This window comes from Flavobacterium sp. ST-158 (assembly GCF_058309975.1).
Genome location: NZ_JBZEEN010000002.1, coordinates 1 through 57,671, shown reverse-complemented (window position 1 = coordinate 57,671; position 57,671 = coordinate 1). Strand labels below are relative to the sequence as shown.

The 57,671-nt window shown below is 33.5% G+C and carries 38 protein-coding genes and 1 pseudogene (1 of these 39 running past the window's edge); 9 read left to right on the top strand and 30 right to left on the bottom strand.

Annotation, left to right across the window (positions count from 1 at the left end; translation table 11 throughout):
* From AC4FRF_RS04755 to AC4FRF_RS04725, 7 genes are all read right to left on the bottom strand, one after another.
* Positions 1-1,923 carry the 5' portion of a glycoside hydrolase family 31 protein gene (locus tag AC4FRF_RS04755; protein ID WP_491158335.1) on the bottom strand. The gene continues 669 nt to the left of window position 1, outside the view, so 1,923 of the gene's 2,592 nt are visible here — the first part of the coding sequence; it begins with the start codon at positions 1,921-1,923; the stop codon falls past the left edge of the window.
* 18 nt (positions 1,924-1,941) lie between these two features.
* A complete protein-coding gene (locus tag AC4FRF_RS04750; protein ID WP_491158334.1) occupies positions 1,942-3,879 on the bottom strand; it encodes a glycoside hydrolase family 97 protein in 1,938 nt (645 codons plus the stop codon).
* 4 nt (positions 3,880-3,883) lie between these two features.
* Positions 3,884-4,720, bottom strand: a complete 837-nt coding sequence (locus AC4FRF_RS04745; protein ID WP_491158333.1) for a sialate O-acetylesterase — start codon at positions 4,718-4,720, stop codon at positions 3,884-3,886.
* 33 nt (positions 4,721-4,753) lie between these two features.
* Complete coding sequence (locus AC4FRF_RS04740; protein ID WP_491158332.1) at positions 4,754-7,213, bottom strand: glycoside hydrolase family 95 protein; 2,460 nt, start codon at positions 7,211-7,213, stop codon at positions 4,754-4,756.
* A gap of 268 nt (positions 7,214-7,481) precedes the next feature.
* The gene (locus tag AC4FRF_RS04735) at positions 7,482-9,419 is read right to left on the bottom strand and encodes a RagB/SusD family nutrient uptake outer membrane protein (protein ID WP_491158331.1); all 1,938 of its coding nucleotides are present in this window, start codon (positions 9,417-9,419) and stop codon (positions 7,482-7,484) included.
* 12 nt (positions 9,420-9,431) lie between these two features.
* On the bottom strand, positions 9,432-12,455 hold the full coding sequence (locus AC4FRF_RS04730) for a SusC/RagA family TonB-linked outer membrane protein (protein WP_491158330.1): 3,024 nt from the start codon (positions 12,453-12,455) through the stop codon (positions 9,432-9,434).
* A gap of 327 nt (positions 12,456-12,782) precedes the next feature.
* Complete coding sequence (locus AC4FRF_RS04725; protein ID WP_491158329.1) at positions 12,783-13,253, bottom strand: OsmC family protein; 471 nt, start codon at positions 13,251-13,253, stop codon at positions 12,783-12,785.
* Positions 13,254-13,403: 150 nt separating this feature from the next.
* On the opposite strand from AC4FRF_RS04725, the gene AC4FRF_RS04720 reads away from it, so the two are divergent.
* Together AC4FRF_RS04720 and msrB are read left to right on the top strand one after the other, a co-directional pair.
* Positions 13,404-13,853 carry an META domain-containing protein gene (locus AC4FRF_RS04720; protein ID WP_491158328.1) on the top strand — a complete coding sequence of 150 codons (450 nt, stop codon included), beginning with the start codon at positions 13,404-13,406 and terminating at the stop codon, positions 13,851-13,853.
* 20 nt (positions 13,854-13,873) lie between these two features.
* Positions 13,874-14,320 (top strand): peptide-methionine (R)-S-oxide reductase MsrB, encoded by a 447-nt coding sequence (gene msrB, locus AC4FRF_RS04715; protein ID WP_491158327.1) that lies wholly within the window; start codon positions 13,874-13,876, stop codon positions 14,318-14,320.
* A 243-nt stretch (positions 14,321-14,563) separates the two neighbouring features.
* Here the strand turns inward: msrB and AC4FRF_RS04710 are convergent, their stop codons facing one another.
* From AC4FRF_RS04710 to rhaT, 8 genes are all read right to left on the bottom strand, one after another.
* Positions 14,564-15,151 (bottom strand): LutC/YkgG family protein, encoded by a 588-nt coding sequence (locus tag AC4FRF_RS04710; protein ID WP_491158326.1) that lies wholly within the window; start codon positions 15,149-15,151, stop codon positions 14,564-14,566.
* Positions 15,151-16,542 carry a lactate utilization protein B gene (locus AC4FRF_RS04705; RefSeq protein ID WP_491158325.1) on the bottom strand — a complete coding sequence of 464 codons (1,392 nt, stop codon included), beginning with the start codon at positions 16,540-16,542 and terminating at the stop codon, positions 15,151-15,153. Before AC4FRF_RS04705 ends, AC4FRF_RS04710 begins: the two co-directional genes overlap by 1 nt.
* Entirely contained in the window at positions 16,539-17,273 is a 735-nt protein-coding gene (locus tag AC4FRF_RS04700) for a (Fe-S)-binding protein (protein ID WP_491158324.1), read from the bottom strand. Before AC4FRF_RS04700 ends, AC4FRF_RS04705 begins: the two co-directional genes overlap by 4 nt.
* 170 nt (positions 17,274-17,443) lie before the next feature.
* Positions 17,444-18,796 (bottom strand): FGGY-family carbohydrate kinase, encoded by a 1,353-nt coding sequence (locus tag AC4FRF_RS04695; RefSeq protein WP_491158323.1) that lies wholly within the window; start codon positions 18,794-18,796, stop codon positions 17,444-17,446.
* 198 nt (positions 18,797-18,994) lie between these two features.
* Positions 18,995-20,269 carry a sugar isomerase gene (locus AC4FRF_RS04690; protein ID WP_491158322.1) on the bottom strand — a complete coding sequence of 425 codons (1,275 nt, stop codon included), beginning with the start codon at positions 20,267-20,269 and terminating at the stop codon, positions 18,995-18,997.
* 15 nt (positions 20,270-20,284) lie between these two features.
* On the bottom strand, positions 20,285-20,599 hold the full coding sequence (gene rhaM / locus AC4FRF_RS04685) for an L-rhamnose mutarotase (RefSeq protein WP_491158321.1): 315 nt from the start codon (positions 20,597-20,599) through the stop codon (positions 20,285-20,287).
* 181 nt (positions 20,600-20,780) lie between these two features.
* A complete protein-coding gene (locus AC4FRF_RS04680) occupies positions 20,781-22,916 on the bottom strand; it encodes a bifunctional aldolase/short-chain dehydrogenase (protein ID WP_491158320.1) in 2,136 nt (711 codons plus the stop codon).
* Between the two features lie 33 nt (positions 22,917-22,949).
* Positions 22,950-24,020, bottom strand: coding sequence for an L-rhamnose/proton symporter RhaT (gene rhaT / locus AC4FRF_RS04675; RefSeq protein WP_491158319.1), 1,071 nt, complete (start codon positions 24,018-24,020; stop codon positions 22,950-22,952).
* 633 nt (positions 24,021-24,653) lie between these two features.
* On the opposite strand from rhaT, the gene AC4FRF_RS04670 reads away from it, so the two are divergent.
* From AC4FRF_RS04670 to AC4FRF_RS04640, 7 genes are all read left to right on the top strand, one after another.
* The gene (locus AC4FRF_RS04670) at positions 24,654-26,009 is read left to right on the top strand and encodes a Na(+)-translocating NADH-quinone reductase subunit A (RefSeq protein ID WP_491158318.1); all 1,356 of its coding nucleotides are present in this window, start codon (positions 24,654-24,656) and stop codon (positions 26,007-26,009) included.
* Between the two features lie 108 nt (positions 26,010-26,117).
* On the top strand, positions 26,118-27,299 hold the full coding sequence (locus AC4FRF_RS04665; protein WP_491158317.1) for an NADH:ubiquinone reductase (Na(+)-transporting) subunit B: 1,182 nt from the start codon (positions 26,118-26,120) through the stop codon (positions 27,297-27,299).
* Positions 27,292-28,023: an NADH:ubiquinone reductase (Na(+)-transporting) subunit C gene (gene nqrC, locus AC4FRF_RS04660; RefSeq protein WP_491158316.1), complete on the top strand. Its 732-nt coding sequence runs from the start codon at positions 27,292-27,294 to the stop codon at positions 28,021-28,023. The genes AC4FRF_RS04665 and nqrC overlap by 8 nt, the downstream gene beginning before the upstream one ends.
* A gap of 11 nt (positions 28,024-28,034) precedes the next feature.
* Entirely contained in the window at positions 28,035-28,715 is a 681-nt protein-coding gene (locus tag AC4FRF_RS04655) for an NADH:ubiquinone reductase (Na(+)-transporting) subunit D (RefSeq protein ID WP_491158315.1), read from the top strand.
* Positions 28,716-28,749: 34 nt separating this feature from the next.
* Positions 28,750-29,364, top strand: coding sequence for an NADH:ubiquinone reductase (Na(+)-transporting) subunit E (nqrE, locus tag AC4FRF_RS04650; protein WP_491158314.1), 615 nt, complete (start codon positions 28,750-28,752; stop codon positions 29,362-29,364).
* A 19-nt stretch (positions 29,365-29,383) separates the two neighbouring features.
* The gene (gene nqrF / locus AC4FRF_RS04645) at positions 29,384-30,649 is read left to right on the top strand and encodes an NADH:ubiquinone reductase (Na(+)-transporting) subunit F (RefSeq protein ID WP_491158313.1); all 1,266 of its coding nucleotides are present in this window, start codon (positions 29,384-29,386) and stop codon (positions 30,647-30,649) included.
* Between the two features lie 10 nt (positions 30,650-30,659).
* Positions 30,660-31,667 carry an FAD:protein FMN transferase gene (locus AC4FRF_RS04640; RefSeq protein WP_491158312.1) on the top strand — a complete coding sequence of 336 codons (1,008 nt, stop codon included), beginning with the start codon at positions 30,660-30,662 and terminating at the stop codon, positions 31,665-31,667.
* Here the strand turns inward: AC4FRF_RS04640 and AC4FRF_RS04635 are convergent.
* The 15 genes and pseudogenes from AC4FRF_RS04635 to AC4FRF_RS04565 all read right to left on the bottom strand — a co-directional run bounded on the left by AC4FRF_RS04635 (position 31,664) and on the right by AC4FRF_RS04565 (position 57,341).
* The gene (locus AC4FRF_RS04635; RefSeq protein ID WP_491158311.1) at positions 31,664-31,849 is read right to left on the bottom strand and encodes a membrane or secreted protein; all 186 of its coding nucleotides are present in this window, start codon (positions 31,847-31,849) and stop codon (positions 31,664-31,666) included. The two genes, AC4FRF_RS04640 and AC4FRF_RS04635, sit on opposite strands and share 4 nt — an antisense overlap.
* Positions 31,850-31,881: 32 nt before the next feature.
* Positions 31,882-32,097 (bottom strand): CBS domain-containing protein, encoded by a 216-nt coding sequence (locus AC4FRF_RS04630; RefSeq protein WP_491158587.1) that lies wholly within the window; start codon positions 32,095-32,097, stop codon positions 31,882-31,884.
* 57 nt (positions 32,098-32,154) lie between these two features.
* Positions 32,155-32,352, bottom strand: a pseudogene (locus AC4FRF_RS04625) (CBS domain-containing protein); the annotation flags it as partial.
* A 197-nt stretch (positions 32,353-32,549) separates the two neighbouring features.
* Entirely contained in the window at positions 32,550-33,581 is a 1,032-nt protein-coding gene (locus tag AC4FRF_RS04620; protein WP_491158310.1) for a winged helix-turn-helix domain-containing protein, read from the bottom strand.
* Between the two features lie 133 nt (positions 33,582-33,714).
* Complete coding sequence (locus AC4FRF_RS04615) at positions 33,715-35,091, bottom strand: TolB-like translocation protein (protein WP_491158309.1); 1,377 nt, start codon at positions 35,089-35,091, stop codon at positions 33,715-33,717.
* A gap of 42 nt (positions 35,092-35,133) precedes the next feature.
* Positions 35,134-36,702, bottom strand: a complete 1,569-nt coding sequence (locus AC4FRF_RS04610; RefSeq protein WP_491158308.1) for a rhamnogalacturonidase — start codon at positions 36,700-36,702, stop codon at positions 35,134-35,136.
* 161 nt (positions 36,703-36,863) lie between these two features.
* On the bottom strand, positions 36,864-38,885 hold the full coding sequence (locus AC4FRF_RS04605) for a DUF2264 domain-containing protein (RefSeq protein WP_491158307.1): 2,022 nt from the start codon (positions 38,883-38,885) through the stop codon (positions 36,864-36,866).
* Between the two features lie 158 nt (positions 38,886-39,043).
* Positions 39,044-40,981, bottom strand: coding sequence for a glycoside hydrolase family 43 protein (locus AC4FRF_RS04600; RefSeq protein WP_491158306.1), 1,938 nt, complete (start codon positions 40,979-40,981; stop codon positions 39,044-39,046).
* Entirely contained in the window at positions 40,981-42,348 is a 1,368-nt protein-coding gene (locus AC4FRF_RS04595; protein WP_491158305.1) for a glycoside hydrolase family 27 protein, read from the bottom strand. The genes AC4FRF_RS04600 and AC4FRF_RS04595 overlap by 1 nt, the downstream gene beginning before the upstream one ends.
* Positions 42,349-42,485: 137 nt before the next feature.
* Complete coding sequence (locus AC4FRF_RS04590; protein ID WP_491158304.1) at positions 42,486-44,921, bottom strand: glycoside hydrolase family 2 TIM barrel-domain containing protein; 2,436 nt, start codon at positions 44,919-44,921, stop codon at positions 42,486-42,488.
* 138 nt (positions 44,922-45,059) lie between these two features.
* The gene (locus AC4FRF_RS04585) at positions 45,060-46,700 is read right to left on the bottom strand and encodes a glycoside hydrolase (protein WP_491158303.1); all 1,641 of its coding nucleotides are present in this window, start codon (positions 46,698-46,700) and stop codon (positions 45,060-45,062) included.
* Between the two features lies 1 nt (position 46,701).
* Positions 46,702-48,306, bottom strand: a complete 1,605-nt coding sequence (locus AC4FRF_RS04580; RefSeq protein ID WP_491158302.1) for a RagB/SusD family nutrient uptake outer membrane protein — start codon at positions 48,304-48,306, stop codon at positions 46,702-46,704.
* Between the two features lie 12 nt (positions 48,307-48,318).
* Positions 48,319-51,330, bottom strand: a complete 3,012-nt coding sequence (locus AC4FRF_RS04575) for a SusC/RagA family TonB-linked outer membrane protein (RefSeq protein WP_491158301.1) — start codon at positions 51,328-51,330, stop codon at positions 48,319-48,321.
* Between the two features lie 43 nt (positions 51,331-51,373).
* Positions 51,374-52,771 (bottom strand): cadherin repeat domain-containing protein, encoded by a 1,398-nt coding sequence (locus AC4FRF_RS04570; protein ID WP_491158300.1) that lies wholly within the window; start codon positions 52,769-52,771, stop codon positions 51,374-51,376.
* A gap of 490 nt (positions 52,772-53,261) precedes the next feature.
* Positions 53,262-57,341: a hybrid sensor histidine kinase/response regulator transcription factor gene (locus AC4FRF_RS04565; RefSeq protein WP_491158299.1), complete on the bottom strand. Its 4,080-nt coding sequence runs from the start codon at positions 57,339-57,341 to the stop codon at positions 53,262-53,264.
* Positions 57,342-57,671: the final 330 nt, after the last annotated feature.

Here is a 57,671-nt window from a genome sequence, read left to right as displayed (position 1 = left end):
TTCTCCATATTTCCAAGGTTCCGTTTCCGTTTGATAGCCATGCATACGGAATATTGGATTGAAAACAGCCCATTGAAACCAACGCATCAATATTTCGTGATACTTTTCGTCTTTATATTGTCCTGGACCTGGACGGAAAAAGCCTCCAATATCAGTGGTCCAATAGGGCATTCCGGTAAGATTATAATTCAATCCCGCCACTATTTGACGTTTATAAGTATCCCAATCCCAGCCAATATCTCCTGACCAATTGATTGTACCAAAACGTTGTTGCCCTAAAAATGCCGAACGGGTCAGGGTAACGACTCTTTTGTCTGGATTCGTGTTTCTTTGTCCTTCATACACCGCTTTGCTTACAAATAATGGATACGTCAAACGGTAAAAATCACCTAAACCAAAAAAGGTTTGTTTGCCTTTTAATGCATCATTTTCAGGTTCCGTTGCATCCATCCACCAAGAATCCACACCAAGAACAAACAGATTTTTGTCGAGTGCATTCCAATGTGTTTTTTGGGCTTCCGGATTATAAATATCAATCCAAGGACTATTCGGGATGAATAAGTTTTTTGCCAAATAAGGTTTTGCAATTTCAGATTCTTTATTCAAATTTTCCCAAACAGAAATAGAAAAATGAGTGTTCAAATCGTGCAATTCTTTGATGAATCTTTCCGGTTTAGGATAATGAGTTTCATCAAATTTTGGAACTCCCCAACCGTATTTGCCCCAATATTGCCAATCCTGAACAATGACATCTACTGGTAAATTACGCTTTCTAAATTCTTTGATAGTAGAAACCAAATGCTCTCCAGAAGTATATCGTTCGCGGCATTGCCAAAAACCGAAAGCCCATTTCGGCAACATAGGTACATTTCCTGAAAGATTTCGGTAATTCGCTATAATTTCATCCGTATTTTTCCCTGCAAAAACCACATAATCCAGTGATTTGGCATTGGGAGAATTAAAAACAGTTTCATTATTTGATAATTTTAAACCAAGTGTCGGTGTATTACTCGATTTACAAACAACTTTTACGGAATGTTCTCCTGCTTTCAAATTCACTAATTTACTCACCGCCGGCGGAAGCCATAAATTAGATTGATTAATAACATCTATATCATCAATCAAAACCAAATGGCGGCTGTCCATATCTCCCAGATCAAGCATTACAGAGTATTTTCCGTCTTTTGCTACTGAAAAACTACCCGTATAAATGGATTGCTGTTGGGAAACTCTTTGTGTTCCAGAAGTAGTTGTTACTTCAACTTCACGTTTTTCGCCATCTTTTATATCATTTTTAACCAAAGGAATATTTTGGTTACTCGGATTAAAATTAGTCAAACCATATTGATGCCATAATAAACCATAGCCTTTATTAGAAACTAAAAATGGAATGGCAATTTGTGTATTGACTTGAATTAACTTTCTAGTAGTATTTTTTAAATTGTAAAAACCATCCTGAAATTGTCCTAATCCAAACAAATATTCATCTTGAGGCGATTCAAATCCTTGTTCAGCTACAAAACAAGATTCTCCCATAATGGTATTTGGTTTCAATGACCTTGTATTAGCTTTTTCGCTAAGGAATACTTTTCCAGATTTATCCAAATACTGAATTACTGTAGTTTTTTTATCGAATGTAACCGTAATTTCTTTTGTTGAAAGTTTTAAATCATTGGCACTTTCTTTTAATTTGAAAATTGGTGTTTTTGGTTTATTTATTAAAACAAACTCCTGCGCTTCTTTTGCATTTCCAATTTGATATTGCACTCGTATGGAATTATCAGTAAGAGGAATTATATTTAAAATTCCTTCCGATAAATCTATAGACAATCCTTCTTTCGTTAAAGTGTGCTTTTTATACTGCTGGGCACTAATTGAAGTAGCCAGCACGCTTAAAAACAATATATATAGCAATATTTTCATTCAGATTTATCGTTAATATTAATTTCGAATTGGATTTAAAGAAACTACAAAACCACCTCTACGGAGTAATTTTACTTCAATAGTATTTGTTTTATCAACTACCATTACTTGTGAATTAAAATCCTTATCGTGCTTACCATCAGCAATGATAACGGCGCGATAACTCATCCCTTCTTTCAAAAAGTCCAACTTGATTTTCTTTGTTTTTTCTTGACGTTCTGAGGCACTAATACCTCCAATATACCAAGTATCCCCTTTTTGGCGCGCTATGGTAACTTCTTGTCCCGGATAACCATCAATAAGTTTTGTGTTATCCCAAGCTGTAGGTACCTCTTTCAAAAAAGTCTTGGCTTCATCCGGAAGTTCATAATAGCCTTCTGGTCTGTCTGCCAAATGTTGCAATGGAGACTCAAAAATTACGGAAAGCGCCAATTCATGTCCATAAGAAGTATGATGCGGAAATTGGGAATTTGTAAATGTAACAGGCGTATAATCCATCGCTCCGACAACATTTCTTGTAAAAGGCAAAATAGTGTTATGCTCTGGTGCGGTAACACTAAATTCCGGTCCGTTATTATACCATTCGGCTCCACGTACTGCTTCGTAAGTCATTAAATTAGGATAGGTTCGAGACCAACCACGAGGTACGATACATCCGTGAAAATAAACCATCATTTCAAATTGAGCGGCATCTTCCAAAATATCAAGATAGTATTGTATCATGTTTTGTTTTTCGCTTTCAAAAAAATCAATTTTGACTCCAGCAACACCTAACTTTTTCAATTTTGTAAATTCTTCCACTCGATTTTCATGGGTAAGCATACGGTTTTTTGGAGTAGAAGAGACCCAAGTGTGATCTCCTCCGGAATTATACCACATCAAGGGTTTTATACCTTTAGAATGGATGTATTTCAAGGCATCTTCAAGATTCCCGCCATTTGTCATTCCATCCCATTCCCAATCTAAAAGCGTATAAGGCCAATCCATTTTTACTGCCAAATCAGTAAAATCGCAAACAATTTTATAATCTTTGGTGCCGTGGTTACTCGACCAATAATTCCAGGATACTTTTCCTGGTTTCACCCAATCCGTATTTTTAAAATTTGTGGGAGTTGATACATCTTCAACCAAAGTGCTTTCTACAATATCGGCTAAACTTCCAATAGTAATGACCCTCCAAGGCGATTGCCATGGTAGTAAAATACTCGGATTTGATTCACCGGTTCCTCTACCATCTCTGGGATCAGGAAAAGTAAGTTTATATGTATTTACATCCTGCGTATTACTTAATTTTGTTCCACAATAATTGCGGTCTAAATCAGCTTCGTGGAGCAAATACCAACACGATTTGTCAACGGAATTGAATAAGGCAGGATAGCACCACTCTTGTTGCAATATTTTATCTTCACTAGAAGCAGCATACAAACCTTCATTGGCCGGATTCCATTTTTCTAACCATCGCGTACTTTTATTTGGAATTTCATATGCGGTAAATTCATCTTTTAAACTATAAGTTCCTTTTTTTTCGGGAAATTCATATCGAAAAGTAATTCCGTCATTATAAGCTCTAATGATAAGATTTAATTTAGCTTTACTTGGATTTTCAAATGAGACCACCACTTCATTGGCTTCATTATCACGCACTGCTTTTTTGCCGAAAGGAAGTTCATAGTGCTCCTTTATCATTTTTGATTTACTTGCCTTTAAAAAAAGAAGTTCTTTCGAAAAATCCTGATCATTTCGAGACAATCCAAGATGTACTTTTGGAAGAATTTCAGATGTATTTTTATCTGCATTGTGGGATACTTTCAGATACCATTCGCCTCTATTACCAGCATTCATAGAGAACAATTCCACCGTATTTTTTTTATTTGGGGATTGTAATTTTAATTGCTGGGAAAAAGCCGGAAGTATTCCAAACAAAAATCCAATAAATACATATATTTTGAATTTCATACTCTTACTTAATTTTAGTTATTTCAAGCATTTTTGCTGCATATCGTTTCCCTAATATTCTATACCCTTCAGCCGTAAAATGCAGATTATCTTTAGCATCAGGAATTCCACTTGAAGAAATCACATAAGAATTTGGAATGACTTCTGGCAAAGTAGCAATGATTGTATTCATACTGGCACAAATACCTCCTTGATCGGCATGAACAACTTCTCCGGCTAGTAAAGGCGTAGATTCCGCTTGAAGATTTAAATCTTTCAATAAATTGTCATACACTAATTTTACTTTTTTTGGCCAAAGCACATCTCCGGTATTTGATTCACCCTGATGCAATAATATTCCTTTTATTACACCTGTTTTTTGAGCAATTTTAGCCATTTCTACTAATCTGGCATAAGGATTTCCATCATACTGTGACACCGTATTTTTTAACCAATCTGGCGATGTACTTACATAGGATTCATAATTATCTTTGTCAAAAAGTTCAATTTTACAACCACCAACAGCTACATTGATAACACCTACTGTTACATCATCAGGCAAATTAGCTATCATTTCTCTTCCAAAATAATCGGATGGAGTCAATCCTGTAGTACAACGACTTAAAGGTGGAACTGCAGTGTACCACTCTCCCTTTTTTCTTTTCAAATTATCACAATTGACTGCTTCTAAAACCTGAAATCTTTTATCAACTACAGTATCTTGTGGTTCAAACTTAGCATTACCTTCCATATTAGATTGTCCAAAACACAGATAAACATAAAATTTAGGATTTTGTCCAAATGTATTTGATACACAAAATAATACTGATACTAGAAACAGTGCTTTAAATTTATTTTTCATATTGTTCTATTTTTAGATTTTGGATATAATAATTTATTTAGTCACAAATGTGTACGTTTTCCCTTTTACAGTAGCTATATCGACCAAAATTGTTGGTTTTAATTCCAATGGTTTAATGTTATATTCTTTAGATATAATGGGCTCTGCCGTTTCATTTACAAAATAAAAAGGATTCGGATTTTCTCCTTTTGCAATTACCAAATCAACTCCGGACTTTTCTTTCATATCATTTGGCAAACGCAATCTTAGATTTCCTCCTAAAGTTGATTTCACTGCTAAATTAATAAGTTTTCCATCTTTCCATTCCATATTGACAATCTCAAAACCACCTCTGGCGCGTATTCCACTAATGCTTCCATTTTTCCATACATCAGGTAATGCAGGAAGCAAGTGAATGGCTCCATCCGAGCTTTGAACCAGCATTTCCGTAATTCCGGAAGTGCATCCAAAATTCCCATCAATTTGGAAAGGTGGATGTGCGTCAAATAAATTATTATAAGTACCACCACCTCCTTTGTTTACCCCTAGAGGAGTGAGTTGATTTTTAATCAATGAATAAGCGTGATTTCCATCTTGCAATTTTGCCCACCAATTTATTTTCCATCCCATACTCCAACCTGTAGATACATCGCCGCGTTGCAATAATGTGTTTTTTGAAGCCGCAAATAATTCAGGCGTTTTGTATGCCGATATTTGATTGGATGGAAATAATCCATATAAATGAGACACATGGCGGTGATTGTCTTTTGGATCATCAATATCATCCAGCCATTCTTGAAGTTGGTTGTATTTTCCAATGTGCATTGGTGCCAATTGGCTAAGCATTTGCTTTAAAGTAGCAATCAAAGTAGCATCTTCATTTAAGATTTGTGCAGTACGAATGGTTGTATTAAAAACATCATTCACAATTTGAGTGTCCATTGTGGTTCCGGCATCTAGTGAAGAACCATTATGCGCTTGTGGTGCATTCTCCGGAGAATTCCCAGGATTGACTACCAACCAATTGTATTTAGGTTGTTTTACGAGAAAATCGACATAAAACAAAGCAGCCCCTTTCAAAACTGGATATATGGATGCCAAAAATTCTTTGTCACCTGTATAAAGATAATGTTCCCATAAATGCTGACTGACCCATCCGCCACCTGCGGTCCACAAACCCCAAAAAGCACCATCTACAGCTCCTGTTGCACGCCAAATATCGGTATTGTGGTGTGCCATCCAACCTCTCGCACCATACATTGTTTTGGCAGTCTCTTTTCCAGTTTCAGATAAATCTTTAACCATTTGTAAAAAAGGCTCGTGCAATTCGGAAAGATTGGTTTTCTCGGCCGGCCAATAATTCATTTCGGCATTGATATTAATCGTGTATTTACTATCCCATGCCGGATTAAGACTATTATTCCAAATTCCTTGCAAATTAGCAGGTTGACCTCCTGGTTGAGAAGACGAAATCAATAAATAGCGACCATACTGATAATATAGTGCTACAAATTGAGGATCATTGGTATTTCTAAAATTTTTCAAACGTTCATCTGTTGGCAAATTGGCTTCTGGAGTCGTTCCTAAATCCAATTTTACCCGATTGAAATATTTTTGATACGCAGCAATATGTGCTTTTTTAAGTGATGCATACGATTTCCCAGAAGCTTTATTCAAATAATCCAAAGCGCGTTGGTTTTCATTTCCACTGACATCCTGATAATTCTTAAAATTAGTAGCAATTGATATCAATAATGTAGCTGAGTTTGCTCCTTTAACGCTAAGTGAATTTTCGGTTTGCTCCAGTTTTCCTTTATCTAATTGAATACGAGTGATACCTTTAAATTTAATTATACTTGCCACCCCCTCATGGTCACTGGTAGTTCCTGAAATTTCTAAATCTTTAGAATTATTTACTGCAAAATTTTTGATTTTATGAGGCGAAGTATAATCGGCAGTAAATGAAATACTCCCTTTTTTACTTGCCGTAAGATGTATAACAATAACTCTATCTGCAAAAGATACAAAAGCCTCTCTGGTATAGGTTACACCATCAACAACATAAGTAGTTTTTGATATGGCATTGCCAATATCCAATTCCCTTCTATAATCAGAAAAGTTTTCCAGTCCTTCAAAAGTCAAATTCAAATTCCCCACGGTTTGAAACGTTTGACCATGGGACTTTTTAGAAATAAAAGCTTCGTTAGCTAATTTTTCCGCTTCTTTGTGTTTGCCTTTAAAAATTAATTTTTGAATTTCTGGTAATGCAGCCAAAGCAGCTGGATTATCATTTCTGTTAGGTCCTCCACTCCAAACGGTATTTTCATTCAACTGAATAATTTCATGAGCAACATTCCCATAAACCATAGCTCCCAAAAATCCATTACCAATTGGCAAAGCATTTTCCCAAATTTGACCAGATGGTTGGTTGTACCAAAGCTTAAAATTATTGTTCTCTTGTGCATAATCTAAACATTGTACTAAAAGCAAAGCTATAATGAATATTTTTCTCATAAAATATTTAATTTATTCTTTAAAACTAATGACTAAATAATATGTGTTCATTTTACATTTAAAAAAAAGTCTAAAAAAATTCATAGAAAAAATATCTATGAATTTTTAAATTATAATCTAACTAAATTAAAAGCCGAGAGTAACCAGCTCTCGACTTTTTAAAAACCAAAAAATACTAATTAAAACACACATTTTTTAAATAATATTAATACCAATAGGAAAATAGATGGAAATGTTTTTCCATATTAATATTAATAAATTAACTTAATTAATTGTAGCCTGGATTTTGGTAAGCAGCTTTCTCTGCATCCGTCATAATCATAGCATCAATTTGATTTTGCGGAATTGGTCTCAGGTATAAATAATTAGAAATTGTTCTATTAACCGCTATAGGTGTATGATCTCCTTTATCGGCACCACATATTTCATATGAAGAGGCTAATTCTCCCCATTTTTGAGTACGAACTAAATCAAACCAACGGTATCCTTCAGCATAATACTCACGAGAACGCTCTGCTAAAACATAATTTATTGTAATTGTTGCTGGAGTGGCAGCAGTCATTGCAGCACTATTATCAACAACTTTAGCTACATTTCCATTGTTATCAAATCTCCATTTTCCAGCACGCGCTCTGATTACATTAATTAACTCTCTAGCTGTTTTACCTACTTGTGTAGTAGCACCTTTTACAGCAGCTTCAGCGGCAATGAAATAGAATTCAGAAAATTTAGCAATATTAAATGGACGTGTTGATCCTGCATTAGGTTGTCCTAAACCTCCATTATTATCAGTACGATATGGTCCTAATTTCCATAATCCTGGGTATGCTTTTCTACTTACACCACGTGGTGAAATAACATAATCTGATCTTCCGGGTAAAGTACCAGCACCTATATTACTATCTCCTCCATTTCCTGGTGCAGGATAAGTTATAGCTGTAGATGGTTCATCATTTAAGAAAGTTAAAACTGCATCTCCAGGAATAATTGGTAAATTATTTGCGTTATTAATACTGGTATTTGTTAAACCAGCTTTAGGCCAGTTTGCACGATAAACAGTTGTAAAAGTTCCATCATAACGAGAATCATTTATTTTATCTGCAAAAGTATTCTCAATAACGCCTATTGTAGGACACATACGAGTCCATGGTCTTCCAAGGTGTTGTTCTGCTTCACGTTGAACAGTACTTATTCCTGAACTTCTTAATTCAGTATAATTCCATGTCATCATCCAACCTGCAAAATTATCAGGTGCACCACCACTTCCATAGGTCAAACTTGAACCATTAAAAAGTTCACTTGTTTCTGTATGATCTGCATACAAGATAATTTCACTATTACGATCATTCGATCCTAAATTTACATCATAATAAGTTGGCTGTAAAGCAAACGGACCTGGATTATTAATACCTTCTACAGCTACATCATAAGCCTGTTGAAAATACCAAGCTGCATCGTGTCCATCAGGGTCAACTCTATTTGTTTCTGGATAGGTTGGGATATTATTAGGATTTTGTAACCACCAAGCGTATGTTAAATAGGCTTTTGACAAATATAATCTAGCAGCCGATTTAGTTAAAGCCCCAGTTACACGTGGTGTTGCTGGTAAATCATTAATTGCCTTAATTAAATCAGGAAAAACAGCTTTAGTATACACATCAGGTACAGTATTACGAACAGAAGAACGAGATGGACTTATATTAAATTTAAGGTCACCTGATCCTAAATCCAAAGGAACCCCTCCGTAAGTTTGTACTAATAAAAAATAATCAAAAGCTCTAAAGAATCTTGCTTCTGCAATTAATGATTCTGATACACCTACTTCTCCACCATTTTCAATAATACCACTAGCTGTATTAATATTGGAAAAAACAGTACCCCAAAGTATTCCTGTTGGATAACTTGTAGGAGTCAAAGACCCAGCACCGGACAAATCCATATCTTTAAAATTACCATCAGCACTTTGTGCATATGTAGCTTCGTCTGTTCCTGTTATAAGTGAATTATAATAGTATGCCTGACCATATAAATTTCTTAAGTTAAAATACAAGGATGTCAATCCTCCATTTACCCCTTTTTCTGTTTTAAAATATTCAGGAGTAAAAGTAGCGCGTGGTTTTTCATCCAAAACATCAGAACAACTGATTGCAAACAAAGCCATAAAGACTGTAGACGCGAAATAAGTTTTAAATTGTATCTTTTTCATTACCTTGATTTTTTAGAATGTTAAATTAAGACCAAATACGTAATTTTTTGTAGATGGCGTATTAGCCCCAATAGTCAAAATACGACTTAAATTGTTACTAAGAGGTACTGCAGCATTTTCATTACCCATTGAATTAGCTTCTGGATCCATACCTGATTCTTTATGATAATCAGAAAAGAATACAAATGGATTTTGGACTGTACAATACAAACGTAATTTTTGTATTCCCAAATTCTCAATTAATTCTCTTTTAAAATTATAACCAAGAGTAATTGTTCTAATTTTTAAATATGATCCATTAAAATACCCCAATGTTGAACCATATTTTGGGTTATCTCCACTCTGAATCCCTCCTGGTGCTGGGTATTTTGCATCTGTATTATCAGGCGTCCAATAATCAACCTTAACATTAGCTCTTCGCCCAGTCAATAAATTTAAATACCCCCCTGAACCGTATAAAGAACTATTTATCAATCCTCCACTTCTAAATACACCTATAGCACTTAAATCAAAACCTTTGAAACTTAAACGAGTATTAAATCCTCCAACAAATTTTGGATCAGTATTAATAATCTGACGATCTGCTGCCCCAATTTGTCTGGTTGGAGTTCCATCTTCATTAAAATCCCCTGTATATAATACCTTAATCATTCCCACATTCCCCCCTGGTTCAAACTTAGTAAGATTAGCATCATCAGTTTGCCACAAACCAATTTTTTTATAATCATAAATTGAATTAATAGAGTGACCTACAAACCACCAGTTTCCTTCATCCCTGTCTTGTCCAGATGCTAAAGAAGTAATTCTATTTTTGTTGGCAGATAAATTCACTCCTAACTCCCAATTAAGACCATCTTTATTATTTAATATAACACCATTAAGTGCTACCTCAAACCCTTTATTTTGAGTCGATCCTATATTGGCAGTATAAGATCCAACACCAGCTGTTGGTGGTAAACTTACCCCTAATAAAAGATCATTAGTTTTGGTATCATAATATTCTATAGTTCCGGATAAACGATTGTTTAAAAAACCAAAATCTAAACCGTAATTCCAAGTTTGCGAAAATTCCCAGCCTAAATCTGGACTAGGTAATCTGTTTACGTAATACCCTGTTGAATAGTTAGTATCACCAAAGTTATATTTTACCGGTGCCAAACTTCCTAAAGTTTGATAAGGATCTACCGATTGATTGGAAGTTTCTCCATACCCAACTCTAATTTTTAATGCATCAATCACATCTAATTTATTCATAAAAGATTCATTTTTAATATTCCATCCAGCGGAAACAGCAGGGTAAGTATGCCATTTATGACCTGGAGCTAATCTTGAAGAACCATCTGAACGTACAGTAGCAGTAAGCATATAACGATTATCAAAAGTATACATTGCTCTGGCCATATAGGATCTCAAACCACTTTGACTATATGCACCATCATTAGCTACTAAATCACCATTTGCATTTCTTAAATTATAAAATTGAAAATCATCTGAAGCAATATCTTTAGCTGAAAAACTCGAACTATTGAAATTGTATTTTTCATTGGAATATAATGCCACGAAATTAAAATTATGTTTCTCCTCAAAAGTTCTGTCATATGTCAATAAGTTCTCAAGTATCCAACTTGTGTTTATTGAACTATTTACATTAGCAGTAGAAACTGTAGTTTCATTTACTGCAAAAACGCCTTCACCTGTATAATTACCTCCAAAATTCGCACGGAAATTCAATCCAAGATTAGCACGATATTTTAAACCTGTAATCCCCGGTATCTTTACTTCACCAAAAACATTATTATAAGAACCGAAAGCTCTTGTTTGATCAATGTATTTATCTCCTAATCCTTCTATAACTTCTTTTGTAGTAACAAATGCATCATCTGCTCCCATGTGAATAACCCTTTTTAAGGTACCGTCATCATTATAAGGATTTGAAATTGGAGAATTACTTAAAACTCCACCAACACCTAATCCATTCCCATTATTTACCGAATAATTATTATTTGATGAAAAACCAAATTTAAACCTTCCAATTTCTTGATTCAAAGAACCATTTAATGTTATACGCTCATAATTCTGCCCAGGAATAACAGCTTCATCCTTATAATATCCAACACCAAAATTATAGGCCCCTAATTCCGTACCACCAGAAACTGCCAAATCATGACTCATCACAACACCAGTGGTATATAATAATTTCTGCCAATTGGTATCCACGTCATCAAACTCATCTGTTCCATTGGAATACTTATTAGCTATTGCACGTAATTTCACAAAATCTTCTCCATTCATCATTGGATATTCTCCAAAAACTCGTTTAAGACCATAATATTGATTGTATGTAAACTGTGCTCTTTGCCCTTTTTTTCCTGTTATTGAAGTTACCAAAATAACCCCATTAGCTCCTCTTGAACCATAGATTGCAGTAGCAGAAGCATCTTTCAAAATATCAATACTTTTTATATTATTAGGATTAATATCAGTCAAATTTCCTGCAAAAGGAACTCCATCCAATACAACTAGCGGATCATTACTAGCTGTCAAGGAACGTGTTCCACGAATTCTAATTTGCATATTTGCGCCTGGTTTTGTATTTGTTTGAGAAATATCAACACCTGTCAACCTTCCTTGCAAAGCTTGAGAGATATTTGTCGACGGAATTTCTCGCAGTTCATCTGAACTCATTGAGACAACAGATCCCGTAACAGCTTCTTTACGTTGAGTCCCATAACCTATTACTACTACTTCCTGCAAAGCATTCGAATTTTCCTCTAAAACAACATTAATCTTAGTTTGACCATTTACTTTGACTTCTTTAGTTTCTAAACCCACAAAACTAAAAACCAGTATACCTCCAGAAGGTACATCTTTAATGGAGTATGCTCCATCAAAATTTGTCATCACTCCTGTATTGGTCCCTTTGATTAAAACATTTGCCCCCGGAATAGGACCATTTGCATCAGAGACAACTCCAGAAACTGTTGATTGAGCATTAGCCCCAACAGAAAACAAAAACATCAAAACAAGAAAACTCAAATGTTTTATATGTTTTGATTTACTTTTAAAAATAAAAAAGTTAATCATAAAAATAATTTAGTTGGTTAATTAATAAAGTATTAAACACTATTTACTTCTTTCCAACATCTTCAAAAAAAACAAAAGAATATCGTACAAAATAAAACCTAAAAGAGTTTAACATTACAAACATACAAAATTTACACAATCGGTTGCATATAATTTGTATTTTTTTTTAAATAAAAAAAAGTACTAATTTTTATTAGTAATAGAATAAAAATGAATTTAGATGAGAAAAATGAATTTTGATAAAAATGAATTCTAAAATCAATTACTATTAAATACAAACTAATTTACTTCACAACAAGGAAAATGAAAAATTGGAAAATTACAGGAATTTGCAATAAAACAAAGTTCATTAGCTTTTTCATGTAAATGCAAAGCTGTTGCTATTTGATCTTTTTGTTTTATGATCACTTTAGGAAACAAACGAACTTCAATAAAACGCCCTGAACCATTTTCGAAAACTTCAAGAGTCGCTTCGGCATTATCTTGATACGAAACAACCTCTATCCCATTTTGAGCACAAACATATAAATAAGACATCATATGGCAGGAAACCAAACTACTTAACAGTAAATCTTCAGGATTATACAAACTTGCATCTCCCTTAAAAACTTTAGCGGCAGAAACATTTAAAATAGCCTTACCTTCAATACTAATTTGATGATTTTTTAAAGTTTTTTTAGAAGTTGAAATAGTTTCTTTTGGAACTGAAGTCCAGTTTAATGTAGCTTTAAATAAATGTTTAAGTCCCATAGTGTATATATTGTTAAAGTAATCAAATATATAAATCTATTATTACACTGAAATACATCCAATAGTGTTTCAATAAAAAATTAAGAAAGTATAAACATCGAAAATGTAATTGCTTTTTTATATTTGTATAACATATATAAAATTCCCCAAATGAAACATTCTTTTAAAACAATTAGCCTTTTAGCGCTTTCAATACTATTCTTTTCTTGTAATTCAACTAAAAAAATAAAAGGCGACAAAACTTCCGAAATTACAGAAAAATATTGGAAATTAATTGAAATTAGAGGTCAACAAGTGACATCTGAAAATTTTGTTTCAAAAGAACCACATTTTATATTGAAATCAACAGATAATAAAGTTACAGGAAATGGCGGTTGTAATTCTTTTTTTGGAACTTATGAACTTCAAGCCGATATGAACCGAATAACTTTTTCAAAACTAGGAGCTACTAAAATGGCTTGTTTGAAACCTACAGTAGAGGATGCTTTTTTTAATGTACTAGAAACAGTAGATAATTATACGGTAAAAAATGATACTTTACAGTTAAACAAAGCTAGAATGGCTCCATTGGCAAAATTTGTAGCGGTATATTTAAAATAACTTCCCAAAAAAAAAACAGTATGTTAAACTGGAACGATTTAATAAAATTTGCCACTCAGGGCAATCCAACTCCTCCTAGAAGAGTTCAAAAAACGGATGAGGAATGGAAATTAGAATTAACCGATGAAGAGTACTATGTAACACGTAAAAAAGGAACCGAAAGACCGCATAGTTCAGAATTATGTAGTCTTTTTGAACCGGGAAAATACGCTTGCAAATGTTGCAAAACGCCTCTCTTTGATTCTACAACAAAATTTGAAAGTGGAACAGGTTGGCCTTCCTTTACTCAACCTATTGCAATTGAAAATATAGCTTACAACAAAGATGTGAGCCACGGAATGATTCGTATCGAATGTGTTTGTAACATTTGCGATGCACATTTGGGGCATACTTTTCCTGATGGCCCTGAACCAAGCGGATTGCGTTATTGTATTAACGCTGTTTCTATCGAAAAAATAAAAGAATAACTATTACGCAAAGATTCACGAAGAAAACGCAAAGGTTCGCATAAGTTTTTTTAAGTTCTTCTAAGAATCTTTGTATCCTTTGTGCTTAGAAAAAGTCACAAATTAAAAAGATTTTGACGGATTATTTTTAGAGCTTCTCTGCGATTTACTTTGCGAAGCTTTGCTTTAAAAATATTTTCACATATATATAAAACAAAAATCGCCTCGATAAACGAGGCGATTTTTTTATGAATCTATAATATATTATTCCATCAAAAAGACAGTCAATCCTCTTGCTCCATGAGCTCCTAGTACTAATGATTGTTCAATATCGGCTGTTTTAGAAGGACCAGCAATAAAAGTACCAAAACCATAGTCCAAATCACCAATGCGCTCATAAGCCTGTTGCATAGTAGCTACAATATCACTTTTATTCACTATAATAGCCAAATATTGCGGAATAAAAGGTGAAACTCTTTGTCCTAAAATAGCATCCGTTACCCAAAGGCCTGAATTTTCAGCAACACCTAAATGTGCTTTTATAACAGCTAATTCTACATTTTGTAAACTATGTGGATCATCATTTGTCCAGTCAGTTTCTGCAATATCCGCAAATTCCAAAAGTGTTGTAATTTTTCTTTTATCAGCAGGATAATGTGTTGTAATATAGTTTTTTACTTCGTCTAAACTACTCACTTCTTCACAAAAACCACCAATACCTTTTAGTACTGTTTTATAGGTTTCAATGACGTCAAATTTTTCTAACCCTAAAACGCTTAGATCTGGCAATTCATTTACTGATAAAGGTTGATTGCTTTTTATCTTATTTAAAATACTATCTCTACTGCTCATTATTTTTTGTCTTTAGATTCTTTTTGCTTTTTAGCATACCATTCTCTAAATGATTCTTCAGGAGGTGTTGGCATTTCTCTTTGATTGTACCAGGCATTCATGCTATTATTTACCATAAATGGCATATTCTTGATTACAAACCTTCCTGCTTTTCCAGCAATTTTAAATACGGTAGGATTAGCTAAAACAGCTGACATTCCTTTCATCGCCATCGTTTTAGAAGGAGGTGTATATCCTTCTTTAACCAATACCTGACGCCATTTATACAATTGGTCATGAATATCAATTTTTACCGGACAAACATTTGAACAAGAACCGCATAAGGTACTTGCAAAAGGCAAATCGGCATTCTTTTTCATGTCTAAATTTGGCGCTAAAATAGAACCAATAGGTCCTGCAACTGCATTATGATAACTGTGTCCTCCACTTCTTCTGTAAACAGGACAAGTGTTCATACAAGCACCACAACGAATGCATTTTAAAGAATTTCTAAACTCTTCACGTCCTAATTGGGTACTTCTGCCATTATCAACAATTACAATGTGCATTTCCTGTCCTTTTCTAGGTTTTTTAAAGTGACTTGAAAAAGTAGTAATAGGTTGACCCGTGGCACTTCTAGCTAAAAGTCTCAAGAAAACACCTAAATGTTTGCGCTGAGGAACTAATTTTTCAAACCCCATACTTGCAATATGAACATCGGCAAGATGTGCCCCCATATCGGCATTTCCTTCATTAGTACACACTACAAATTCACCTGTTTCAGCAACTGCAAAATTCACTCCCGTAAGTGCCACTTTTCTAGTTAAGAAAGTATCTCTTAATTCTTTTCTAGCTGCTTCAGTTAAATATTGTGGGTTATAATTTCCTTTTTCTGTTCCAAGATGCTCATTGAACGTATCACTTACATCTTCCTTTTTAAGGTGAATAGCAGGCAATACAATATGACTTGGTGGTTCTTTTCTTAATTGAACAATAAACTCCCCTAGGTCGGAATCAATTACTTCAACTCCATTATCTGCTAAATATTCATTTAGATGACATTCTTCTGTAAGCATTGATTTTGATTTTACCATTTGGGTAACACCATGCTTAGCAATAATAGAATGCACTATTTTATTGTGTTCGTCTCCATCAGCAGCCCAGTGGACAATGATTCCGTTTTTCAATGCATTACTTTCAAACTCTTGCAAATAGAGATGCATATTTGAGAGTACGTTATTTTTAATATTTGATGCAGTCTCGCGAAGCGTTTCCCATTCAGGAATAGCATGAGCTGATTTATCTCTTTTAGAACGAACAAACCAAAGCGTTTCATCATGCCAGTTTACACGTTCTACATCTTTGTTAAAAGTAGCTGCCGCTGTACTGTGATCTATTGTATTTTCTTTCATATTGAGTTTAAAATTTCTGCAATGTGAATTACTTTTATATTGCTTTTTTGTCTTTTTAAAATTCCTTCTAAGTGCATTAAACAGGACATATCTCCTCCTGTAATATAATCTACCTGGTGTGCTTGGTGGTCTTTTATACGGTCTTGTCCCATTTTTACAGAAACAGCCTCTTCGGTTACACAAAAAGTACCTCCAAAACCACAACACTCATCTTTTCTACTTAAAGAAACTAATTCTAAACCTTTTATATTCGTCAATAATTGTTCTGGCTTAGAAAAAGGAGCCGCATTTAACTCACTCATTTGCGAAAGCTTTAGTCCTCGTTGACCATGACAACTTTGGTGCATTCCTACCTTATAAGGAAAATTCCCTTCGATAGATTCTACTTTTAATACATCTGTTAGAAATTCTGTTAGTTCGTAAACATGTTTTCTAATATGTGTAGCAGCAGCTTCATTCTCTTTCGAATGAAGGTGTTCCTTCACATGCATGGTACAACTTCCAGAAGGGCAAACGATATAATCAAATTCAGAAAAATTAGCCACAAAATTAGCATCACATCCTCCCGTTAAATGTGCATAACCACTATTAGCCATAGGTTGCCCACAACAGGTTTGATTCATTGGAAAACTCACTTCACATCCCAATTTTTGTAATAGCTCTAAGCTTGCAATACCTACTTGTGGATAAAATTGATCCACATAGCATGGTATAAAAAGTCCAACTTTCATACGCTGATTTTTATTTTTTTTTTAGGGTTCTATGTAATTTGCATAATTACTTTTGGCAATTACTTAAATTGATGCTCCTTACATAAGTTTTTGTTAATTGCTTAATACTTTAAGTAAAATTGCCTATCATTCTTCTTTTTATATTGAATTATGATAGGCAAATTTAAGTATTAATGTTTATAAAATTTCAAATCTATTAAATCATTTTGAATTGGTTTCGTATTCCAATTTTTATGAATGGCTAATGCGGCTCCTAAAGAACTCGCTTGTGCCATGGATGCGGCGTAAACTTCCATATTCGGGAAAGCTTCCGCTAATAGATTCATATAAATAGAATTTTTACTAAAACCTCCATCAACAAAAATTTTCTTTACAGGACTATTATGAATCACCAGGTTTGTCGAAACAATTTGTTGAGCAATTAAATCCAACATCAATTGGTGATAGGCTTCATCGTAGTTTTCAAAATCAGATAAGTCTCTTTTATTAAAAGGGCAATCTTTTAAAATTTTACTATCTCCTTTTGTATATTGTTTGAAATTAGCTCTTAACTTAGTAATAATATCTTTATCGTAAAGAACATGTTTATAAGTATCTACTGCAACATCAAAATGCTTTGCCAATTTCAATGATTGAATTTCATGTTCATTTCCTGCAAACAATCGAGAAGCTTTAACTGGTTTTCCTTTATAATGTAGAAAACACAAACAGTCGTTTTGCAACTCCTCAAAAGTAAGCTTCTTATCATTAAATGGGTTCATTGTAATTACCCAAGTTCCTGTTGAAAGCAACACAAAAGGATCTTCAAAATTGATTATATAAGGAATCAAAGCTGAAGAACTGTCGTGTAAACCAATACCAACAGCAGTTCCGTCTGCTAAAGTAACAGCATCTTCAGAACTATGAATTGGAGCCAGTTTTTCTGTTATATTTTGTTTTTTAATCCATTTGTGGTATTTCATTTTATTGAAATTCCAAAGATTAGTATGGCAACCAATACTTGTTATATCGGTAAAACCTTCTTTAGTCAAAAGATAACTCATGTATTGTGGCAAATGCAAACAATATTTTACTTTATTAAAAACCTCAGGATTTTCTTTTTTCAAACGATAAATTTGCATTCCAGAATTCAAACTTCCTAAAACAGGAGAAGCTGTTTTTACAGCAAAAACTTCTTCTCCTTTATTTTTAGAATAAAATTTATCTTTTAGCTTTTCAGGATATGGTTTTAGATAATTGTACAAAGGTGTCAAAGGATTTCCTTCTTCGTCAATATATACAAAACTGGCACCATAAGTACTAAAATTAACTGCCTTCAAGTTGTATTGGGTTTGCATTTTCATCTGTTCCCAACATACCAAAAACCAATCTTTTAGCGCTACAATATCTTCGCAAGGAAATCCATCTTCATCAACTGTTTCTGGAAGATTTACTGAATTTTCCCAAACAATTTGATAACTTTCATTAAAGAGAAAGGCTTTTTTATTTGTTTTTCCAATATCGAAAATGGCTACTGCATTCATTTAATGTTGTTTTTACGACTGTCCGTTACTTGTACCTATTTCTTTATGCCACCAATTCACGAATACTTCCTTATGTTATTACACAAATAATCAATCATTTGGATTATAATTAATCAAATTAAGGCATCGAATTCAAAAAAAATTAGTGAATTCGTGGCGAAAAAAATGATAGTCTTAAAACAGATAGTTATTTATTTTTTACAATCCTGTTGCTACAGTTTTTAATCCTCTTTCTCCAATTAAAGCATCACGTACCGCTAACTGACGGTACAATCCAACTGGATTAAGAGCTGCTCCAGCACGTAAACGAGCTTCAGCTACTAATGCACGAACATCAGTACGGAAAGCATTTTGTAAAATCTCTTGAGCTTTAACTACATCATTTTCGTTTTGAGCAATTTCTAAAGCTTTTCTATCCACAGAAAGTGCCTGAGCATAAGCAATCATAATAGCCTCAACAGATTGTAATAAATCTTCCATTGGATCTTTTACGTTATGAGAAGCATCAATCATCCAACCTAAGTCGGTTGCATGGTTCATTCCTCTTGCATCCATTCCTTCTACTAATTCGTTGAAAATTAAGAATAATTGGTATGGTTTTAATGAACCTGCAGTTAAATCATCATCTCCGTATTTAGAATCATTGAAATGGAAACCTCCTAATTTATCTTCCATTAATAATAATGAAACAATTTGTTCAATATTAGCATTTGGAAGGTGGTGACCTAAATCCACTAAAGTTTTAGCTTTATCACCTAATTTTTTAACGTAAGAATAAGATTGTCCCCAATCAGCTACAGTTGTAGAGTAGAAATTAGGCTCAGCGCATTTATACTCTAAAAATAATTTCCAGTTAGCAGGCAATGCTTCGTAGATTTCTTCTAAACTTTCTAATGTATTTTGGTATGCTTTACGGAAATTTAATTGTCCAGGAAAACATGAACCATCAGCTAACCACACCGTTAATGACTCAGAACCTAACTCAACACCTTGCTGGATTACATCGATATTGTGTTGAACAGCTTGCTTACGAATTGATTTATTTACATTTTGTAAAGAACCAAATTTATAGGAGTACTCAGCATTAGCTTGGTCTTGAAATGTATTAGAGTTAACAGCATCAAATTTCAAATCGTGTTGTGCTGCTAAAGACTTAATAGACTTATAATCAGACACCGTATCCCAAGGAATATGTAAAGAAATTGCTCCAGAAGCTTTATTTAAAGCGTGTAGCAAACCTACATCTTCGATTTTTTCTTCTATTGAACGAGGTTCTCCACCACCTGGAAAACGTCCAAAACGAGTTCCACCTGTACCTAAAGCCCAAGAAGGGATAGCAATTTGGAAATCGATTAATTTTTGAATAATATTTTCAGTTTCAGCAATTTCTGAAGCTGTAAAAACTAATTTGTTTTTATGAGCTGTAAAAAGCCCATCATTATGAGCAGCAATTTTATTAGAATCTAATATCATGATAATTACATTTTTTTAAGGTAAATAAAAAACTTCTTTGAGTGAAACACTCACTGGCGAATTGTCGGGATTTGCATCCATAATATCACCCATATATTTCCACCATTTTTGCATCACTGGATGCTGAGGAAGTTCGTCTAAACGACTAGGATCTTCAATTTTTAAAACACCAAAAAGAGCATATGTGTCTTCGTCTAAAAAAATAGAGTAATCTTCTACTCCAACACTTTTTAACAAATCAGCCAATTCAGGCCACAACTCATCATGTCTTTTTTGGTACTCCTGCATTTGCCCTTGATGCAATTGCATTTTAAAAGCTACTTTTTTCATAATTTATGGTGATTATAAGCGGTAGACTTAAAAATTACTAACCACCTAAGTTGTTATAAAGAAGAACTGTTTTTTAAAAAGAAAATAAAAAACAAACATGCTGTTATTAGATTAAGAAAAATCTAACGCTCGAAATAAATCGAACGTTAGATAAATCAATCTAAAAACTAACATCTAAAAACTATCTGTAAAAGCCCATAGATACTCCACCATCAACATTTAATGCATTTCCTGTAGATTTTCCTAATAAACCTCCAACAAAAGCATAACATGCATTGGCAATATCATCTGGCAATATAATTTCATTTAATAAAGTACGCTTAGCGTAGTAAGCAGGCAATTCAGCTACAGTAATACCATACGCTTTAGCACGTCCTTCAGCCCATCCACCTGACCAAATATTGGAATCAGAGATTACAGCATCTGGGTTAACAGTGTTCACACGGATTTTATCAGCTCCTACTTCAGCAGCCATTAAACGTGTTAAGTGAGCTTGAGCAGCTTTAGCAGATCCATAACCAGGATTATTTGGTCCTGCAACTACTGCATTTTTAGATACGATATTAACGATATCTCCTCCAAAACCTTGTTTACGCATTACTTCGATTCCAGCTTTAGAAACAATAAATTGTCCTTTTACTAAGATATCATACAATCTATCCCATTCTTCTAATGAATGCTCTGCGATAGATTTAGAAATACTAATTCCGGCATTGTTAACGATAATATCAGCTCCTCCAAATGCTAAACAAGCAGCATCTAGAGCTAAAGTTGTACTATTTTCGTCAGTAACATTTAATAAAGTACTAGAAACAGCATCTTTACCAAAAGTTTTGATAAAATCAGCAGTAGCTCCTTCTAAACGCTCTTCGTTAATGTCATTAATAACAACACAAGCACCTTCTTCAGCGAATTTTTTAGCGATAGCCTTACCAATTCCACCAGCAGAACCAGTGATAACAGCAATTCTTCCAGATAATGCTTTTGGTTTTGGCATACGTTGTAATTTAGCTTCCTCTAACAACCAATATTCGATATCAAAAGCTTCTTGACGTGGCAATGAAGTATATTCTGAAACTGCTTCAGCACCTTTCATTACGTTTACAGCATTTGTATAATATTCAGATGCCAAACGAGCCATAGTTTTGTCTTTTGCAAAAGTAAACATACCAACTCCTGGGTATAAAATAACCACTGGGTTTGGGTCACGCATTGCTGGTGAGTTTGATTTTTTGCATGTATTATAGTACTCAGAGTACATTTGACGGTATGCTTCAAAAGCTGGAGTTAACTTTGCTTTGACAGCATCAACGTCAGATAAATCTTCGTTTGGAGCCAATTCAATTACTAAAGGACTAATTTTAGTTCTCAAGAAGTGATCTGGACAAGAAGTTCCAAGAGGAGCTAATTTTTCTAAATCATTAGAATTGATGAATTCTAAAACTCTAGCATCATCAGTGTAGTGACCAATCATTTTACGTTCTGAAGAACAGAAACCTCTTAAGATTGGAGCTAATTTAGCCGCTTGCAATTTACGTGCATCAACTGGAAGGCTTTCAATTTTTTGACCTCCAAAAACTGGACGAGTTTTACCGTAGTTAGACTCTAAATATTCAGCACATTTTTCAATTACTTCAAGAGTATTGATATAACTTTCGTATGAAGTATCTCCCCAAGTAAACAAACCGTGAGATCCTAACATTACTCCTTTTAATTTTTTCCCTTTAGCAGCAGCTTCTTCTAGGCAAGCACGCATTTGCAAACCTAAATCGAAACCAGGACGTTGCCATCCAACCCATCCAATCTCTCCGTTGAATAACTCTTCAGTAATTTTAGCACCATCTTTTGCAGCAGCAATAGCAATTGCAGCATCTGGGTGTAAGTGATCAATATGAGCAAATGGTAAGAAACCGTGTAAAGGCGTATCAATTGAAGGTGCCTTTGAAGCTAAATCAAAAATACAGTGGTTGAATAATTCCACCATTTCGTCTTCATGCTCAATTCCTCTGTAAACGTTTTCTAAATTGCGTAATCTTTCCAAATAAAGAGCAGCACAACCTGATTTTGTTAATGTTCCAATATCTCCACCAGAACCTTTAATCCACATTACCTCAGTTGCAGCTCCAGTTAGCGGATCTTTATCAGTAATTTTTACAGATGTATTTCCTCCTCCATAGTTCGTTAATCTCAAATCGGCTCCTAATAAATTAGAGCGATAGATAAATAGTGCTACTTCATCTCCTGCTAATTCAGCAGCCTTAGCATCATCCCATAGGTAACTTACGTGTTTAAAAGTCATTGTATTTGTATTTGACATTATTATAAAATTTTAAATTGTTATTCTATATCATTATAAAGAGTTTCCAAAACCAACTAAAACAATTGATAAAAACATTAAAGCAATTCCAAAAAAGAAAACCTTATATGTCTTATCCGAAACTCCTTTCCATTCCTTTAAATAAAATCCCCAGAAATTAGCTGTCAAAATAATTGTTGACATATGTAAAATCCAAGAACTTGCTCCATTTCCTAACTTACTTTCTCCCATTCCGTAGAAAAAGAATTGTAAAAACCACATGGTTCCGGCAATACCAGAAAACAAAACATTTCGACTAATTGGAGTATTTTTGTTGGTATAATCTCCAAAAGTTTTATTTTTAAAATTAAGGTACATACACCAAATAAAGTTAGTAGTAAGACCTCCCCAAAGCAATACTACATAGGTAACATTGTTTTGAAACAAAAATTCACCTTGCCCCTGATTTAAAACTTTCCAAGCCTCATTTGCCGTATCAGCCATTGGTTTACCAGCTTCAATTCCGAAATTAAAGAAAGAACTTAAAATTCCAGAAATTATCGCAATAATAAGTCCTTTAACAAGGTTAAAATCCTTATCCTTATCCTCATGTCCTACTGCGAAATCTTTTTCTTTAAGTGTTCCTGCTTTCCCTAACAATACGATTCCCAAAATACACACCAATACTCCTAACAAAACCAATTGTCCTCCTGGAGTAGAAGCCATCTCTGTAAAAGATACTTTTCCTTCAATAGGATTAAAATTGTAATAAATAGGCGGTACTAATGCACCAAATGCAGAACAAAAACCTAATGTAATAGAATTCCCCAGAGACATCCCTAAATAACGAACTCCAAGACCATAAGTTAATCCACCAATACCCCAAATTAATCCCATTGAATAAGTAACAGTTTTAACTGAAGGAGCTGCAGCACTAATAATCTCAGTAAAATTAGGTATGGTCAAATAAGCTGCTAATGGTGGAACTATTAACCAAGAGAAAAAACCTCCTACAATCCAGTAGCTTTCCCAAGCCCAACCTTTTACCTTTTTAAAAGGCATATAAAAACTTCCAGAGGAAAAACCTCCAATTGAGTGAAAAAGAATACCAAGAATTGATTCCATAAAATAAATTTGAGTTAAAGGTTAATTAATAGAAATGTAAAATAAAAAAAAAGGATTTTTAAAACTGTCCTGTACAGTCCTTGTATTAACACTTTTTATACAATTTTTAAACATTTCTGACAGATTCTCTACTAAATGTTAAAATTTAATATCAACATTTGCCTATAAATTTTAAGAAACTATCAATATCTTTTTACAACTTACCAATTAAATAATTATATGTTTTTTTAAAATTATTTAACTCTAACTAACATACTAGCTTTTCTTAAAAAATATATCTATTAAATTTGATTTCGATTTTTTTGCCAGTTTGAGTAAGTCTCAACATAAACAAGTCTTTTGAAACAATATAAAATAATTAAAAATAGCACTCTTTTTTTAATGTATTCCATACGAAAACAACAAGGCTACATAAAAAACTTTTAAACTTTCTTTTTTTTTAAATCATACAAAACAATCTGAGAATAGTTTTTTTTATTGCTTTTTAAATACAAAATCACTAAATTAGTTCACTATTCTTACTAATATTAATATCCTTAATCAACATATCCAATGCATCTCTTTACTTAGTAAACAAAAAAATTGTTCAAAGACTAACATATATAATTAGTACCCAAAAAAATTTGATAATGTATGAGTGAATATATTAAAATTAAACGGGGATTGAATCTCAAATTAATCGGTGAAGCGACAAAGTCCGTATTGGATTTACCTATTGCTGATGTATTTGCCATTAAACCAAAAGATTTTGTGGGGCTTACGCCAAAATTACTAGTTAAAGAAAGAGATACTGTCCTAGCAGGCAGTCCGCTATTGTATGATAAAAATAATGAGACTATTCGGTTTTGCTCACCTGTTAGTGGTGAAATAGTTGAAATTGTTCGAGGTGAAAAAAGAGTGATTTTAGCAATCAAAATTCTAGCCGACAGAGAAATAAAACACCTCCCTTTTGACAAATCCAAACCCAGTCAAAACAGTAGAGAAGATATCATTACTAAGTTATTAGAAAGTGGTGTATGGCCTTTTATCCGTCAGCGGCCTTATGGAATTATAGCCAATCCTAGTGACACTCCTAAATCAATTTTCATATCCGCCTTTGATACCAACCCATTAGCTCCCGATTATGATTTTATCATAAAAGGTCAAGAAATTCATTTTCAAACAGGAATAGATGCTTTAAAAAAGTTAACTACTGGAAAATTACATTTGAACGTTGCCGCTGATACCGCTCCTTCTTCACCCTTTTTACAAGTAAAAAATGTCCAAATTAATAAAATAGCAGGCCCTCATCCCGCTGGAAATGTAGGAACACAAATTCACCACATAGATCCTATTAATAAAGGAGACATTGTTTGGTACATTAATCCACAAGATGTAATCATAATTGGTAAATTATTCAACGAAGGAAAGTTTGATGCTACCAGAATCTTTGCTTTAACAGGTTCTCAAATAGAAACTCCAAAATATTACAAAACCATTGTGGGTACTTCCATAAAAAACAGCATTAACGAAGCTTGTTTAAAAAAAGGAGAAAACCGCATCATCAGCGGTTCTATACTATCTGGAAGAGAAATACCATCTGACGGTTTTTTAGGGTTTTATGATTCTCAAATTACTATTATCCCTGAAGGAAACGAATACGAGTTTATGGGCTGGTTAGCACCAGGACTCCATAAATTTAGTATTTCTAGAACCTTTTTCTCTTGGTTAACTCCTAATAAAAAACACAACCTCAACACAAATACTCATGGTGAAGAACGTCCTTTTGTAATGACAGGACAATACGAAAAGGTTTTCCCAATGGATATCTATCCCGTTCAATTGCTAAAATCAATATTAATTGAGGATATCGATATGATGGAAAAACTGGGTATTTATGAAGTTGTTGAAGAGGACTTTGCTCTATGTGAATTAGTGTGCACCTCAAAAATAAAATCACAAGAAATTATCCGTCACGGACTTGATATCATACGCAAAGAATTCAATTAAAAAAAACTGTAATTGCTTTTTTTAATTGAAATAACAATTGATTACCGGCTATATATTCTACATAATCTATTTAGATATATCTTTTCATCATTTAAAAAATAATTGAATTTGAAAGCACTTAGAAAATTACTGGACAATCTAAAACCTAACTTTGAAAAAGGCGGAAAACTGGAGAAATTTCATCCTGCTTTCGATGCATTCGAAACTTTTCTTTTTGTTCCTAATCATACAACCAAAAGCAAAGGAACCCATGTTAGGGATGCCATTGATTTAAAACGCACCATGATATTGGTTGTTCTTTCACTAATACCTTGCCTGCTATTTGGAATGTGGAATATAGGATACCAGCACTATCAAGCGTTAGGAATTTTGAACAACAGCCTTTCTGATAATTTTATTTTTGGAGCCATCAAAGTGCTTCCCTTAATTATAGTTTCGTATGGTGCAGGTTTAACAACCGAATTTATTTTTGCCATCATCAGAAAACATACTATTAACGAAGGTTTTTTGGTTTCTGGAATGCTGATTCCGTTGATTATGCCAATTGAAGTTCCGTTGTGGATGTTAGCCGTGGCAACCATTTTTGCAGTGATTATCGGGAAAGAAGTTTTTGGTGGCACAGGTATGAATGTTTTAAATCCTGCACTTACTGCAAGAGCATTTTTATTTTTTGCTTATCCCACAAAAATGTCGGGAAATGAAGTATGGATCAATACACAAACAGAACAAGGCCAGAATATAGTTGACGCATACAGTGGTGCTACTCCATTAGGCGACGCGGCGGCTGGTTTAGCAAACAAAATTCCAAGTATAATGGAATCGTTTACAGGAACCATTCCGGGCTCTATAGGAGAAACCTCTACACTTGCCTGCTTAATTGGCGCAGTGATTTTATTATATACTGGAATTGGAAGTTGGCGCATTATGAGCTCTGTTTTTATTGGTGGATTTGCAATGGCATCAATTTTTAATTTATTTGGTTTGAACACCTTAATGCAAATTAGCCCACTACATCATTTGGTATTAGGAGGTTTTGCATTTGGAGCTATTTTTATGGCAACTGATCCTGTTAGTGCAGCACAAACTAATAAAGGGAAATACATCTATGGTTTTTTAATAGGGATGTTAGCTATTCTATTTCGCATATTCAATCCCGCCTATCCCGAAGGGATGATGCTTGCAATATTATTTATGAATGTTATGGCACCTTTAATTGACCATTATGTAGTTGCCGCAAATATCAAACGAAGATTAAAAAGGGCTACCTCAATAAAAAATCAAAATGGATAAAGACAGTAACAAAGCTACGTTTCTATTTTCTTCGGGCATGGTAATAGTAATCGCCATACTATTATCAGTAGCAGCTATCAGTTTGGCACCATATCAAGACAAAAACATTCGGATAGAGAAAATGAAAAACATTTTAACCAGCGTTTCAATTGCAACAGAAACCGCTGAAACGGAACATCAATTTGACCAGTACATCACCAAACAAATTGTTTTGAATAATAAAGGCGAGGTAGTAACGGGTAAAATTAAAGCCTTTGATATCGACCTTAAAAAAGAACTTGACAAAATGAAAACAGGAAAATCAGCTGAACAATTATTTCCTCTTTTCATCTGTAATAAAGACGGAAAATCCTTTTACATTATTCCTGTTAGGGGAAAAGGATTATGGGGACCTATTTGGGGTTATATTTCACTCGAAAGTGATATGAATACCGTTTATGGTGTAAGTTTTGGTCACAAAGGCGAAACACCTGGTCTTGGTGCTGAAATAGAAACTGAAAAATTTCAACAACAATTCGTTGGCAAAAAAATATTTGATAACAAAGGTGTTTTTGTATCGGTAAAAGCCATTAAGGGAGGCGCTTCACCCACAGATTTACATGGTGTGGATGCTATTTCGGGTGCAACAATAACTAGTAAAGGAGTAACAGAAATGTTTCATCGAACCCTCAGTAATTATATTCCTTATTTCAAAAAACAAAATGCCATAACATTTACCAAATAAATCAAAGTATTATGAGCAAAGAAACACTCACAGCTTTTAAAAAAGCTAAGAAACCTAAAGAACCTTTGTTTTCACCTAAAAACAAAAAGCTTTTATACGACCCTTTGAACGACAATAATCCTATAACAGTTCAAGTTTTGGGTATTTGTTCGGCATTGGCAGTTACGGTCAAGATGAAGCCTTCAATTGTTATGGCGCTAGCTGTAATGATTGTTTGTGCATTTTCCAATGTTATTATTTCATTTATCCGAAATATTATTCCAAATCGCATTCGAATTATCGTCCAATTAACCGTTGTAGCTGCGATGGTAATCTTAGTTGATCAATTTTTAAAGGCTTTTGTCTTTGATGTCAGCAAGCAATTATCTGTTTTTGTAGGTCTAATTATTACCAATTGCATTATTATGGGAAGATTAGAAGCTTTTGCCATGTCTAATAAACCTTGGCCTTCGTTTTTAGACGGGATCGGAAACGGATTGGGATATGGTTTGATATTAGTGATTGTTTCTGCTATTAGAGAATTATTTGGTTCTGGTGAATTATTAGGTTTCCGAATCATTCCCGAATCCATTTATAAAATGGGTTATTTCAATAACAGCCTTGTCATTATGCCTCCAATGGCTTTAATCATTGTAGGAATACTTATTTGGATTCAAAGAAGCCGAAACCAAAAACTCATTGAGTCCAAATAATCAAAACTAGATTATACAATTAAAACATTGCGTTATGGAACATGTAAATATTTTTATAAAAGCGATTTTTATTGAAAATATGATATTTGCCTATTTCTTAGGCATGTGTTCATATCTGGCTATTTCCAAAACAGTAAAAAGTGCTGTAGGACTAGGGCTTGCTGTGACATTTGTTTTATTTATTTCAGTTCCTACTTGTTATCTCTTAGAAAAATATGTTTTAAAGGCAGGTGCTTTACGATGGCTCTCATCCGATTTTGAAACCGTTGATCTTAGTTTTTTAAGTTTTATTATGTTTATCGCTACCATTGCTTCTATTGTACAATTAGTAGAAATGATTGTCGAAAAATATGCTCCAGCACTGTACACCTCTTTAGGTATATTTTTACCCCTTATTGCCGTTAACTGTTCCATTTTAGGAGGAGCTTTATTCATGCAAGAAAGAGAATACGCTAGCTTAAGTGAGGCCACGGTTTTTGGCTTAGGTTCTGGTGTAGGATGGTTTTTAGCCATTGTAGCCTTATCTGCAATTAGAGAAAAATTAAGGTATTCCAATGTTCCTGCTCCATTGAGAGGTCTGGGAATTACTTTTATCCTAACTGGATTAATGGCCATTGCCTTTATGAGTTTTATGGGAATTTCGTTATAAATTTATAATCAAATAAAAGATGATAATTCTAAGTATTAATAGCACCACAGTCATTTGCAGTGTAGTTGTTTTTTTACTATTCAATTCACTGCTTGTGTATATAATTCTATTTGCTAAATCCAAGCTTACCCCTTCTGGTTTAGTAAAAATTACCATTAACGAAAAAGACGAACTTAAAACCGAAGCGGGTTCCTCATTATTGACAACCTTGTCTAATGAAAAAATATTTTTACCATCAGCCTGTGGCGGTGGTGGCACTTGTGGCATGTGCAAATGCCAAGTCCTATCTGGAGGGGGCGAAATATTGCCAACTGAAACTCCTTATTTTACCAGAAAAGAACAACAATCAAATTGGAGATTAGGTTGCCAAGTGAAAGTTAAGCAGAATATGGAAATAGTAATTCCTGCCAATGTTATGGGGATTAAAAAATGGGAATGTGAAGTTGTTTCTAATGACAATGTGGCTACTTACATTAAAGAATTAGTGGTCAAATTACCTGAAGGTGAATTTTTAGAATTTGAATCGGGTTGCTATATCCAAATTGACATTCCTGGATGTGAAATTGATTTCAAAAATAATCTTTACAAAATTGACGATCGTTTCAAAGAGGATTATGATAAATTCCAAATTTGGGATTTAAAGATGAAAAACCCTGAACCTATTTTCAGAGCTTACTCAATGGCTAATCATCCTGCGGAAGGAAACATAATCATGCTCAATATACGTCTTGCTACTCCTCCCTTTGACCGAAAAGCTGGTCGTTTTATGAATGTTAATCCCGGAATTGCCTCTTCTTATGTTTTTGCTCTAAAACCCGGAGATAAAGTTACTATTGCTGGACCGTTTGGTGACTTTCATATTAAACCAACCCAAAGAGAAATGATTTATATTGGTGGTGGTGCAGGAATGGCCCCACTACGTTCTCATTTATTTCATCTTTTTCATACCAAAAAAGAAAAAGATAGAAAAGTGAGTTTTTGGTATGGAGGACGATCTTTAAAAGAAGTTTTTTACACAGAACATTTCAGAAATATAGAAAAAGAGTTTTCTAATTTTGAATACAATATCGCACTCTCTGAACCATTAGCTGAAGATAATTGGACAGGTTACACGGGATTCATTCATCAAGTTTTGTTTGAAAATTATCTCAAAAATCATGAAGCCCCAGAAGATGTAGAATATTATATTTGTGGACCACCAATGATGAATGCAGCTATTTTTAAAATGCTTGACGAACTAGGAGTACCACCTGAAAATATTGCATTTGATGATTTTGGAGGATAAAAACCATTGTATGAAAAAATTCCTAATCCCCTTACTCACATCTCTTATTGTTATTACAGCTTGCAATAACAATAAAAAAAAGTTAATTCAAATTGTAGGTAATGCACAAGGAACTACTTATCATATCACCTATATTGCTGAGAACAATGTAAATTATAAAAAAAGTATTGATTCTCTATTAAATGTAATTGATTTATCAATGTCAACATGGATTCCTAATTCCATTATTTCCAAAATAAACAATAACGAACCCAACGTAATTGTAGATCAATATTTCAGAGATGTTTTTATAAAATCCGTTGAAGTTTCAGAAAAAACAGAGGGATTATTTGACATAACTGTTGGCCCTTTAGTCAATGCCATGGGATTTGGTTTTTCGAAAAAAAACAACCTAAACAATCATCAAATTGATAGTTTATTGCAATTAGTGGATTATAAAATGTTGCGACTGGAAAACAACAAAATCATAAAAGAAAAACCACAAATCAAACTAGACTTTAATGCTATAGCACAGGGATATTCCGTTGATGTTTTATCTAATTTTCTAGAGAAAAAAGGCATCTATAATTATTTAGTTGAAATAGGTGGCGAATTGAAAGCCAAAGGGAAAAAAGGTAAAGAAGCATGGAAAGTAGGCATTGATCAACCCAACGAAAAATCAACTTCTGAAAGAGAATTAGAAGCCATTATTCACTTAAACAATAAAGCACTTGCTACTTCTGGAAATTATAGAAAATTTTATGTAGAAGGCAATCAGAAGTTCTCTCATATCATCAATCCTAAAACAGGCTATCCAGCTAAACATAATTTATTAAGTACTACTGTAATTGCTAAAGATGCTATTACTGCAGATGCTTATGCTACGGCATTTATGGTTATGGGATTAAGAAAATCAAAGGAATTTTTAGACCAAAATAAAAAATTAAAACTAGATGTTTTTTTTATATATGATGAAAACGGAACTTGGAAAACTTATACTTCTGAAGGCTTAAAAAAATCAATAACCGAACTGAACTAAGATTTGCATTTTTCCTGAGGTTTAGCCCCACAAATACTGCATGCTCCACCTTCACTTTGAATTAAAGGATTATTGCTACTACAAGTACCGGAAAACTGTCCGTTTTTTTTAACTAATAGTTTAATAGCAATTCCTGCAATTCCAAATGCTAAGAGTACAATTGAAAGAAGGATAGTTAACATAATTGTTTTCTAAATTGATATAATGAAAAGACTTATTCGGCTTTAGTTCCTGAAATATACGAATCCAAATAGTTAATCGTGATTTTTTGATTTTCCATTATGGCTTTTACCACATCCCCAATCGAAATAATCCCAACTACTTTTTCATCAGACAATACAGGTAAATGTCGAATTCTTCTATTGGTAATCAAATCCATACAATAATAGATATCATCTGTTGGTTTTACAGTAATCATATCTTCATCCATAATTTCATGGACGAAAGTGTCTTTTGAAGTTTTATTTTGCAAGACAATCTTACGAGCATAATCTCTTTCAGATAAAATCCCTTTTAAAATAGTATCTTCAATTATTAAAACGGCTCCAACATTTCTTTCTCCCATTATTTTCAATGCTTCATAAACCGTAATAGTCGAACATATCGAATGAACTTCTGTTCCTTTTTCCTTTAATATTTGTTCTACAGTCATAATAAATAGATTTATGTTATCTATAAATTTAAGAAAAAAAAAGAAAAAATTAAGCTATATTTTGATTTCTCTAACATATTACTTTAAAAAAAAGCTTTAAATATCAGATACTTATATAAAAAACAATAACTATCTACTATTATAGTAATTACTTAACAGGCTTAATAATCATTACATTTTTTACTTTAATCACAGAGTCTTTTATCAAAAAAAACTTTAAGAAAAAAGTATTACAAAGACCCTCTCAAAATCAATTTAAAAGGATTTTCTATATGTTCTTTGGAACCATTGAGGACTAAATTAGCCGCTGAAATACCCATCGTTTTAAAATCAGTAGAAATGGTAGTAAGTCCATTCATGATATAATTCTTCAACGGTGTCTCATTATAAGAAATCAAACCTACCTGTTTTCCAACAGTTAAATCTAAACTTATAATCTTATCTAAGATTTTAACCAAATCTTCTTCCATCAAATTGATATACACCTCTCCTTCGCTAACTTTTTCTTCATCAAGGTTGTTTACAATTTTGAAATTGAAGGCATAATTGTAACAAAAGTTTTCAAATCCTTTGACAATCTCTTTAGAAAAATAACTATTTGTTGGAAAAATTAATTTTAAGGTGTGATACTTGCTTAACGGTTCTAAGGCTTCGGTTAAAGCATTGTAAATATCCTGTTCAAAATTTTCATAAACAGCAGCATATTCTCCACTAATATCTTTTATTTTTTTTCCAACTAGTATCAGTTTATCTTTAGGAATATCATCAATCAATCTCCTATAAGCATCTGATTTTTCAATAAAATGGGGGATAATTACATAATGCGTATATTCTGTTTTTTGCTGTTGTAGTAACTTTTTAAACAAAGCGTAATCATTATTGTAGATATAAAAATCAATGGCAGCTTTGTCTCCTAAAGTTTCCACAAAAGCATCATAAATTATTTTTTTGTGTGCGCTCAACTTATTGAACATCAAAAATATTTTTATATCCTGCGAAACATCAGTATTTGCAATAAAGTATCCTTTACCATGAAAAGCCTCAAGAATTCCCATTTTACGAAGGATATTATAACCTTTTTCAATAGTAACTCTAGATATTTCATATTGAAAACTGAGTTCATTAATAGAAGGCATGGCGTCTCCCTTTTTCAAAACTCCTTGTTTTATGGCATTCAAAATAGCATTTACTAATTGTTGGTATTTTGGCGTAGCCGAAAATTCATCAATAGTAAGACTGGCTATTTTAGACGTTTTTTTCATTTTGTTTTTTACAGAAATTACAATGTAACAAAGTTATTAATTTGAGAATAGAATAATCTATAATCCTTTACTAAATAGAAACTGTTCCATTACAAAAGAAATAATCATTTATCTCTTTTTATTCATTAATGCATTAGTATTTTCTTTTCAACCATTCATCTGGTACAGGAATAATACAAATATTCATACTGCGATTGTCTTTACTCAACATAGCAGATTGTATTTCAATTTTGGTTCCATCGGGGCTCATGGTAGGATGTGGATGATCGGAAGCTGTTTGTTTGTGTCCAGTAGAAAGCAACATCATTTCGTTAGTATGGCGATCAATCAGGTAAATACTTCTGGAAAAATCGTCCCCAACTGCCCATCGACCATCTGGCGAACCACTCACATGCCATAAACCACTTCCAGAATCTGTTTGACCTGCAATTTTCATTTCTCTAGTTCTTAAGTTCACTATAGCCAATCCAGTAGGTTTTTCTCTAGTTCCCGAAGGTCCCCAAGCAGCTTCTTGACCAGGATTAGCACCATTTACAGCAGTGCCTGTTGTATCTTGACTCTGAATTTTTCTATGTCCCATAATAGCCATTGCTACTTCGTCTTTGCTAATCACGGCTTCATGAGTTACCCATTCGTATTCTGATTCTGGATATAAAGGTCTAAGACCTGTTCCGTCACTCAGCACTGTCCAAGTACGTTGTGGTGACTTCCCACCAGTTTCCCAGCAAAAAATAATTTCACCCGCTACCCAAGGATTGGTTTGTATATGACCTATTTGAAAAGGAACTGAAACTATATATTTAATTTCTCCTGTATGGACATTCATAGCCGCAATTCCAGACGGTCCTGCTCCCATTTTCCTAGGACCAAAATTCTCTTCCAGCTTTGTCCCTTCCGGCAAATATTTTGCAGCATATTCTTTTCCAACTCGAAAATAAGCCCAGTTTTCATCACCATCTAAAGCCAAATCGCCACCAGCGTCCATTTCTGGATTAGTTGTGCCACAAACACGCTGATAATAGACTGCTTTTTTTAGTTTTCCATTCTTACTGTCTTCGAATAGTTTTGCCAAATCAACTTCTACAATCTGCATAGATGATGGCTCAAATTTTCGAGTTCTTTCTTTTTTATCTTGCTTTGCATTTTTATCAGCTACTTTTCTCATAAAGAAAAGCTTCATACTGTTGCGTGCTACATTTAACATCCCAACATAGCCACCCTCGGTTACTTGAACCATTTCACCTGTTTTCTCATTCACAGCCATAGCTTCTCCGTCTACTCTATTTGAACGAAAAATAAGCCATTGCCCATCAGAAGTCCACTGATTGTGCGTTTGATAAATTTTACTATCCCCCATCGGTGTACTGGTCAAAAAAGTCAACATAACACCCGTTACAGGATCTTTTATTATCTTTCTTTCAGAAGGAAATCGCTTACCAATCTGTGCATTTAAACTTTGTATAAAAAGTAGAAAACTAACCAAAACTACACTCTTAGAAAACTGTTTCATATTTTTAGATTTTTACTGAGATTGAGAATAAAATTTGATTAACTAATAACTCTTTGACTCCATTTTTTTACCCTCCCTATCTTTTAAAGGCTTGCTATCTTTAATAGATAATTCGCTTACATCTTTCGTTATAAGCATTTTAGAACAATTACCCTTTGCAGTTGAAAGGTTTCGTATTTTTATTCCTTTTACATCTGTTACTATCATTGCTGGACGTGTTTCTTTTCCTAGCAAATAAAGATTAACATTGTTTAATTCTATATTTTTTACATGGCGAATAAAAAAACCATAAGCTGGTAAAACACCAAATTTTTGAGGTTCTGGATAGCCTTTTTCAAATTCAGGAACTTGGTCTTGAATACTGTTTTCTGATACAGAATCAAGCGGACGATACCAAATACTAATATTACTCAAACGTATCTCTTCTATTTCATGTCCCGGAATTCCACTGATGAGCGTTGCAAAACGGGAATCGGCATTATAGACATTTATATTACTGATATTAATGCGCCGCAAAGTCCCAACTGGAGTTCCTTCTGGCGCGCGCATTCTGCCTCCGAGTCGTAAAAAAATAGGCGAATTTATAATATCCCGCATCGTAATATTAGTTATTGTCACATCTTCTAACAAACCGCCATCAACGGTTTCGAGTGCTAATCCACGGCAATATTCAAAAACACAATTACTAATGCTGATATTTTTAAAACCGCCATTGGATTCTGTTCCAAATTTGATACGTCCCGTTGGTCCTTCTTTATCCGGCACTAAATCAGCTTCATTTCTCAAGTATGTACCATTGTAAAAAGTACCGCGATCAAAGCCACTTACACTACAATTGGTAATAGTTACATTTTCGGTTGGTCGGGCATAACCCAATGCAAAAGAACTTTTAAGACAAATTCCATCATCCCAAGGCGAATTAACAGTGCAATTTGAAATACGAACATTTTTGCAACCATCGATATCCATACCATCCCTATTGGTATCAATCTTCAGATTATCAATAGTTAAATTATCTACTCCAGTTGCTAATATTCCAAAATGGCCACCATAAAGAATGGTAAAATCCTTGAGAATTACATTTCGACAAAGTTTTAAAGCAATGGCTTTGTTCCCAATTGGCTCTCGATAAGGACCACCTCTAGATAATCCTTTTCCATGAATTATTCCTGGTCCCAGTATAGAAATGTCTTCTAAATTCTCACCCCATATTAAGCTGTTGTGCCAATGACTATGTCCAAAATCCTGAAAAATATCATTATCTGCTTTTTCGGGAGCATCATACCCTATTTTATCAGAAGGCGTTGCCGCCAATATAGTAGCTCCTTGATCCAAATACAATGCAATATGGCTTTTAAGCCGAATGGAATAACTGAGATAAGTCCCAGCAGGAAAATAAACAGTGCCTCCACCTGCTTTTGCGGCAGCTTCAATAGTGTTGTTAATGGCTTGAGTATCCAGCGTATTACTATCTCCTTTAGCACCATAAGTTTTTACATTAAAAACAGTTTCTGGAGCTGCCTGAATACTATTTAATCCAGTAAAGAAAAAACACCAACAAAAAACATATTGAAAAATAGACATTGGAAACAAATGGATCGTTTTTTTCATATAATTAACACAAAACATTAAAATTAAGGGATAGCAATTTACAAATAGAAAATGAATACCTCATCCTGTTGCATCCTGCATAATGAAGTGTTACAATTAAAAACAAAAAAACCAGCAAATAATACTATTTACTGGTTCTAAGTTATGTTAAAAACTAATTTTTAATACTTTACCATTTTTTTTTCTCCATTAGAAAAAGAAACACTTACCGTATTTTCCTTAGAAGAATAGTTTATTTTTTTCACCGCTATTAATTCTTTGTTTGTCCATTTTTCTCCTGATTTTTTCCACAACATCAATGTAGCATAAATTCCATCGTTTTGATTATTAGCATCATTTGATACATCAATAACACTACTTTCGTTCGCTTCAGGATGCAAACCTTTAGCCTGAACCACTTCAGTTTTTTCCCAACCTAAAAGCGGCACCATTGCCAATTGGTATTTTCCGTTATCTATAATTGTTACTTCTCGATTTTTAATTTTTCGAACAGTAGTCTTAATATCACCATCTAGTTTTGGTAAGGCATAATGCCCCAATCGCATTGCAAATGGTGTTGCACTATTATTCTTGTCTACTCTTAAAATTCCGTTTGCCAAAGGAATATCAGCTAGATTGAATTGAACATTTGAATCCGTTTCTAAAACTACATCTCTGTAATAAATACCTTCTTCAAACTTTTTAAAAGTATATAATCGAAATGCTTCCCATTGATTCAATTTATTTTTGACTACATAATTCATCGCTACTTCGCCCTTTTCGCCATCGGCTTGCCAAGGAAAAGCACTATTATATGATAATCGATTGTAATTTTCAGTGGAACGGAATTTTTGCCAATCGTCTTTTACTTTTTCATGACACCAAGCTCTTACTTCAGAAGCACCAATATTAGGATAATCAGTAATTAAAATTTCCGAAACGCCTTGGTACTTATTATAGACTTTATCTTTTTTGAATTCCGTTTCCCATGCTCCTTCGTCTTCTTTGGCTGTCCAAAACGGATTATCATCTGGCACTAATAATCCTAAAAAGGCTTTCCCCATCCAATACACACTTCCACGACAGCTGTAAATTTGCACAGCTGGTTCAAAAGCGCCATAAAAACCAAGTGTTGGCACATTGTCTTTCATAAAATCCGGATGCGTAAAAAACTGCTTGATAACTCCAGAAGCTATTCTTCGCATCCAACCATAATTGGTATCAGCAGCCGCTTCAAACCCCATCAAAGGAAATGGAATAATAGATCCTGTTCTATAACTGATACTTCTACCCCACATAATCATTTCGCCATTTTGGCTAAACAAATAAGGATAATTATTTTTTAAATCGGCAAAATTATTCTTGAATCGAGCTGCGTATTCTGGATAGTGTTTTTTTCCAAAATATTCAGACCAAATGGTTCCGTACATCTGGAAAGCCCACATGCTGTAATAGTCATATGCTGGGCTATCATTGTACCAGCCGTTTCCGCGATAATCGTTTAATGATTTATCTAAATATTCCACCAATAATTTTTCGTTTACCGCATAACCGTGTTCTTTAAAGAAACTCAACACAAATATGTTGAAAAACTTCCAATTCGAATCCACCGTTGGCCCATCGCCATAACTCAACATTGTTTTAGCTAAAGCATCTTTTTGTTCCTGTGACAAAGGATTCCAAAGCACTTCTGGATTAATCAATAATGAAACAGCCAAAGCTCCAAATTCCACTAAATTTTGACTTGGTCCGCCATTTTTAGAACGAGGAACAATATAGGAAGCACTGTTAGAATTCGATAATTGGGTAATTTGGTGTCGATAATAATCAGCCACTTTGATATTATTAATTACCAATGATGGATTCTCTTTCAAAAGTGGAGCGGCCACGAACAAAGTTCTGCACAAGCCTTCTAGTTTTTCGGTTGGCACTTTGCCTTCGTCTAGAGGATAACTTTTCCCTGGTAGTTTGGGAAATTTCATTGGATCATCTAAGGAATGGATGTATCCAAAAGCGCCTTCCAAAAGATACATAGCAGCGTCTTTCCAATGTTGTTTTGTCATTCCTGTGTAAGGACTTGTTTTAAAATCGGGATTTTTAATTTCGAAAACAGAATTAGGATTTGTTTTTTGATTTTCCAATTGTTGAGCACAAATGGGCAAACCCAACAACAATAGTAAAACTAGAAATTGGTGTTTTTTCATAATGGTTTTAAAATTTAAAAGAAATTTTGGTTTTAGCAGTTTTCCAAAGATAAAAAGTCAAGTCAATAAATCGAACTACTACCCACCAGTTTGTTTGTTGTATAAAAAAAGGAAAGTCTCTTTTAATAGCACTTTCCTTTTTTGAGTTTTTCTTCTCTTTAATTTTTCATAAGAGGATTAATCCCTGCATGAGTAGGAATCACTTGCTTAATACTTCCATCGGCATTGAATTCTAGTTTGTTAATACAAACTTCACGATGAAAACCTCCGGCATCACCCATTTTTATTCCGGTAGGATATGAAAAACGATGATAGACAATGTACCATTCATCTTTTTTAGAAACTTTAACTACTGAATTGTGTCCTGTAGCATAGATACCTTCCTCTTTAATTCCCTGAATAACAATATTATCTTTTGGAATTTCAATTGGTCCTAAAGGCGATTTAGAAATACCATATCGTACTTTATAATTTGGACTTCTGGTGTCATCTTCACTCCATAAGAAATAATAAGTTCCCTCTCTATAAATCACATAAGTTCCTTCTCTAAACGTATTATCAACCTCTATTAACTTCGTACTTCCTTCTTTTAAAGAAACCATATCAGGATTCAATTCGGCAACAGCCATATATCCATTTCCCCAATACAAATAACTTTTCCCCGATTTAGGATCAGTAAAAACATCCGGATCAATTTCCTGTCCGCCTCTTGCTCCTTCCGGACGGGAACTTACCAATGCTTTTCCGCTATCTTTGAAAGGTCCTGTAGGATTATCCGAAACAGCCACACCTATTTTTTGAGCTGCCGTGAAATAATAGAAATATTTATATTTTCCTTTTATTTTTTTCTCCACAATACAAGGAGCCCAAGCATTTCTATTAGCCCAGGAAACATCTTTTTTAAGGTCTAAAATTACACCTTCGTCTTTCCAATCTACTAAATTATCTGATGAAAATGTTTTGAAATAATAACCTCCCCACCCATCAAATCCATCACTGGTAGGATAGATATAATATTTTTTGGTTTTATTCGAATATAAAACTTCCGGGTCAGCATAATAGCCTTCTAACACTGGATTATTATTGATTTGAGGATAATTAGCTGGTTTTCCCCATTTAGCAATTAATCTTTTTAATTCAGCACGAGTGATAGGCAAAATGGTTCCATGACGTGGATGAAAATCCATTGAAATATCATTATCAATCACTGTAAAATTTTCTAAATCTTTAGTTTTTGTAAACTGATATTTTCCTTTCATGTACATATCATACATTAAGATATACTCGTCAGAATGATTCAATTTGAAAACACTTGCTCCCTCAACAGCTTCTTTTGTTTGCTGTAAATAGTTGTCATTTTCGGTCCAGTTTCCAGAAGTTAAATCAGTAGTTGTAGCTACTTTTATACCAGGGCTTTTGGTTTCCGTTTTATAAAAAAGGTGATAGATTCCGTCTTTTTCAATAATATCACCATCTATACAGGCATTTCCAGATTTTGGAACAAATAATACTTTTGGTTCACTTTCTAAAGCAGTAAAATCTTTATTGGCATAAGCATAATAAATAATATCCGGACCACCTGCATGTTGCATGCTGAAATAAATCATGTATTTACCTGCTTTAGCATCATAAATGGTTTGCGGAGCCCAAACTCTTTTTAGGTTTTCGTTTCCTGAAAAAGTAGTTTGAATATTCACTACACTGCTTTTCCAATTCACTAAATCGGTACTTTTTAACAATACCATGGCGCGATTAGAATCCCAACCTTTTGAAGAGGTCATATCAGTCAACACCATGTAAAATGTTTTACCATCATCTCCTCTTAAAATATGAGGATCACGAACCCCACCCGTTGAACTAATGAGTTTACTATCTATAACGGGTTTGTTATCGTTTAAATGGTAATAATGGTAACCATCCGGACTTATAGCATAGCGCACCGCTTCTTCTTCAACCGCATTTCCTGTGAAGTAAACAAATAGATAAGCTGTTAAATCTTTCTCAGCAATAACAGGCGGAACACCACTTTTATTTTGAGCTTGTAATCCATTAATAAACATTAAAAAGAATACAAAACTATAATGTATTTTTCTCATTATTTTTTAGTTTTCAATTTATAAAGAACAGAAGCATGCGCCTTTAATGAAACCGAAATTTCATTAGTAACTGTACCTACTTTTTTTCCAGACCATAAGTTTACAGCATCTGCTTTAGTAATTTCTAAATCTGCTAATGACACCGAAACCTTTACATCATTTTTATCTGAAATATTAAATAGAGCTAAGTAAACACTTCCATCTTTTGGATTTCTTGAAGTCACTGCTACTTTTCCATCTTTTTGAAAAAGTTGTTTTACATCAGTGCTTTCGTTGTGCATTTTTACTACTTCTTTGTTGGTCAACAATGACAAAGTAAAGGCATCATTACTTGGTAAATCACCTCCAAAAAACAAGGGCGATTTAAAGATGTTAAAGAAAGTAATCAAGGTATATTGTTCGTCTTTTGTTAAGCGTGACATTCTGTCCTCACCACGTTCTCCTCTTAACGAAATTCTTCCTAACGGAATCATATCGCAATCAGGCCAGGTTCCCGGCGCGATATACGGATACCATTTTTGAGCCACGTCCATTAAATGTGTAATGTGTGGCCAGGTATCCCAAACATCATCCACCATACGCCACATATTAGCATGAGAACTTACGTGAGCAGCTGCCGAAATTGGCGTTTCTCCAGGCGAAGTACTTAAAACAATTTTACGACCACATTTATCTATTGCTTTTCTAATCAGGTTGATTTCTCCTTCGTGATAAGGTCTTGACAAATCGTCAATTTTGATAAAATCTATTCCCCATTGTGCATACAATTCGAATAAAGAATCATAATATTCCTGAGCTCCCGGTTTGTCAGCAAGAATTGTATAATTATCTTTCAACCATGTACATTGCAAATCTGTAGTGTAAATTTGGTCGGCAGTAATTCCGTTTGCACCTTTGATAGGTAATTTTTCTTCCACTGCTTTTTTAGGAATTCCACGCATGATGTGGATTCCAAATTTTAATCCTTTTTTATGAATATAATCAGCCAATGGTTTAAATCCGTTTCCATCTTTTGCCGAAGGAAATCTATTCAAAGCCGGTAAATACCTTCCGTATTGATCCATCACATAACGAGGATCCTTCTGGTTGTAACCTCCCGCTTTATCATTTTCTACAAACCATCGAATATCAACAACAATATATTCCCAACCATATTTTTTCAAGTTTTTGACCATGTAATCGGCATTGGCTTTCACTTCATGTTCCTCCACAGTAGAACCATAACAATCCCAGCTATTCCAACCCATTGGTGGTGTTTGCGCCCATTGTTTAAAATCGACATTTTTTGAATCGGTGCTTTGAGCATTGGTCACAACCGTTACTAAAACAATCCCTAAAGCCACAGCAATTTTGTTCTTAATTTTCATTTGGTTTTTTTATATGTGTTAATAGTACACTTCAAATATAATGAATTTAAAATTTTATAAATAAAGCTATTCATCTAAAAAGACAAATAGCTCTATTTACATTTGAAGCAATATTTTTGAAATGCTAAAAAAGCATTTTATTTTACATTGATAGTAACTTCAACCGGTTTTAACCAAGGACTGGAAAACTGAACTTTAATAGGTTCTTTACTTCCATTAGCTTGTATGTAAGCTAAAATATGTCCGTGAAAAACGCGTTGTACATTATCAGTATAATCAGTCATATCCGAATTATTTCCAGCTTCCAGACCTAATAAACTTGCTGAACCACTGATTATTTTACACGCAATTTCATTATCAGCAAGCATTACCGGAATACCATTTTCATCTACAATTTGCAACATGATTTCGGCTACACCTTTGTCTTTGTTTATAGCTTTATCAGCATTTTTAACTGTAATAGCGTAAGGTTGTTTTGAAGAAGCAATTGCATAACGACTCACTTCTTTATTATTCTTATCTAATCCTACAGCTTCCAGTTTTCCGGATTGAAACGGAATGTCCCAGGAAATAATTCCAACTTCAGAATCATAGTTTTTCACTTCGCCAACTACTTTTCCGTCAAGTTCCAAACGGGCTTTTGCAGCATTAGTATAACAAACCACTTTTACTTTTTGACCTTCATTGTAATTCCACAATGGCCAGGCATCCATAGAAAGGTCTTTTTTGTTAGGATTATTAGAAATATAAGTTCCAATGTAAATCATTGGTTTCTCTGACCAAAGTGATTGACGGAAATAACCTCTTGGTTTAATTTGACCAGCAAAATCAACTAATCCTGAATAAAATCCTCTTGAAGGCCATCTTCCTGATTCACCTAAATAATCTATACCAGTCCATAAGAACTGACCAAAAATATGCTCGTTATTTTTAACCGCTAACCAAGCATCGTAATCATGACGATTTTCACTACCAAAAATCACACGTTTTGGATATTTTTTATGGTCAGATTGGTATTTACTTTCCGTATAATTGTATCCTGTAATATCCAAAGCTCCTGGATATTCCGTTTCATTAGACATGGCTACTCCTGCTAAACCAGCAGTTGTAGGACGTGATTTGTCGTATTTCTTAACGGCTGCCACCAAACGTTTTGCAATAGCTCCTAAACGCATCGCATCCGGAGCATCTTTCTTATAACCTCCATACGCCGCTTGTGAAAATCCGGTATCTCCTCCTCCAGCTAATACTGGATGAGAATAAGGGTCATTTGGATAATCGACTTCATTACCAATACTCCATGCAAAAACAGAAAGATGGTTTCTATCACGACGTACAAAATCTTCTAAATCTTTTTCACCCCAATCAGCAAAAATATCAAAAGAACCTTCAAATCCGGGTGTACCAACATTCCAACCTTCTAACCACTTGCGTTTAGGGAATTCCCATTCGTCATAAGCTTCGTTTAAAACTAACAAACCTAGTTGGTCACATAACTCATAAAATTCAGGTGATTCTGGATTATGACTTGTACGAATAGCATTTACTCCAATTTCTTTCAAAGTTTTTAATCTTGCCTTCCAGACTTCAGGAGGTACTGCTGAACCTAATACTCCAGCGTCATGGTGTAAACAAACTCCCTTTACTTTCATCCATGTACCGTTTAAAGCAAATCCTTTGTTGGCATCAAAAGTAAAACTACGAAATCCCGTTTGCGTCAATGAATGATCAATTAGTTTTCCATCTTTTAAAACTGTAGTTTTCAATTCGTACAAATTAGGATTTTCTAAATCCCATAATTTTGGATTGTTTACCTTAACTTTTGTTATAATTTTACCCGATTGATTTGCAGCAATAGCAACTGAATTAGAACTCTTAGCTACTGTTTTCCCATCATTTGCAATCAATTCGTTAACAACGGTTAGATTTGATTTTTCGGCAGAAGAATTTTCAACTTCTACTTCAATATTTAAAGTTCCTATTTTTTTATTCAATTCAGGATATGCATAAACTCCCCATTGTGCAATATGCACTGGATTAGCATAAACTACCCAAACATTTCTATAAATCCCTGAACCGGTGTACCATCTAGAATCAGCACTTTGACTATGGTCAACACGAACAGCAATGGTATTCTCAGCTCCGTATTTAACGAACGGAGTAGCGTCAAAAGCAAAAGAAATGTACCCATTAGGACGTTTTCCTAAAGAATGCCCATTGATAAAAACTTCACTTCTATTGTAAACACCTTCAAAATACAAGAACACTTTTTCACCTTTTTTTGCAGCAGGAATATCCATAGTTTTTCTGTACCAAGCAATTCCTCCTGGTAAAAAACCAGTAGCACTAGCTAATGTTGGACTCAATTGTCCCTTTATACTCCAATCGTGAGGCAACGCTATATTTTGCCATTTGCTGTCATCATAACTGGCATTCTGAAAGTCTTTATTGTCTTGTAGAATAAATTTCCACTGATTATTGATTTTTTTAGCATCTCCAAATCCTATTTGACTAAAAACAGACAGACAAGAAAAAGTAAGAACCGCTAAAAAGATTTTTTTTGTTGTTAACATAATTGATTTTTTTAATAAATAAGGGTGTTAGACAATTCCATATACACCTATGCAACAGAAGCAAATAAAGAATTAAATAACTAAAACGAAGAGGGGTATATTCGTAAATTTAAGGATTAGCAATATACCATATCTTTTTTAATTATAAACTCCTACATAAGTAACTACAGACTTAGCAGGAATCTCAAAACTGCTAGCTGTAACATCAGTACCTTTTTTCAAACTTAATGAAGCTGAAGTAGTGTATGGTGTAAGCTTATCATTTACTAAAGTTCCTCCTGTAAGGTTCAATTTATAAGTAGCTGCCGATTTAGATACATTAACTGCAACAATTACTATTTTTTTATTTGGTTCGTCTTTATAAGCTGTTAGCATTACATCTGTTGTAGCAGCTGCATTATCAAAATTAGGTATTTGAACCCTTTGCATACCAGGTTTTACAAAGAAAGAAAAATTTCCAAATGCCCAAAGTGTTTTAGAATCCCTTACATAACCATCGTATTTACAATAGTTTGCATCACCAGCACCATTTGTTATTCCGTCATCAAGATAAACTAAACCATCTTTATAATCGCCACGGCTAACAGCTGTCCACCATTGCCAAGAAGAAACACCTCCTATTGAAATATCGGTACTAATAATACGAGCAACCCAAAGCGCTGTTTGCATCCCTAAATCTCTACCTGGACCTGCTCCTCCTGGAAGTTCAGCTGTACCTGGATTTTCCAAAATAGAATATTCAGAAGCCCAAACACTTAATCCAGGAATTGTATTAGCTCTATTAGCAACTGACTGTCTAGACGAAATCAATTCACTCAATGGCCAAGCTTGCCAATAACTATGACCAGAAATTGTTTTCTTAACATTAGTTAATCCAGCTATATTCTTAGTCGAATTAATTCCAAAAAAATAATCTATCTGATTGGATCTATTTTCTTTACCACTTACTGTTTTGTATAATGGTTCAAAAGCACCTGCTTCTCCAACTATAATTTCAGAATTCAACCCTTTTGCCTGTAATTTTGGAGCCAGAGTATTTACAAAACTGTAAATATTTGCATTAGAAGCTGGTGAACCTTCTTGACCAGATCCATCCCACTCGTATTGTGGCTCGTTAAAAGGACTGATATAATCAATTGTTAAATCGTGTTCTGATTTTAATTTATCAATAGCATTTACCCAAAAATCAGCCAATTCCGGCATTTTTCCATCCTTTAGATTATAGAACGTTTTAATTGATGCGTGAGCTAAACCATTTTGAGTTAAATAAACAGGTGCACTATTAGTGAAAGCTAATAATTTATCTACTCCACGTTCTCTAGCCGCTTTCATAAACCAAACTTGTCCGGCTTGTTTGCTCATGTCATACGTAACTCCATCGGTAGTAAAACACTCTGTACGTCTCCATTCATCAGTAATATCACTAGCACTACCTTGTTCTGTACTTCCTGCACCTAAGTTAAATCGCCAAAGTGACAAACCAATTCCTTTAGGATTTCCTTCGCTATCAACATCTTCACTAAACAATAAATCTGCAATTGCATTTTTTTTGTCAGTTGGCCAGTTTTTCCCAACAAAATTACATTGCCAAGCGTCAGAAGCTCCAAAATTTTCCATGGTTTGAAGATTCATATTCAAATTAACATTTAATTCTCTAGTAGAATTAACTTCGGTTTCAGTTTCTTTAGAATCATCCGAAGAGCAACTAACTAAGGCTGCATTAATGGAAAATAAGCCTACAAACAGTAGACTTATTTTATATTTTTTTAATAAATTCATATTAATAATTTGGATTAGTAATTATTCCTCCGCTTAAATCAACTTCTAATTGCGGTATTGGCCATACTAAGTGTTTGGCTGGATTAAAATTGATTCCTTTATCTTGAGCTTCTCTGGTATTCGTTGTTTCATAAGGATCAGTCGAATTCAAATTGTATTGTACAAAAGTTCCGTTTGGTCCCATCAAAGATTCTATTACTGGTTTTCCTGTCCCTGGATCTTTTTCTCTTCTGATATCAAATAAACGCATTCCTTCGAAAGCTAATTCCAAACGGCGCTCTTTGTAAATTTTTCTCAAAAGATTAGGTCCTGCCAATCCTTCTACCGGATCTAAATTTACGCGGGCTCTTACTACATTAATATCTGCCATTGCGCCTTCGGCATTATTTAAATGATAATTAGCTTCGGCTCTTGTAAGATACATTTCTGCTAAACGAATCAATGGTGTATTCAATGGCAAATGTCCGTCTTTCTTATCTAAAGCACGACGTGTAGCTATTGGAATATAATACTTGCGGCAAATACGTCCTGATTTATTATCGTTCAAACTAAATTTATGTGTAGGGTTCAATTCTTCGTCTCCATAAGCAGGATCTCCCCATTTGGTAATAGTACTTTTTAAACGAATTTCATCACCTTCAGATAAATAAGCATTTTCTAAATCACTTGTTGGCATACACCATCCCCATCCGTCAAGTACATCTGCAGCATCATTACTTGGAAAATTCTTTTTGTCCTCACCTCTAGCTCCAGAAAAAGTAGGTATCATACTACCTAAGTTTTTATCCTGCACATCTGAAGATTGTGCTTCAAGAATAGACTCTACTCCATTATGATTATTTACATCCCAAATATTTAAAAAATTTGGTTCTAATTGGAATGGTCCTTCGGTAATTACTTTGTTAGCATATTGTTTTGCTTCAGCCCATTTTTCCTGGAACAAAGAAACACGAGCCAGTAATGCATAAGCTGCCCATTTATTAATTCTTCCATTTCTATTTACTTCAATCGTTTCTAATTTTTCAGCTGATGCTTTTAAATCTGCCTCAACCTGAGCATACACTTCTGCTACAGAACTACGTGGTAATTTTAAATCATTAGTACCCAGAACCGTAGTATACAATGGAACACCTCCATAATTATTTACCAACTCATAGTAACAATAAGCACGTACAAACAATGATTCACCCACGTACTGATTTTTTTGAGACTCACTAATAGGAGCTAATTCCATTTTAGCCAAACCAATATTACAAGATTGAATTGTATAATAATGAGCCGTATACATACCGTTCAAATTCCCCATATTATCTGGAGTAATCAGGTACTGAGAAGCTGGTCTATGAGAGCTGTTGTCTTGCCCTGTATTTCCCATCCAGGCATCATCAGTAGCCATTTCGTTCGTCATTCTTGGTGCAACTAATACCCACCATTCATTAGGTAATAACAATCGGTGTGTTAATTCATTTACATAATTTTCACATTCCTGAGCGGTTTGAAAATAATTTTCTAAGGTTTGTGTACCTCTTGCATCTTTCTCGATAAAATCGGAACAAGAGACTGCAAAAGCTGCAAAAGTTAGTATTGATACTATTATTTTTTTCATATTCTTTTTTTATTAAAATGCTACATTAATACCCATCAAAATTGTTGGTTGAACCGGGTAATTCCATCCTCCAAATCCTGAACCTAAAACACTACCTCCAACTTCAGGATCTACCCCTGAATATTTGGTCCATGTCCATAAATTTTGACCTGATAGAGATAATCTTAATTTATCCAATCCAAATTTATTGTAGAAAGAATAACCTAATTGAAGGTTTTTCATGCGTACAAAAGAACCGTCTTCTACATATAAAGACGAAAATTTTGTAAAGTTCTCATTGTTATCATCTTTAGAAAGTCGGGGAATGTAATTAGACGTTCCTTCTCCATGCCAAGCTTTTTTATCTAAACCATTTACTTTGTTTGTTAAACTTGCTCCATTATATAAATCAGAAATATTTTGGTTCACCAAATCATTTCCGATACTAGAATAGAAATTAGCTACTAAATCGAAATTTTTGTAAGCAAAATTCAAATTCAAACCAACATTAAAATCTGCCCACGGAGAACCAATTTTTGTACGGTCTTTATCGTCTAATTTACCATCACCATTTACATCTTTAAAACGAATATCTCCCACTTGAGCATAAGGTTGTAATTTAGTTCCATGCTCATCTGTATGCGCATTTAATTCAGTCTGATTTTGGAACAAACCATCCGCTACATACCCATAAAAATACCCTGGTTCATCACCATCTACAGTTAATGTTCTATTACTTGCTCCGTATAACTTTTCATCCTTAGCAGATAGAGCAACCATTTTTACATTCACAGTGGTAAAAGTTACATCAGCACCATAAGAGAAATCACCTTTTTTATCTTTATAAGACAAAAGCAAATCAATTCCGTTTGAACGCATAGAACCCACATTTGTCCAAATAGTTGCATTAGCAGGAAAACCACTATAAGTAGGAAATTGTTTTAGGAACAACATATCTTTTGTTGTTTTTTGGTAGTATTCTAAGGTTCCTGAAATTTTGTTTTTCCAAAGTCCAAAATCAAGACCAAAATTTACATCTTCTACCATTTCCCAACGAATATCCTGATTAGCCATAGTTGAAGGATAAGAAGTATCAACCACATTACCATCGATAACATAATACCCTTGTCCAATATTAGACTGATAAACTGCCGCTGGTAAATTTTGATTCCCTACTCTACCCCAACCAGCTCTGAAAGTTAAATTATTAACTACTGAACTAGCATCAGCCATAAAATCTTCATTTGAAATTCTCCAGGAAGCAGAAGCCGCCGGGAAATTAGCCCATTTATTATTAGCCATAAACTTAGAAGAACCATCTCGTCTAAATGAAGCTGTTAAATAGTATTTACTATCAAAATTATAAGAAAGACGTGAGATGTAAGACATTAAAGAACTAGACCAAGATGTTCCACTACTATTACGGTTTTTAGTAGCTGCACTTACTTCTCTCATTGATTGAGAATTATTAGGCACACCTTCACCATAACCCCAAACATCTGATGAATCATAATTTTCCATTGTAAGACCTCCCATCAAACTTACATTATGTTTTTCGGCAAATGTTCTGGAATAAGTTGCAGTAGATTGCCATGTCCAATCTACATTGGTAGTTGCTTTTCTTTCTACACTATTAATTTCAGCTTTTTCATGTGCTGCATCAATCACAAAATCTGGTCTGAATATATTTTGAATTTTATTTCCAAACTCAATAGATCCCTGCGTACGGATAATTAATCCTTTTACTGGTTCATATTGCAAATATGCATTCGAATTTAAATTATATAAATCACTATAATCATCGTATCTTTTTACAGCTGCAACCGGATTCCAAACATACGATGGAGAACGAGCGTAAATACTGTATTCATTTTCAGTTCCGTTTAACTGATCGGCTGGTTTATAGATTGGCGTAATTGGATCAATCTTAACAAAATCAGCCCAGTTCCCTGGTGCTCCCCAGGTTTCGTAACGTGGATTTAAAGTTACACCTGCTGAAAATTTATCGGTAAATTTAAAATCATTAGCAATTCTTGAAGTAATTCTTTTCCAACCTCCTATTTTATAAAAAGAATCGGAATTATAATAATTTAAACTTATTGCATAGGTATTTTTCTCAGAACCACCACTTACTCCTATAGAAGCATTAGTTACCTCAGAACCTTTATTGATTCCAGCTTTCCACCAATCAGTTGTTTTTCCTCTGTATTGTTCTGCATTTGGTAAATATTCTGAATATCCTGAATTAGTATAAGCTGTATTCATGATAGATGCATAATTCTCAGCATTAGCCATATTATAAGGATTATTCATAATTTGGAAACCAGAACTCATGTCAACAGTAAACTTAGTTTTACCAGCTTTTCCTTTTTTAGTAGTAATCAAAATAACACCATTAGAAGCACGAGAACCATAAATTGCACTTGCAGATGCATCTTTAAGTACATCCATAGATTCAATTTCGTTATTACTTAAGAAATTAATACTGGTTCCCATAGGAATTCCATCAACTACATAAAGTGGATCTGTACTTAAATTCACAGTAGATATTCCTCGAATCAATACTCTAGGTTGAGCACCAGGTCCACCAGCACCCGTGATTTGAACCCCAGCAACTTTTCCTTGAAGTGATTCAGTAACATTACCCACAGTCATTGTTTGCAAATCTTTTCCTTTTACAGATGCAATAGAACTGGTAACATCTTTCTTTTTTACGGTTGCATAACCTACTACAACAACTTCTTCTAAAGTTTGATTGTCTTCACTTAAAGTAACATCAATAGTTGTTTTTTGACCTACAATTATCGTTTGAGTTGCAAAACCTATAAAAGAAAATTCAATTTGAGCCTCCTTGTTAGGTACAACAATAGCATATTTTCCGTCCAAATCAGTTGAAGCGGAAGTTTGAGAACCCTTAACAAAAACATTTACACCCGGAATACCAACAGCTGATTTGTCCTTGACAGTTCCCTTTATTGTTATTTGTGCAAAGGTTGTTACACTGCATAATACAGCTATTAGTAACCCTATATATTTATATTTCATATGTAAGATATTTTATTTATTAATGTTATACGTTTATAACAAACTATTTTTTAGTGATAAAAGCCCTTTCTAATTCTGTGTCCAGAATTACTTTGTAAACACCTGGTGCTGCCGGATACTTAGCATTTCCATTTTCCCCTGGTGACATCGTAGCTATACCGTTTTTAATTAATCTCCAAGATGGACTCCACCATTGTCCTGTAAAAGTTCCTTCCATTTCTCCTGTAAGTGTATATTCACCTACTAATTGATATGGATTGTTTGGATTGTTAGCTAAATGCAAACTTGTTTGAACCCAAGCATTCCAAGTATCCCAGTTTGCTCCTTGAATCCCTGCACCTGCAATACTCACAAAAGGTCTTCTTAAAGCTTCATCATCATGCCATAAACCATTAGCTACATCAGCCCAAACTTTACTTGAAGGAGTGTATTTTGTTACCGAATAAACCAATGTACTAGGATTAACTTTTATTTTATAATATCCTTTAGTAGGTAAAACTATAGGCGAAGAAGCAACATCATCAATTAATTCTCCTGAAGTATTTAATCCAAAGCAATGTGGTGCAAAATCAGATTCCTGACCTAAGAAATACACTTCTTTATTATCTGAATCAGCATAATATTTAAATTCAAAGTCTTGACCATTTTTATCATGGAAATACATTGGGACACCTACAGCATCTGTAGTCAGATTAGTTCCTTTAGGCTGATCACATAAATAAATGGCCGGATACTCATTAGTAGCCACAATATTAATATTTAGTGTTCCCATATTAGGAATTGCAAATTTATCTTTTGCAGTAATGGTTAAAACATATTCCGCAGCAGTTACAGGTAAAGTAAAGGTTTTATTGAAAGTGTATGATTGAGGTGCTCCGTCTAACTGAACCATCTCATCAATGCCTAAAGCTTCACATTTTACCTGAACATAATCAATTCCGGAATCATCATTTACAACAAAATTTACTGGTAATTGATTACTTGAAGATAATAAGATAACAGCTCCCTCTTTAGGAGTAATCATACTAATAGCCGGAGCACTAAACTCTCCGTCTAAACGTAAATTAATATTTTGATCTACTTCATTACCTGAAACGTCTGTAATAGTCAACTTAATTGCAAAAGCTTCTGATACACCTCTATCAGCAGGAACTTCGAAAAAATAACTTAAATCATAAGTTGTTAAAAGTGGATCTGTTGCAAAATTGATCATTTTATCTAAACTCAATTCTGGGATTTGAATTCTTACACTCTTCAATCCGAGATCATCTGCCAAAGCGGCTTTAATTTCAAATTTTCTGTTTGGAGCACCATAAATTTCATTTGTAGATACAGCAACCGTTGGATCATCTGATGATGGGAAACTTAGCGAGTCTTCTTGACATCCGGTAAATAGAATGACAAAAAAAGTTAACAAAAATAAATACGAAAGTTTATTCATATGTCTTAGTTTTTAAAACTACTTTTTCAATTATTCTTAGTAATTCAAAAAAACAGTTTGTTTGGTTTTTAATAGTAATTCAAAATCATTTTTATATCAATTCTTTATTTATTCATTAAGGATTTATTCTTTTCATAAGCTTTATTCTTTTAGTATTTGATTAATAATTTAGCGTGTAGTAATTGTTGTTTTTTTACAATAATTTAACTTAATAGAAATCTATTATCATAAAATTATCATAAGCATCTAAGCAAAGAAATGATTAAATAACACTAATTATAGGGGGGAAATTCGAAAAAAATAAAGGGGGAAATCGCGAACTATAAGGACATATTGACCAAAAATAGTTATTTAACAAAAAAAGTTCTTATTTATTTATGTAATACTAAATTATAGGGTAGATATTTTTGAAATAAACAAAAAATCCTAATCTCATTATTAACGAGACTAGGATTACAAGGAATAACTTCTATTTTTAATAAAAAAACAGTTATCTAATTACATTCAAATCTTTATTAAATGAATCTTTATATTTTTTGACATAAGCAGATGGAGTCATCCCAAAAAGTTTAACAAACTGCTGTCTGAAATATTTTTGATCTTCAAAACCAACCTGGGCGCTTGCCTGAGCAATATTTACATTTTCGGTAAGCAATAACATAGCAGCTCTTCTTAATCTAATAGAGCGAATAAAAGCATTTAATGTTTCCCCGGAAACAATCTTTATTTTAGCATATAAACTACGATGACTCATTCCCATTTCCCTAGCAAATGTTTTTATTGTAAAATCACGATCGTCTATATTAGCCTCTATAATATCAATACACTTTTTCAAGAAATCCTGGTATTCAGCCGGAACTTTATGTTCATTCTCTTTAAGAGTAATGCTGTCTAAGAAATACTTTCTTAAATTTCCTCTATTTCTTAATAAGGTATTTACTCGGGCAAGAAGAATATCGTCATCAAATGGTTTAGTAATATAATCGTCAGCACCATCTGTTATTCCCTGTAAATGCATCTCGGGATTATTAGAAGCGGTCAATAGTATTACAGGAATATGAGATAACTGTTCGTTTTCTTTTATTTTTTTACACAATTCAAGACCATCCATTACTTCCATGGCAATATCAGAAATCACAATATCAGGCATGTGTTTTTTAGTCAGCTTCAAACCTTCATTTCCATTTACAGCACTGTAAACCAAATGTGTTTTAGAAAACAATTCTATCAAATAATTTCTAATTTCAAAATTATCATCAATTATTAAAACCGACTTTTTATCAGTGAGCATTTCTTTACTTAATCCTTCCTCATTTATTTTAGGATTAGAAGTAACTGAAGCATTTCTTTCTTCAAAATCTTCAATTAAAAGTTCCTCAACCAATTCACTCATTTTAGCGACATTTGGATTAATTGGTAAATCCCCTAAATGATCTTGTCCTTTTAATAACTTCAAAGTAAACGTACTTCCTTTGCCTATTTCACTTTCACAAGAAACTGTTCCTTTATGCTTATCTATAAAATACTTTACAATATAAAGACCAATACCAAATCCAGTGCTTATTGAAACATTGGAATCTAATTGTTTGAATTTTTCAAAAATAGCTTCAATGTTTTTGGAAGCAATTCCTGAACCCGTATCTGTTATGGAAACAAAAACTTCATTTTCGGTTTCTGTTTGTTTGATAGCTATTTTTCCGCCTGTTGGTGTATATTTAAAAGCATTTGAAACTAAATTAAACAATGAGATTTCTAACTTTTCATAATCACCGATAATAACAACTGCATGCTCTGGAATATCAATGCTATAATCAATATTTTTATCTTTAGCCTGAGTAACAAAACATTGAAAAACTTCCTCACATAAATTATTCATATTAATTTCTGAAAGTTTCAATACATCTGCATCATTCTCAGCTTTACGAAAAAGCAATAACTGATCGACAAGACTTAGTAAGCGTCTGGCGTTTCTATAAGCTATTTGCAAATCTCCTTTAGAAGAATCATTTGAACCTTCTTCTTTTTTAATAAACTTCTTCAAAGGGTTAATAATAAGTGACAAAGGAGTTCTAAATTCATGAGAAATATAAGTAAACATAGACTTCTGCTTCTCAGCAATTTCCTTTTCTTTTTCTCTTTCTAATTCAGAAATTCTAATCTTATATTTCAATCGTTCTTTGTATTTATTGTACCGAACATAATTATAAATAACCGTTCCTCCTATAACCAAATACAATAAATAAGCCCACCAGGTTCTATACCAAGGCGGTAAAACAACAATCCGAAGCAATGTTTCTGCTTTACTTTGACTATCTTGAAAATTTGATTTTTTTACCTTAAATAAATAAGTTCCTTCGGAAAGATGAGGATAATTAGCCTTCCTATTTTGTCCAACATTACTCCACTGATCATCCCAGCCGTCAAGAAAATAAGCATAACTGATTTTATCTGAATTTGAATAATCTAAAGCTACAAACTCTATAGACAAAGTCGTTTGATCATAAGGTAATCTTATTTCATTTATATCTTCATTTGAATCCCACTTTGAAATTAAATCTGGTTTTGTTTCAATGGGTTCATTATTCACACTCAAATCAGAAAGAACAATTTTAGAATTAGATTTTGTATCTTTTATAATCTCTGGATAAAATAAATTGAAACCATTAATTCCACCAAACAAAAACTCACCTGAAGACAATTTAAAACCTGCATTAAAACTAAATTGATTACTTTGTAGTCCATCACTTTTAGAAAAATTTCTAAATGTTTTTGTTTTCCTATTCAAACGACTCAAACCATTATAGGTACTCATCCACAAATTGCCATTCTTGTCTTCCAAAATTCTTAAAATAGTATTAGACGACAAACCATCTGCAGTGGTAAATCTTTTAAAAGTGTTGTTTTCTCTATTAAATAATAACAATCCACCTTCCTGAGTTGCTACCCAAAGTTGTTTGTTACTATCTTCATGAATATAACGTACCGGATAACCAATATTTGTTTTTCCATATTTTTTATTGACCTTATCAATCCATACAATAGAAGTATAATCTCCTCCCCAAAGCTTTCCGTCACTCGTTTGAGTCAAACATTGTAAATTAGTAATTGCTTTATCATAGAGTTCAAAAGAATTTTTATTTCGATTAAAAAGATACAAACAGCCTTCATTTGTGGCACTAGCCCAAAGGTTTTTTTGAGAATCTTCATAAACCAACCAAATGTTTTTTTCGATTTGTTTGCTAAAAGGATTATAACAGGAATAATGGCTTACTAAATTTGTTTTAGGGTCTATCTTATTTACACCTCCTGCCCATGTTGATAACCAAACCTCATTATTACTGTCACAAATTACATTGGTTATAAAATTACTGGAAATGGCATGAGCTGAATTGGTATTATAAACCGTATAAGTATCGTTTTTTCGATTCCAATAGCGTAAACCTGCACCATCAGTACCTATCCAAACATTTTGATTAATATCTTCACAACCTGACAGAATAAAATTCTGAGCAAGACTCTTATCATTTCCGCTATATTTTATTGTTTTAAAATATTTTGGTGTAGCACTAAGCATGCTGATTCCTCCTCTGAGAGTTCCAAACCATATATTTCCGGAATGATCTTCATAAACACTCCAAACCGCACTACTTTTTATAATTTGCTGGTTGTCATTTTTAGTATAAGGAATTGCTTTTTTATTTTTTCTATCTAATGTATAAATACCACATCCATCAGTTGCAAACCAGTATTTATTTTTTTTATCTCTCAGGATATTAGTGACAGTACATTTATTAAAAAAATAATTATCTGAAATTGATAACGTAGAAGTATTAAAAAGAAAAACTCCTTCATCTGTACCAATCCAGAGATTGTTATCGGTATCCATTTTCATGCATTTTACATCCAGTAATAAAGGCGCAATTAATTGTAGTTTTTTAGAACTATAATTGTAATTACAAATCCCAATATTCCTAACATATATCCAAGAAGAAATTCCTTTATTATCCTTCTGAATAACTAAAGCATCATAATGAACCGTATTTTTTAAATTTGATATTGAAATCGTTTTCCCAACAAAAGTATTCTTTTCAAATACTACAACACCCGAATTTTGCGTAGCCAGTAAAACCAAATCATCAGAAACAGATTTTATTTGATGTACAACATTTTTTAAAACTACGGGAGTAGCATTTTCTTTATCTTTATCTTTATATTTAACCGGATAAAACAAAGCTTTAGTTTTATCGTAAACACTTGCACCTTTATTTCCTCCAATCCATATATTCCTACTAGAATCGCCTTCTAAGCTATAAATTGTATTGTTAGAAATAGAATTAGGGTTATTAATTTCATTTCTAAAAATTTTAAAATTATAACCATCATAGCGATTCAAACCATCATAGGTTCCAAACCACATATATCCTTCCTTATCCTGATAAATAGTAGTAATTGAATTATTGGATAAGCCGTCTGACACATCCAGAAATCGCACCGAATAATCCTGAGAAAAGGCTATAAATGGCGAAAAAAAAAGTGTTATTAATAAGCTTAAATATTTCAAAATTATCATTTTAAATGTTTTGCTAATTACTGTAAATTCAACAGTACAAGATATAATAAAATTAGTGATTCCAGAAAAACATATTGCAATTTTAAAATCTTAACTATCAAAATTAAATATTTGTTTATCATAAAAAAAGTGCGAAACAATAAAATTATTTCGCACTTTTCAATTAAGAAAAATCTTTATGGACTATTACCAGAACTTCACGTATAAAGCAGCAATAATCAATAATGTGATAATGATTAATACTGTAGTTTGCGGTTTAACCTTAAACATTTCAGTATCCAATTCGAATGCTTTTGGATTCACTTTTGGTCCTGCAAAACTCACTCCAAT

Bases quoted from the DNA above. Each gene is read 5' to 3' on its own strand.
- AC4FRF_RS04680 (WP_491158320.1), bottom strand. From the start codon at position 22,916: ATGTCAAATACAAATACAATGACTTTTAAACACGTAAGTTACCTATGG.
- AC4FRF_RS04635 (WP_491158311.1), bottom strand. From the start codon at position 31,849: ATGTTAACTATCCTTCTTTCAATTGTACTCTTAGCATTTGGAATTGCA.
- AC4FRF_RS04575 (WP_491158301.1), bottom strand. From the start codon at position 51,330: ATGAAATATAAATATATAGGGTTACTAATAGCTGTATTATGCAGTGTA.
- AC4FRF_RS04655 (WP_491158315.1), top strand. From the start codon at position 28,035: ATGAGCAAAGAAACACTCACAGCTTTTAAAAAAGCTAAGAAACCTAAA.
- AC4FRF_RS04595 (WP_491158305.1), bottom strand. From the start codon at position 42,348: ATGAAAATTAAGAACAAAATTGCTGTGGCTTTAGGGATTGTTTTAGTA.
- AC4FRF_RS04690 (WP_491158322.1), bottom strand. From the start codon at position 20,269: ATGATATTAGATTCTAATAAAATTGCTGCTCATAATGATGGGCTTTTT.
- AC4FRF_RS04585 (WP_491158303.1), bottom strand. From the start codon at position 46,700: ATGAATTTATTAAAAAAATATAAAATAAGTCTACTGTTTGTAGGCTTA.
- AC4FRF_RS04725 (WP_491158329.1), bottom strand. From the start codon at position 13,253: ATGGGACTTAAACATTTATTTAAAGCTACATTAAACTGGACTTCAGTT.
- AC4FRF_RS04615 (WP_491158309.1), bottom strand. From the start codon at position 35,091: ATGAAACAGTTTTCTAAGAGTGTAGTTTTGGTTAGTTTTCTACTTTTT.
- nqrC (WP_491158316.1), top strand. From the start codon at position 27,292: ATGGATAAAGACAGTAACAAAGCTACGTTTCTATTTTCTTCGGGCATG.
- AC4FRF_RS04705 (WP_491158325.1), bottom strand. From the start codon at position 16,542: ATGAAAGAAAATACAATAGATCACAGTACAGCGGCAGCTACTTTTAAC.
- AC4FRF_RS04670 (WP_491158318.1), top strand. From the start codon at position 24,654: ATGAGTGAATATATTAAAATTAAACGGGGATTGAATCTCAAATTAATC.
- AC4FRF_RS04630 (WP_491158587.1), bottom strand. From the start codon at position 32,097: ATGGATGAAGATATGATTACTGTAAAACCAACAGATGATATCTATTAT.
- AC4FRF_RS04735 (WP_491158331.1), bottom strand. From the start codon at position 9,419: ATGAAAAAGATACAATTTAAAACTTATTTCGCGTCTACAGTCTTTATG.
- AC4FRF_RS04620 (WP_491158310.1), bottom strand. From the start codon at position 33,581: ATGAAAAAAACGTCTAAAATAGCCAGTCTTACTATTGATGAATTTTCG.
- AC4FRF_RS04565 (WP_491158299.1), bottom strand. From the start codon at position 57,341: ATGATAATTTTGAAATATTTAAGCTTATTAATAACACTTTTTTTTTCG.
- rhaM (WP_491158321.1), bottom strand. From the start codon at position 20,599: ATGAAAAAAGTAGCTTTTAAAATGCAATTGCATCAAGGGCAAATGCAG.
- AC4FRF_RS04580 (WP_491158302.1), bottom strand. From the start codon at position 48,306: ATGAAAAAAATAATAGTATCAATACTAACTTTTGCAGCTTTTGCAGTC.
- AC4FRF_RS04590 (WP_491158304.1), bottom strand. From the start codon at position 44,921: ATGTTAACAACAAAAAAAATCTTTTTAGCGGTTCTTACTTTTTCTTGT.
- AC4FRF_RS04750 (WP_491158334.1), bottom strand. From the start codon at position 3,879: ATGAAATTCAAAATATATGTATTTATTGGATTTTTGTTTGGAATACTT.
- AC4FRF_RS04570 (WP_491158300.1), bottom strand. From the start codon at position 52,771: ATGAATAAACTTTCGTATTTATTTTTGTTAACTTTTTTTGTCATTCTA.
- AC4FRF_RS04740 (WP_491158332.1), bottom strand. From the start codon at position 7,213: ATGAGAAAAATATTCATTATAGCTTTGCTTTTAGTACAATGTTTAGAT.
- AC4FRF_RS04700 (WP_491158324.1), bottom strand. From the start codon at position 17,273: ATGAAAGTTGGACTTTTTATACCATGCTATGTGGATCAATTTTATCCA.
- AC4FRF_RS04710 (WP_491158326.1), bottom strand. From the start codon at position 15,151: ATGAGCAGTAGAGATAGTATTTTAAATAAGATAAAAAGCAATCAACCT.
- AC4FRF_RS04640 (WP_491158312.1), top strand. From the start codon at position 30,660: ATGAAAAAATTCCTAATCCCCTTACTCACATCTCTTATTGTTATTACA.
- rhaT (WP_491158319.1), bottom strand. From the start codon at position 24,020: ATGGAATCAATTCTTGGTATTCTTTTTCACTCAATTGGAGGTTTTTCC.
- nqrE (WP_491158314.1), top strand. From the start codon at position 28,750: ATGGAACATGTAAATATTTTTATAAAAGCGATTTTTATTGAAAATATG.
- AC4FRF_RS04720 (WP_491158328.1), top strand. From the start codon at position 13,404: ATGAAACATTCTTTTAAAACAATTAGCCTTTTAGCGCTTTCAATACTA.
- msrB (WP_491158327.1), top strand. From the start codon at position 13,874: ATGTTAAACTGGAACGATTTAATAAAATTTGCCACTCAGGGCAATCCA.
- AC4FRF_RS04610 (WP_491158308.1), bottom strand. From the start codon at position 36,702: ATGAAAAAAACGATCCATTTGTTTCCAATGTCTATTTTTCAATATGTT.
- nqrF (WP_491158313.1), top strand. From the start codon at position 29,384: ATGATAATTCTAAGTATTAATAGCACCACAGTCATTTGCAGTGTAGTT.
- AC4FRF_RS04605 (WP_491158307.1), bottom strand. From the start codon at position 38,885: ATGAAAAAACACCAATTTCTAGTTTTACTATTGTTGTTGGGTTTGCCC.
- AC4FRF_RS04600 (WP_491158306.1), bottom strand. From the start codon at position 40,981: ATGAGAAAAATACATTATAGTTTTGTATTCTTTTTAATGTTTATTAAT.
- AC4FRF_RS04695 (WP_491158323.1), bottom strand. From the start codon at position 18,796: ATGAATGCAGTAGCCATTTTCGATATTGGAAAAACAAATAAAAAAGCC.
- AC4FRF_RS04745 (WP_491158333.1), bottom strand. From the start codon at position 4,720: ATGAAAAATAAATTTAAAGCACTGTTTCTAGTATCAGTATTATTTTGT.